This window comes from Lysinibacillus sp. FSL K6-0057 (assembly GCF_038630885.1).
GTDB classification, from domain to species: Bacteria; Bacillota; Bacilli; order Bacillales_A; family Planococcaceae; genus Lysinibacillus; species Lysinibacillus fusiformis_F.
This window is the reverse complement of record NZ_CP152047.1, coordinates 4,030,078-4,087,748: the sequence shown is the minus strand read 5'-3', so window position 1 is coordinate 4,087,748 and position 57,671 is coordinate 4,030,078. Positions and strand designations below refer to the sequence as shown.

At 34.0% G+C, this 57,671-nt stretch carries 52 protein-coding genes; 38 read left to right on the top strand and 14 right to left on the bottom strand.

From position 1 onward, the window contains the following. Positions 1-214 precede the first annotated feature (214 nt). The 5 genes from MHB40_RS20345 (at position 215) to MHB40_RS20325 (ending at position 8,499) form a co-directional block, all read left to right on the top strand. Positions 215-1,714, top strand: a complete 1,500-nt coding sequence (locus MHB40_RS20345) for a type I restriction-modification system subunit M (RefSeq protein WP_342533320.1) — start codon at positions 215-217, stop codon at positions 1,712-1,714. After that, on the top strand, positions 1,714-2,964 hold the full coding sequence (locus MHB40_RS20340) for a restriction endonuclease subunit S (RefSeq protein ID WP_342533319.1): 1,251 nt from the start codon (positions 1,714-1,716) through the stop codon (positions 2,962-2,964). Before MHB40_RS20345 ends, MHB40_RS20340 begins: the two co-directional genes overlap by 1 nt. A 143-nt stretch (positions 2,965-3,107) precedes the next feature. After that, on the top strand, positions 3,108-3,437 hold the full coding sequence (locus MHB40_RS20335) for a hypothetical protein (RefSeq protein ID WP_342533318.1): 330 nt from the start codon (positions 3,108-3,110) through the stop codon (positions 3,435-3,437). 25 nt (positions 3,438-3,462) lie between these two features. Next, entirely contained in the window at positions 3,463-6,390 is a 2,928-nt protein-coding gene (locus tag MHB40_RS20330) for a type I restriction endonuclease subunit R (RefSeq protein WP_342533317.1), read from the top strand. Between the two features lie 39 nt (positions 6,391-6,429). After that, positions 6,430-8,499 (top strand): DUF262 domain-containing HNH endonuclease family protein, encoded by a 2,070-nt coding sequence (locus tag MHB40_RS20325; protein WP_342533316.1) that lies wholly within the window; start codon positions 6,430-6,432, stop codon positions 8,497-8,499. Between the two features lie 50 nt (positions 8,500-8,549). Here MHB40_RS20325 and MHB40_RS20320 read toward each other — a convergent pair whose 3' ends face one another. Continuing rightward, positions 8,550-9,275, bottom strand: coding sequence for a SprT family zinc-dependent metalloprotease (locus MHB40_RS20320; protein WP_342533315.1), 726 nt, complete (start codon positions 9,273-9,275; stop codon positions 8,550-8,552). Between the two features lie 516 nt (positions 9,276-9,791). Between MHB40_RS20320 and MHB40_RS20315 the strand changes: the two genes are divergently transcribed. Further along, entirely contained in the window at positions 9,792-11,189 is a 1,398-nt protein-coding gene (locus tag MHB40_RS20315) for a hypothetical protein (protein ID WP_342533314.1), read from the top strand. Positions 11,190-11,234: 45 nt separating this feature from the next. On the opposite strand, the gene istB is transcribed toward MHB40_RS20315, so the two are convergent. Together istB and istA are read right to left on the bottom strand one after the other, a co-directional pair. Then, the gene (gene istB, locus MHB40_RS20310; protein WP_342533313.1) at positions 11,235-11,951 is read right to left on the bottom strand and encodes an IS21-like element helper ATPase IstB; all 717 of its coding nucleotides are present in this window, start codon (positions 11,949-11,951) and stop codon (positions 11,235-11,237) included. After that, the gene (istA, locus tag MHB40_RS20305) at positions 11,948-13,447 is read right to left on the bottom strand and encodes an IS21 family transposase (RefSeq protein WP_097075058.1); all 1,500 of its coding nucleotides are present in this window, start codon (positions 13,445-13,447) and stop codon (positions 11,948-11,950) included. Before istA ends, istB begins: the two co-directional genes overlap by 4 nt. 223 nt (positions 13,448-13,670) lie before the next feature. Between istA and MHB40_RS20300 the strand changes: the two genes are divergently transcribed. Further along, the gene (locus MHB40_RS20300) at positions 13,671-14,024 is read left to right on the top strand and encodes a helix-turn-helix domain-containing protein (protein WP_342533312.1); all 354 of its coding nucleotides are present in this window, start codon (positions 13,671-13,673) and stop codon (positions 14,022-14,024) included. A 210-nt stretch (positions 14,025-14,234) separates the two neighbouring features. Here the strand turns inward: MHB40_RS20300 and MHB40_RS20295 are convergent, their stop codons facing one another. The 6 genes from MHB40_RS20295 to MHB40_RS20270 form a co-directional block, all read right to left on the bottom strand. Further along, positions 14,235-14,561 (bottom strand): hypothetical protein, encoded by a 327-nt coding sequence (locus tag MHB40_RS20295; RefSeq protein ID WP_342533311.1) that lies wholly within the window; start codon positions 14,559-14,561, stop codon positions 14,235-14,237. Positions 14,562-14,687: 126 nt separating this feature from the next. Continuing rightward, a complete protein-coding gene (locus tag MHB40_RS20290) occupies positions 14,688-14,819 on the bottom strand; it encodes a hypothetical protein (RefSeq protein ID WP_342533310.1) in 132 nt (43 codons plus the stop codon). Positions 14,820-14,911: 92 nt separating this feature from the next. Then, entirely contained in the window at positions 14,912-15,274 is a 363-nt protein-coding gene (locus MHB40_RS20285; RefSeq protein ID WP_342533309.1) for a helix-turn-helix transcriptional regulator, read from the bottom strand. Positions 15,275-15,512: 238 nt separating this feature from the next. After that, positions 15,513-15,803 carry a hypothetical protein gene (locus MHB40_RS20280; RefSeq protein WP_342533308.1) on the bottom strand — a complete coding sequence of 97 codons (291 nt, stop codon included), beginning with the start codon at positions 15,801-15,803 and terminating at the stop codon, positions 15,513-15,515. A gap of 73 nt (positions 15,804-15,876) precedes the next feature. After that, positions 15,877-16,845, bottom strand: coding sequence for a hypothetical protein (locus tag MHB40_RS20275; RefSeq protein ID WP_342533307.1), 969 nt, complete (start codon positions 16,843-16,845; stop codon positions 15,877-15,879). A gap of 14 nt (positions 16,846-16,859) precedes the next feature. Continuing rightward, positions 16,860-17,471, bottom strand: a complete 612-nt coding sequence (locus tag MHB40_RS20270; RefSeq protein WP_342533306.1) for a hypothetical protein — start codon at positions 17,469-17,471, stop codon at positions 16,860-16,862. A 287-nt stretch (positions 17,472-17,758) separates the two neighbouring features. Here MHB40_RS20270 and MHB40_RS20265 point away from each other — a divergent pair, with 287 nt between their 5' ends. Continuing rightward, positions 17,759-18,241 carry a hypothetical protein gene (locus MHB40_RS20265; protein ID WP_342533305.1) on the top strand — a complete coding sequence of 161 codons (483 nt, stop codon included), beginning with the start codon at positions 17,759-17,761 and terminating at the stop codon, positions 18,239-18,241. 238 nt (positions 18,242-18,479) lie between these two features. Here the strand turns inward: MHB40_RS20265 and MHB40_RS20260 are convergent, their stop codons facing one another. Next, positions 18,480-20,003, bottom strand: a complete 1,524-nt coding sequence (locus MHB40_RS20260) for a hypothetical protein (protein ID WP_342533304.1) — start codon at positions 20,001-20,003, stop codon at positions 18,480-18,482. 215 nt (positions 20,004-20,218) lie between these two features. Between MHB40_RS20260 and MHB40_RS20255 the strand changes: the two genes are divergently transcribed. The 15 genes from MHB40_RS20255 to MHB40_RS20185 all read left to right on the top strand — a co-directional run bounded on the left by MHB40_RS20255 (position 20,219) and on the right by MHB40_RS20185 (position 36,466). Further along, positions 20,219-20,998, top strand: coding sequence for a DUF6414 family protein (locus MHB40_RS20255; protein ID WP_342533303.1), 780 nt, complete (start codon positions 20,219-20,221; stop codon positions 20,996-20,998). Then, positions 20,988-22,094, top strand: coding sequence for an AAA family ATPase (locus tag MHB40_RS20250; protein ID WP_342533302.1), 1,107 nt, complete (start codon positions 20,988-20,990; stop codon positions 22,092-22,094). The genes MHB40_RS20255 and MHB40_RS20250 overlap by 11 nt, the downstream gene beginning before the upstream one ends. A gap of 605 nt (positions 22,095-22,699) precedes the next feature. After that, the gene (locus MHB40_RS20245; protein ID WP_342533301.1) at positions 22,700-23,716 is read left to right on the top strand and encodes a hypothetical protein; all 1,017 of its coding nucleotides are present in this window, start codon (positions 22,700-22,702) and stop codon (positions 23,714-23,716) included. Between the two features lie 139 nt (positions 23,717-23,855). Further along, positions 23,856-24,440 (top strand): hypothetical protein, encoded by a 585-nt coding sequence (locus MHB40_RS20240; protein ID WP_342533300.1) that lies wholly within the window; start codon positions 23,856-23,858, stop codon positions 24,438-24,440. Between the two features lie 407 nt (positions 24,441-24,847). After that, positions 24,848-25,981 carry a hypothetical protein gene (locus MHB40_RS20235; RefSeq protein ID WP_342533299.1) on the top strand — a complete coding sequence of 378 codons (1,134 nt, stop codon included), beginning with the start codon at positions 24,848-24,850 and terminating at the stop codon, positions 25,979-25,981. A gap of 580 nt (positions 25,982-26,561) precedes the next feature. Next, positions 26,562-26,687, top strand: coding sequence for a hypothetical protein (locus MHB40_RS20230; RefSeq protein WP_342533298.1), 126 nt, complete (start codon positions 26,562-26,564; stop codon positions 26,685-26,687). 166 nt (positions 26,688-26,853) lie between these two features. Further along, positions 26,854-27,798: an AAA family ATPase gene (locus MHB40_RS20225; protein WP_342533297.1), complete on the top strand. Its 945-nt coding sequence runs from the start codon at positions 26,854-26,856 to the stop codon at positions 27,796-27,798. Beyond that, the gene (locus MHB40_RS20220) at positions 27,752-28,120 is read left to right on the top strand and encodes a hypothetical protein (protein WP_342533296.1); all 369 of its coding nucleotides are present in this window, start codon (positions 27,752-27,754) and stop codon (positions 28,118-28,120) included. Before MHB40_RS20225 ends, MHB40_RS20220 begins: the two co-directional genes overlap by 47 nt. 3 nt (positions 28,121-28,123) lie before the next feature. Further along, a complete protein-coding gene (locus MHB40_RS20215; protein WP_342533295.1) occupies positions 28,124-28,807 on the top strand; it encodes a hypothetical protein in 684 nt (227 codons plus the stop codon). A gap of 382 nt (positions 28,808-29,189) precedes the next feature. Further along, the gene (locus MHB40_RS20210) at positions 29,190-29,480 is read left to right on the top strand and encodes a hypothetical protein (protein ID WP_342533294.1); all 291 of its coding nucleotides are present in this window, start codon (positions 29,190-29,192) and stop codon (positions 29,478-29,480) included. Positions 29,481-29,596: 116 nt separating this feature from the next. Further along, positions 29,597-30,748, top strand: a complete 1,152-nt coding sequence (locus MHB40_RS20205) for an HNH endonuclease signature motif containing protein (protein WP_342533293.1) — start codon at positions 29,597-29,599, stop codon at positions 30,746-30,748. 536 nt (positions 30,749-31,284) lie between these two features. Next, positions 31,285-32,166, top strand: a complete 882-nt coding sequence (locus tag MHB40_RS20200; RefSeq protein WP_342533292.1) for a hypothetical protein — start codon at positions 31,285-31,287, stop codon at positions 32,164-32,166. 8 nt (positions 32,167-32,174) lie between these two features. Beyond that, complete coding sequence (locus tag MHB40_RS20195) at positions 32,175-32,501, top strand: hypothetical protein (protein ID WP_342533291.1); 327 nt, start codon at positions 32,175-32,177, stop codon at positions 32,499-32,501. Between the two features lie 205 nt (positions 32,502-32,706). Further along, positions 32,707-33,732 carry a retron St85 family RNA-directed DNA polymerase gene (locus MHB40_RS20190; protein WP_342533290.1) on the top strand — a complete coding sequence of 342 codons (1,026 nt, stop codon included), beginning with the start codon at positions 32,707-32,709 and terminating at the stop codon, positions 33,730-33,732. Between the two features lie 457 nt (positions 33,733-34,189). Further along, positions 34,190-36,466 (top strand): DNA/RNA helicase domain-containing protein, encoded by a 2,277-nt coding sequence (locus MHB40_RS20185; RefSeq protein WP_342533289.1) that lies wholly within the window; start codon positions 34,190-34,192, stop codon positions 36,464-36,466. Positions 36,467-37,073: 607 nt separating this feature from the next. On the opposite strand, the gene MHB40_RS20180 is transcribed toward MHB40_RS20185, so the two are convergent. Continuing rightward, on the bottom strand, positions 37,074-37,433 hold the full coding sequence (locus MHB40_RS20180) for a tyrosine-type recombinase/integrase (protein ID WP_342533288.1): 360 nt from the start codon (positions 37,431-37,433) through the stop codon (positions 37,074-37,076). A 341-nt stretch (positions 37,434-37,774) separates the two neighbouring features. After that, a protein-coding gene (locus MHB40_RS20175; protein WP_342532494.1) for an IS3 family transposase occupies positions 37,775-38,910 on the bottom strand; the annotation gives its coding sequence in 2 pieces (ribosomal slippage) (positions 37,775-38,688 and positions 38,688-38,910; 1,137 coding nt in all). A 453-nt stretch (positions 38,911-39,363) separates the two neighbouring features. On the opposite strand from MHB40_RS20175, the gene MHB40_RS20170 reads away from it, so the two are divergent. From MHB40_RS20170 to MHB40_RS20110, 13 genes are all read left to right on the top strand, one after another. Beyond that, positions 39,364-40,392: an ATP-binding protein gene (locus MHB40_RS20170; RefSeq protein WP_342533287.1), complete on the top strand. Its 1,029-nt coding sequence runs from the start codon at positions 39,364-39,366 to the stop codon at positions 40,390-40,392. Then, on the top strand, positions 40,389-40,892 hold the full coding sequence (locus MHB40_RS20165) for a hypothetical protein (protein WP_342533286.1): 504 nt from the start codon (positions 40,389-40,391) through the stop codon (positions 40,890-40,892). Before MHB40_RS20170 ends, MHB40_RS20165 begins: the two co-directional genes overlap by 4 nt. A 306-nt stretch (positions 40,893-41,198) precedes the next feature. Beyond that, positions 41,199-41,327, top strand: a complete 129-nt coding sequence (locus MHB40_RS20160; RefSeq protein ID WP_342533285.1) for a hypothetical protein — start codon at positions 41,199-41,201, stop codon at positions 41,325-41,327. Between the two features lie 156 nt (positions 41,328-41,483). Next, positions 41,484-41,729 (top strand): Fic family protein, encoded by a 246-nt coding sequence (locus MHB40_RS20155; protein ID WP_342533284.1) that lies wholly within the window; start codon positions 41,484-41,486, stop codon positions 41,727-41,729. A gap of 218 nt (positions 41,730-41,947) precedes the next feature. Next, complete coding sequence (locus tag MHB40_RS20150) at positions 41,948-42,706, top strand: hypothetical protein (protein WP_342533283.1); 759 nt, start codon at positions 41,948-41,950, stop codon at positions 42,704-42,706. Positions 42,707-43,746: 1,040 nt separating this feature from the next. Then, positions 43,747-43,896: a hypothetical protein gene (locus MHB40_RS20145; protein WP_342533282.1), complete on the top strand. Its 150-nt coding sequence runs from the start codon at positions 43,747-43,749 to the stop codon at positions 43,894-43,896. Between the two features lie 579 nt (positions 43,897-44,475). Beyond that, positions 44,476-45,762, top strand: a complete 1,287-nt coding sequence (locus MHB40_RS20140; protein WP_342533281.1) for an S-layer homology domain-containing protein — start codon at positions 44,476-44,478, stop codon at positions 45,760-45,762. Between the two features lie 437 nt (positions 45,763-46,199). Next, complete coding sequence (locus tag MHB40_RS20135) at positions 46,200-46,748, top strand: XRE family transcriptional regulator (RefSeq protein WP_342533280.1); 549 nt, start codon at positions 46,200-46,202, stop codon at positions 46,746-46,748. A 136-nt stretch (positions 46,749-46,884) separates the two neighbouring features. Then, the gene (locus MHB40_RS20130) at positions 46,885-48,141 is read left to right on the top strand and encodes a hydroxymethylglutaryl-CoA reductase, degradative (protein ID WP_342533279.1); all 1,257 of its coding nucleotides are present in this window, start codon (positions 46,885-46,887) and stop codon (positions 48,139-48,141) included. 3 nt (positions 48,142-48,144) lie between these two features. Next, positions 48,145-48,585, top strand: coding sequence for a hypothetical protein (locus MHB40_RS20125; RefSeq protein WP_205445362.1), 441 nt, complete (start codon positions 48,145-48,147; stop codon positions 48,583-48,585). Next, the gene (locus MHB40_RS20120) at positions 48,582-49,937 is read left to right on the top strand and encodes a tripartite tricarboxylate transporter permease (RefSeq protein ID WP_205445360.1); all 1,356 of its coding nucleotides are present in this window, start codon (positions 48,582-48,584) and stop codon (positions 49,935-49,937) included. The genes MHB40_RS20125 and MHB40_RS20120 overlap by 4 nt, the downstream gene beginning before the upstream one ends. Before the next feature lie 19 nt (positions 49,938-49,956). Continuing rightward, on the top strand, positions 49,957-50,856 hold the full coding sequence (locus tag MHB40_RS20115) for a hydroxymethylglutaryl-CoA lyase (protein ID WP_342533278.1): 900 nt from the start codon (positions 49,957-49,959) through the stop codon (positions 50,854-50,856). Positions 50,857-51,212: 356 nt separating this feature from the next. Next, on the top strand, positions 51,213-53,168 hold the full coding sequence (locus tag MHB40_RS20110) for an AraC family transcriptional regulator (protein ID WP_342533277.1): 1,956 nt from the start codon (positions 51,213-51,215) through the stop codon (positions 53,166-53,168). Between the two features lie 207 nt (positions 53,169-53,375). On the opposite strand, the gene MHB40_RS20105 is transcribed toward MHB40_RS20110, so the two are convergent. Beyond that, positions 53,376-54,107, bottom strand: a complete 732-nt coding sequence (locus MHB40_RS20105; RefSeq protein ID WP_342533276.1) for a helix-turn-helix transcriptional regulator — start codon at positions 54,105-54,107, stop codon at positions 53,376-53,378. Positions 54,108-54,237: 130 nt separating this feature from the next. Here MHB40_RS20105 and MHB40_RS20100 point away from each other — a divergent pair, with 130 nt between their 5' ends. Continuing rightward, the gene (locus tag MHB40_RS20100; RefSeq protein ID WP_342441458.1) at positions 54,238-55,698 is read left to right on the top strand and encodes an amidase; all 1,461 of its coding nucleotides are present in this window, start codon (positions 54,238-54,240) and stop codon (positions 55,696-55,698) included. 135 nt (positions 55,699-55,833) lie between these two features. Beyond that, positions 55,834-57,090, top strand: coding sequence for an MFS transporter (locus MHB40_RS20095; protein WP_342533275.1), 1,257 nt, complete (start codon positions 55,834-55,836; stop codon positions 57,088-57,090). 71 nt (positions 57,091-57,161) lie between these two features. Here MHB40_RS20095 and MHB40_RS20090 read toward each other — a convergent pair whose 3' ends face one another. Next, positions 57,162-57,602 carry a cell wall hydrolase gene (locus MHB40_RS20090; RefSeq protein ID WP_205445351.1) on the bottom strand — a complete coding sequence of 147 codons (441 nt, stop codon included), beginning with the start codon at positions 57,600-57,602 and terminating at the stop codon, positions 57,162-57,164. Positions 57,603-57,671 lie beyond the last annotated feature (69 nt).

Below are 57,671 nucleotides of genomic sequence, written 5' to 3'. Positions count from 1 at the left end.
CTGATAATAAGGAAAGAACTCGGAAAGCGCGTAACGAAATCCCATACAGATAATTATTGAGTTAAAACTAAAATATTCTGAAGTGAACATTGAAATCACTTATAATAAAATTAGAGGTACACAGTTACTGTTGTATTGCATATCATTTTGCAATAATTTTGCGGTACTGTTTATTTATATAAATGGAATAATATCACAAATGGAGGAAGTTCAAATGGCTCAATTAAAATTACAAGAATTAGAATCGCATCTTTGGAAGTCTGCGGATATTTTACGTGGGTCGGTGGATTCTAGTGATTTTAAAAATTATATATTCGGTTTACTGTTTTTAAAGCGTTTAAGCGATGTATTTGAGGAGCAACGTGAGGAAATTATCGCAGAGCATGGGGAGGAAATTGGTGCGTTATTAGTAGACGACCAAGACCAGTACCAGTTTTTCGTGCCAGAAGCTGCACGTTGGTCTGTTATTCGTACAAAGGCAGAAAATATCGGTTCTGCTATTAATGTGGCATTTGAAGCACTTGAAAATGAAAATGTGACTCTTGAAGGTGTACTTACGCCAATAGACTTTAACCGTAAAGAAGTACTAACAGATGGCGTGCTACAACGTTTATTACAGCATTTTGAACTACTTGATTTACGTAACGGTAACTTATCAGAGCCGGATATGCTTGGCCGCGCTTATGAGTATTTAATTAAAATGTTTGCCGATGATGCTGGAAAAAAAGGTGGCGAGTTCTATACGCCATCTAAAGTAGTAGAGCTAATCGTAAAGCTCATTAAGCCAGAGGAAGGCATGCGTGTATACGACCCAACATGTGGTTCGGGCGGGATGCTTATTCAATCTGTTGACTATGTAAAATCTACAGGAGGTAATCCACAGTCACTTTCATTGTTCGGACAGGAGAAAAACTTAGGTACTTGGTCAATTGCGAAGATGAATTTACTGCTACACAACTTACCTGACCATCGCATTGAAAAAGGCGATACAATCCGTACGCCAAAGCTTGTAGAAGATGGAGAAATTATGCTATTTGACCGTGTAATTGCTAATCCTCCGTTCTCATTAAAGGAATGGGGACGTGAAGAAGCAGAGCATGACACTTACGGACGTTTCCTATACGGTTTACCACCGAAAAATGCGGGGGATTACGCATTTATCCAGCACATGATTGCTTCACTAAAAGCAAATGGGATGGCTGGTGTTGTTATGCCTCATGGTGTGCTGTTCCGTGGTGGTGCAGAAGGAAAGATTCGTGAAGGTTTATTACAAGCTGATGTTGATTTATTAGAAGCAGTAATCGGGTTACCTTCGAATTTATTCTATGGAACGGGTATTCCAGCGTGTGTACTTATTTTTAATCGTGAAAAAGACGAGAAACGTAAAGGCAACGTCCTATTTATCGCAGCAGAGGATGAGTACCAAGAAGGTAAAAACCAAAACACGTTACGTGATGAAGATATAGCAAAAATTGTCGCAACATTTGATGCAAATGAAGACGTTGAAAAATACGCGCGTATTGTGTCATTAGACGAAATCAAAAATAATGATTACAACTTAAATATTACACGCTATATTGATAAAACAGAGCAGGAGGAGCAGGTAGATATTGTAGCTGTTTTACAAGATATTCAAGCAATCGAAGCTAAACGTAACGAGACAAAAGTGAAGTTAAATGAATACTTACGTGAACTTGGGGTAGGTGAAATTTAATGAGTGAAGTGCGTGAAGGGTATAAAATGACCGAGCTTGGGGAGATGCCGATTGAGTGGGAAGTAACAAAAATAGAAGAGTTGATTAATAGTAAATTTATTACTCACCATATCGATGGTAACCATGGCTCGCTTTATCCCCGTTCTGATGAATTTATAGATGCAGGCGTTCCATATATCTCTGCTAACAGTATTAAGAACGGTCGTATTGATTTTAATATGGCTAAGTATTTATCTGCAGCAAGAGCCGCAAAATTTAAAAAAGGGGTAGCTGAAGATAATGATGTGTTATTTGCCCATAATGCAACAGTTGGACCGGTAGCATTACTGAAAACGAAAGAAGATTTTGTCATATTAAGTACATCATTAACACTATTTAGATGTGAAGCAGATAAACTTTCTTCGAACTATTTAATGTATTACTTAATGTCCCCAACTTTTAAGCATCAGTATGAAAAAATAATGGGACAAACAACACGAAATCAAGTTCCAATAACAATACAAAAACAATTATTATGTATTCTCCCTGATGTAAGAGAGCAACAAAAAATTGCTTCAATTCTTTCTACAGTAGACAAGCAAATTGATGAAACCGAGCAGTTGATTGTGAAAACTAAGGAATTGAAAAAGGGTTTAATGCAGCAATTGCTAACAAAAGGGATTGGGCATACGGAGTTTAAGCAGACAGAGCTTGGGGAGATACCGGTTGAGTGGGAGATATTTCTTTTGGAAGAAATCGTGTCGGTATTAGATGGTATGAGAAAGCCAATAAAAAAGAATGATAGACTTAGTGGTCCTATACCTTATTATGGAGCAACAGGCATTATTGATTGGGTTAACGATTTCATATTTGATGAACCATTAATTTTGGTGGGGGAAGACGGAGAAAATTTAAGGTCTAGGGTACTTCCGATGGCTTTTAAAATTCAAGGTAAGGCATGGGTTAATAATCATGCACATGTTGTAAAGCCTAATCCAAATGTGAATATTGATTATTTAACATATTATCTTGAGTCAATAAATTATGAAGATTATATTACAGGGAGTGCGCAGCCAAAGTTAAATCAAGCTCAATTGAAAAGGGTGAAAACTTTACTGCCTAAACTGAATGAACAACAAAAAATTGCCTCAATCCTCGCAACAGTAGACGAGCAAATCGGGGTTTGCGAGCAGGAAAAGGCAAAGTATGAGGAATTGAAAAAGGGATTAATGCAGCAGCTTCTGACAGGTCAAATTCGTGTGAAAATTTAGTTCAAAGCAAAGGGGATTTGTATGACGAATTTTCAAAGAGTCGGTTCAATTAGTAATGCACATATTGGGCGAGATTTTGAGGATATTGCCTTTGCGTATTTACGGAGCTAGGTTATCAAATCATCAAGGATGTCGGCTTGCCGATGGGGCTTGCACGCAAGAAAAATCATCGCTTTGATTTAGGTACGCCATCGTATGCAGAGGAGAAAATCATAACTGAATGTAAATCGCATCGCTGGACTTCTGGAGATAATGTGCCGAATGCGAAGCTAACCGTTTGGAATGAGGCAATGTATTATTTTCATTTAGCATCAACAGGATATCGCAAAATCTTTTTCATTTTACGTGATTACAGCAATAAGCGTCATGAAACATTAGGTGAATATTATTTCCTTACATACGGGCATCTCATTCCAAACGATGTAGAAATTATGGAGTACGATGAGGCCGATAAATCGGTTCGTATGTTGTAGGGTGTAGGATAGCAGGTGAATGTAGATGAGTGGATTAGAATATATCGAGGTAGAGCTGCCGTTTATTGAGCAGCTAAAAGGCTATGGCTATATTCATATGCAAGGGCCAGAGCTTGAGGCAGAGCGTTCATCAAAGGCAGCAATTGTACTTGAGCGGCGCTTTGCGAAGGCAATTCAAGCTTTAAACCCTTGGATAAATGATGCCAATGTTGAAAAGGTTGTGAAGCAATTTGTTTCGCTTCAAGCAGAGGATACGTGGCATGCTAATAAAACGATTTTTGAATGGTTATTTGGGCAAGGGATTTCAGTATTACAAGATGTCGGTGGTGGTAAGAAAAATCAGACCGTCGCTTTGTTCGATTTCGAAAGTCCAAATAATAATGAATTTCTTGCAGTCAATCAGTTAAGCATTGAAAGTGCGAACGGTACAATACGTCCAGATATTGTGCTGTACATAAATGGTTTGCCGCTTGTGTTAGTGGAATGTAAAAGTCCAAAAGTACAGGTAGACAAGCAGTTGCCAGAAGGTGTGCGTCAATTTGAGCGTTATATGCAAACGAATGACAAGCTGTTTTGGTACAACCAAATTTTAATTGTCACAAGTCGTGACCGTGCAAGAGCAGGAACGGTATTTGCTAAGGCGCAGCACTACGGCTTATGGAAGGACCCGTATCCTTTAACTATAGAGGAAGTAGGTTCTACACGAGCACAGGAAGTATTAGTTGCAGGAATGCTCCGTAAAGAGGCGTTACTCGATTTAATGCGTAATTTCATCGTCTTTGATGGCAAGGTGAAAAAGCTGGCACGTTATCAGCAATACCGTGCTGTAAACAAGGCGATTGACCGTATTTTAACAGAAGATAAGCCAGCCCTTCGCGGTGGGGTTGTATGGCATACACAAGGCTCTGGTAAATCATTAACGATGGTCTACTTAGCTATGAAGCTGCGTCGTCAAACGAAGCTCCAAAACCCGATGCTCGTTATTGTCACAGACCGTCAAGATTTAGACGAGCAAATTACAGCGACCTTTACACAATCGGGCTTCCCAAACCCAACACAGGCAACGTCGGTAGCAGATTTAAAGCAGCAGCTAGCTAAAGGTGCAGGTAGTACAATTATGACACTTATTCAGAAATTCCAAGGAGACGATGAGAAGCAGTTCCCGGTCATTTCTGAATCAGAAAATATTATTGTCATGACCGATGAATCTCACCGTTCACAGTATAAAGGTTTAGCAATGAATATGCGTAAAGCGTTACCGAATGCAACATTCATTGGCTTTACAGGTACACCAATCGAGAAGGAAAAGCGTTCAACAACGGGTAAGTTTGGTGCTTATATTGATAAGTACACTATCGAACAAGCTGTTGAAGACGGAGCCACTGTTGCAATTTTCTATGAATCCCGTTTACCAAACCTACATGTAAAAGGAGATTCATTAGATGAACTTTTCTCCCGTTCCTTCCATGAATACGATGAGGATACACGCGAAAAGATTAAACAAAAATACGTAAATGATGAATTATTACTAACATCACCAGACCGTATGCGTGAAATTGCATTAGATATTGTACGTCATTATGAAAGCAAAATCTTAATGAACGGCTATAAAGCACAGGTTGTAGCAATTTCTCGTCATGCAGCGGTTGAATATAAAAAGCTGGTTGATGAGTTTGCAGCTGGTCAATTTGAAACAGCTGTTATTTTCTCTGCCGGTCAAAATGATTCGGAGGAAATGCGTAAATATCATATTTCCAAAGAGGAAGAGAAAAATCTCATTGCTCGCTTCAAAAAGCCAATGGACGAGGACAAGCTAGCTATGCTCATCGTATGCGATAAGCTGCTGACAGGTTTTGACGCGCCAATTGAGCAAGTAATGTACTTAGATAAGCCAATAAAGGAGCACAATCTATTACAAGCGATTGCGCGAACAAACCGTAAATACGATGACAATAAATCGTATGGTTTAATTGTCGATTACTTTGGGGTTTCTCGCTTCTTAGACCAAGCACTAGAGATTTTCAGTGCGAATGATGTGAAAGGGGCATTAAAGTCAATTGATGATGAAATGCCTCGTTTAGAGCAACGGCATCGTGCAGCACTGCGTTATTTCGATGGATTAGCCCCTTCAAATTTAGAGGATGCCATTTTACGCTTAACAGATGAAGATGTACGTGCAGATTTCGATATCTCATATAAACGCTTTGCGCAAAGTATGGATAAGGTGTTACCAAGTCCGAAGGCAGAACGATTTGTAGGGGATTTAAAACGTCTTGGAGCAATTCGCCAGCTAGCGAAATCACGTTTTGCGATTGATGATGGGATGGATATTTCAGAGTGCGGCGAAAAGGTGCGCCGCCTTGTGCAGAACTATCTATTTACAGAAGGTATTGATGCACGTGACCCAGTTTCAATTTTAGATGTTTCTTTCAAGGAAGAAGTGGAGAAGAATAGGAAACCTGAAACAAAAGCAGCTCAAATGGAGCATGCCATTAAGAAGGAAATCTCTGTACGCCTTGATGAAGATAAAGTGTTTTACACATCTCTAAAGGAAAAGGTAGAGCAGCTAATCGAAAAGTACAAAGAGCGTCAATTAACGATTTTTGAACTGTTAGAGAAGCTAGAAGAGGCGCGAGAAGCTATTGTTACCAAAGTTAGCGGAAAGACAGAAAGCGGCTTAACAAGCTTGCAGGAGCCTTATTATAATAAACTCTTTGAAGTTCATGAAGAAAGTGCAACGTACAATTTAAAAGAAATTGCTGTAGACGTTCATAAGTTTATAGAAGATACCGTTACGCCAATTAGCGATTGGTCATCCAAAACTGATTTTAAGCGTAAATTAACGGCTGATTTAAAAATCAAACTGCTTAAAGAGAAAATGTCGATGAGTGATGCATCGATGCTGACGGGGTATTTTATTGCGTTAGCAGAGAACCAGTATGGTAAGAAATAAGAATTACTTCCATTAACCTATTTTAGGAGTGAATAGTTCATGCAAACATTGGAGTCATTAAAAAGCATTTTTAAAGATAGAATCTTTAAAATTCCGGATTATCAACGTGGGTACTCTTGGCAAAAAAGACAGCTAAAAGATTTTTGGGAAGATGTCATAAATTTACCGAATGATAGATTTCATTACACTGGCTTATTGTCATTAAAACAAGTTTCAAAAGAGGATTATAACAGTGACAAATGGATTGCGGAAAGGTGGTTGATTAATGACCGTGGTTTTAAACCTTTTCACATAGTGGATGGCCAACAACGTTTAACTACTTTAGTTATTTTTGTTAGTGAAATAATAAATTTAGTTAAATCACTCCCAGAGAATATTGGAAAAAAGGACTCTGAAATCTATTTAGGAACATTTAGTCTTCAACAGATTAAAGAAGAATACCTTGTAGTTCAAATGCCCCCACAATTCATTGTGAATACGTATAAGTTTAGTTATGAAACAGATAATCCAAGCTTTGAGTATCTAAGACATAAAATTTTAGGTGAGCCGGATGCAGGCACAATTACTGAAACATTTTATACATTGAATTTGGAAAATGCTAAACAGTTTTTTGAATCTAACTTAAAGAATTTTTATGAAACTTATGGGTTGAGTGAGATTGAAGGATTATTTAAAAAGCTTACGCAAAACTTGATGTTCAATTTGCATGAAATCCAAGACGATTTTGATGTATTTGTCGCTTTTGAAACGATGAATAATCGAGGGAAAAAACTGTCGAATCTAGAGCTATTAAAAAATCGTCTAATTTATTTAACAACATTGTACGAATCATATGAGTTATCTAATGATGAGCGGGACATACTTCGTTCAGATATTAATAACGCTTGGAAAGAAGTATATTATCAACTAGGGCGTAATAAAAAAAATCCTTTGTCAGATGATGACTTCTTAACGGCTCATTGGATAATATATTTTCAATATTCGAGACAAAAGGGTGACGACTACATAAAGTTTTTACTTGATGAAAAATTCAATCCTCAAAATGTCTTTAACAAAATTGAAGTGAAATTAGATTCGATTACAGAAGTCTCCGAATTAAAAGATGGAGTGGAACCAGAAGAACTAGAAGAAGTTACTGTTGAAGAAAAATCTAAAACAATTGCTAAGCTTTCACCAAAAGAAATTTCAGATTACGTTAAAAGTTTGCAATCAACTGCCGTACATTGGTACAACTCGTTTAACCCCTTAAATAACAATGATTTAACTTCTGAAGAACAACTCTGGCTAGATAGGTTAAATCGAGTAGGAATTGCCTACTTTAGACCGTTAATTTCAGTGTCTTTTCTGCGTTCAGATATAACTATAGCTGATAGAATAAAACTATTTAAAGCTGTTGAAAGGTTTATATTTATTGCGTTTAGACTTGGGAGAGCATTATCAACATATCGTAACAGTGAGTTTTATAGATTAACAAAAAGATTAAACAACGACGATATTACGATTGATGAAATCTGTCAGATACTAAATGATAGAATTGAAAATTGGTTAAGTCCAACATCTGCATTTGATTATCAACCATTTAAAGCGTATATTACAAGACATTATACTAATGGTGGAGGATTTTATTGGTGGAACGGATTGCAATACTTTTTATATGAATATGAGCATGAAAAAGTATTGCAAAATGGAAATCAGAAAATAGATTGGAACTTATTTGTTAAAAGTGAGAAAGACAAAGTATCTATAGAGCATATCTATCCTCAAACACCTACAAATGATTACTGGACAAAAGGTTTTCAACAATATTCTGATGAGCAAAAAGGAATATTAACGGGCACTTTAGGTAACTTATTACCATTATCGAGTAGTAAAAATTCAAGCATGCAAAATGATAGTTTTCCTGATAAAGTTTCCCCATTAAACAGGTCTCATAAAGGTTATAGGGACGGTTCTCACAGTGAAATAGAAGTTGCAGCATACCCTGACTGGAATGCGGAAGCAATTTTAAAACGAGGATTAGTTCTTTTGGAATTTATGGAAAAAAGATGGGGCATCAAGTTTGAAAATGATGAAGCAAAGAATGATTTTTTATTCTTGAATTTTATGTAATAGAATCAAAGCCATGTATCTGCTATTTAAGCAATACATGGCTTGTTTTTTTATATATACAACGTCTTCCCATTCATTCGAAGCCATTCTTTCTTCTCTTCATAATTCGACATAAGCATTCCTAATGTATCCCAAAATTCCTTTGAATGGTTCATATGTTTTAAATGAACTAATTCATGAGCTAATACGTAATCCACTACAGATACAGGTGCTAAAAGGATGCGCCAATTAAGTAACAATTGTCTATTAGGTGTACAGCTCCCCCAGCGTTGTTGCTGTTCCTTAATTTTTACAGCAACCGGTTCCTCCTGCAATTTCACTGTAAAACGTTGCATACGTAATTTGATAAATACTTCACCTGTAGTTTTTATCCATTGCTCATATAACGGTAGCAATATATCACGGTGATTTTCCATTGCAATATCAGCTGGTAACTGACCAATAAAAGTACCTTGCTGAAATTTAAACGATGGAGATAAGATAGACTCTCCTTTTTCTATTTTTAAACGATACTGCCGACCTAAATAGGGTAGTTTCTCACCAGCTAAAAATGAACGATGGTGCATACTGTCATTCAATTCGTTAAAATGCGCTAACTGTGCGCGAATCCATTTCGCCTTTTGGTACACAACCGAAACTATTTTTTCTTGAGGTGTATTTGTCGGCGCGGTCACATAGACACCGTTACTATCTACTGCGATTGAGATGGTCTTTCTGCGATTGCTCCACTTTACTTCATATGGGATTATAGCGTTTCCGAATTGAATGGTATGCAATACAATCCCTCCAACCAAATTATTATTACATTATTTTATCATGAAGACATTTATTTATAAGATTAATTTGGCTTAATATTTTTAAAAAGCTGTTTAACAAGTATGAGTGATAATTATCATGCAGCAAAGTTAAGTTGAGTCTAAAATATTTTAGAATCTTATTAAAGCCTTTGAGAATGGTTGGTGTAGTTTTTCTTAGAAATTACATATTAAAAACTAGAAGTACTTATTTAGGTATTTTATTAAATCTTAAAAATTCATAAGGTATGAACAAGCTTCAAGCCTTGAGAACACTAGTTTTTTAATTTTTAAATCGGAAAATTTCATAATAATAATAAAACAGAGAGGAGAGCGGAGGGAAGGAGGGGCTAATGTAATATATAAATAAACTTAAAGATGATAAGAAATATTGTTAAACCGAATTTTTGTGATGTACGACCGCTTTTTGTCCGCAAATGTAGTGTTTTTTTATATTATGCCTTTAACAGTACAGTTGAATGAATTGAGGTATATAAAGTGAAAACAACTACACCTATGACACTTTCTACTTTTAATGAAAAACAAATTGACAATCAGCTCAATAAAATTGTTACATTTTTACAGACTATTTATCCGTTTTTAAAAGAGGACACTTGGAATAAGTGTGCCATAGAATTACGACCTCTTAAGAGAGATGAAAATGCTAAATATATAAGAAGTTATAATACCTGGAGATTACAGCAGAAAGATAAAGACGAATTACGCAAGTTTTTAAAGCTTATCAATGGTGAAGGATATTGTATTTACTACAGTACATTTGCTTTTAACTATCAAAAAGAGGTAAAAACTAAAGACGGTAAATCAATGCAAAAAGGAAAAGTGAACAATCAAAATGCTGTATTTACATGTATTTTACCGATGGATTTTGATGATATAACCGCTGACGAATTTCTGAAAGAAAAGGAAAAATTACAACGGTTAGGTATTGAAACAATGGACATTTTTACAGGGCATGGTTTTCAATCAATTATTCTCTTGAAAAAAAGCGTGTACGATACAGAAATTCTAAAGAAATTTACTACATTGCTTATGCAAAAAGGTTTTAAAGTGGATAGTAATATTAGTGATGCTGCGCGTGTAATGAGATTACCATTTACTTTCAACTCGAAATCCCTTGATAAAAAAAATAAATATTATCAAGAAGGTAGTCGAGAAGTTATACCAGTTTGTATGAGTAATGAGACTGAAAACCGATATGATGTTGTGGAAGTATTTGAAAAGCTACAAACTATGCCAGATATATTAGAAAATCAAATAGATATATCAGAATTACAAACCCTGGGAAATATTGAACAGAAACCGCATTTGAATGCTGAAAAAAAAGCAAAAAAAATAGAGAAAAAAGAATTAACATATTATCGAGAACAAGTAGAAATAAAAAATCTTGCTGAAAAAGGCACATCTTTATATCCTACAGTGCCTTTTGAAAGATTACCTTTAGCAATACAAAAAATGCTTATGGGGACAAAAGAAGGGATACGTAACGATACTATGTTGTTCCTAATTCCGTTTTTAAAAAATACTTTAGGGCTTAGTCTAGAACAAATCATAAATGTATTAACAGTTTGGGGAGAGGTATGCAATCCAATAATTGATGAAGCAACAATTAATTCAGAAGTGAAGAGATTATATCGTTATGATATTGAGGCTAGATATGGGAAATATACACCAGAAATGGCTAAATTATATGGGTATTTAGAATTTGAAAAGTTTTCCAAAAAGGACAAGGTTATTTTACCGAATATGCTATTTGATAACTATGCAGATTTACCAGATAACTCGATTCGCATCTATTTAGCAATGCATATTGTAAAAAAGAAACAGGATATATCAAATTTCACTTTAACACATGCATTTGGCAATCAAAAAATGTAATAAATGGTCATTAATTTTGCGACCACTTGCCAACACTATTTTTACTTATTTTCGAATACTAGAATTACGGTATCGATAGCTTTCTCCAGTAAAGATGATTAAATGTGAATGATGGATTAAGCGATCGATTACCGCCTCTGTTAAAATTTGATTCCCAAATACATGATTCCATTGTCCAAATTGAAGGTTCGTCGTAATAATGATGCTACGCTTTTCATAACACATCGAAATCACTTGAAAGAGAAGCTCTGCCCCTTCTTTTCCTAACGGAATATAGCCTAGCTCATCAAGAATAAGGAGGTCTAATTTATCAATTTGGTTCATTAATTTATTCAGCTGCCCTTTTTGATTCGCATCAATCAGTTGATTAACGAGTCCTGCAATTGTGTAAAAGCGTACTTTATGACCAAACTTAGTAATGGCATTTAATGCAATGCAACGACTTAAGTAAGTTTTTCCAGTGCCTACACCACCGTAAAGAATAAGATTCTCCTTTTCAGAGATAAACTGTCCATCCCATAAATCCTCTTTCGATAATGTTTTGGCTAGTTGCACATGCTGCCAATTAAACGGCTCATGACCACTTTGAGGCAACTGCGCCTGCTTTAATAATAAATTCAGTTTTGTTGCTTCACGATGCTCAATTTCTCGTGTAAAGAGCTGCTCTAGAAACTGAATTTGATCAGCGGTTAATTCCGCAATATGTGAACGTAACTGACTTAATTTCAAACGTTTTGCACAATCCTCTAGTAGCTGCGTCATGATTTCTCCTCCATTTTAAAAAGATCATCATAGTGACTTGAACCTCTAGTCACTTCTGGCAGTTTAGGGATTTCCTCAGAGGTTTGAATGTCCTGATAGAGCTGCTGATTGAATTTTTGTGCATTAAAAGCCTGCCTAATTTGTTCAGCCGAAGGATGCCCATTACTAGATGCGGTCATCAACGCTTCGTTTAGTTGACCAAATGTAGCTACGGTCATTAATTCTGCTAAAAGTGATAGTGCTGCCTTTTGCTCATCTTCCGTAGAGGCTTTTAAATAGGCTTGCCATTCTGATGGTAAATGATCATATACACCCGAATATTTAATCGCTTTTGGCCGTTGTGCCAATAATTTTAAATAAGGTTGCCAAACCATAGATTTGGCCTGATTGCCATACAATCTCGGATGCTTTACAATGCATTCATAGTTTTCGTTTAAAATCCGAATTTCATCATACAGAACTTCTACGAACACTTTCTTTTGCGCAAAACGCGGGGAAGTAGAATAAAGTTTTGAATCGATGTGCACAAATCCAGATTTGTCTGCTTTCGCAGTCATGATACGAGCGCAATTAAACTCCTTTTCTGGTAAAACTAAATGTTTTGCGACGGACTCTAAATGAAGTTCAGACTGCTTTCGCTTCTTTTCATAGTGAATCCGTTCCCAGTCTTTCTCAGCCTTTTCCCATAATTGCTCATTCAATTCATTTAAATCTGTAAGCGATAGCGCAGGTAATAAATAGTTGTTTCGTGAATACTTCACCATGTTTTCAACGTGTCCTTTTTCATTTCCCTTGCCAGGATTACAGAATTCATATTCGAATCCATAATGTAAAACAAAACGTTCGAACATGTCCGTTAACTCACGCTCTCCCTTTGCGTGAATCTTTTTAACCGCAGGTGAAAGATTGTCAAAACGAATTGTTTTAGGTACGCTACCTAACCGTTTAAATATACGTTGCAGACCTTCTAATAGACATTCTGTATTTTCGGATGGAAATACCTGAAAGTAGAATGTATTTGAATAAGGAAAAGACATTACTAAAAATGGTAAATCTATTATTTCCCCTGCATATTTAAAAGGGGCTTTCCCAAAATCAACTTGTGCAGTACCTTTATGCGCCTCTAATGGAAGTACAGCACTTTCTGCTTCTTTCTTTAACTCTTCTTTTCGCGAGCTAACATAACGTCTTACAGTTCTTGCTGAACCTTTAAATCCATGTTCCTCAACTAACTGCGTATACATGCGTTTTGCAGTACGCTGGAACTTCTTTTTCATTTTTAAATCTTCTTCAAGCCAACTATTTAAGATCGGTTTTACGGCATCTAATACGGGCGATTTGCGTTTTTGCTTTAACTTTTGTGGAAACTCTTCTAAATCAGCGTACTTTTTAACTGTACGTTGATCATGATTTACGCTTTCTGCAACTTCCTTGTAGGAACGCCCTTTATGATTAACTTCATGTCTGATATAATTAATTTCTACCACTTGCAACATCTCCTATATTACCTCCTGTTAAACGTTGTTGGTCCAACGAGGAGTGTAACTTTATTGGATAATGTTGACAAGTGGTTTTTTCATGCATAAATTAATGTCCGAAAGGTACATTTTTAGTTTGCCATAACCAACACAATTGTTAGAGATAGTAGGAGTATCAATTTCAACTTTACAAAAGAATATAAAGCCGTTACTACAGAATCAATTAATTATAAAGAAACGGATGAATCGGAGAGAGGGAGAAGGCTACGAATACTATGTAAATCCATACTTTAATACAGCGGATGGGTTTACCATGATTCCAATGGATGTTGCTGACTGGTTATTAAAGACTCTTACTGGAAGCGAATTAAAGTTGTATATCTATTTTGTTAGAGCAACAGGTAATTTAGGTGGGAACTGTTGGGAGAGTCAAAAAGAATTGGCTAAGCATTTGGGGAAGAAGAGTCAAACGTCGTTGTCGAAGCTTACTCAAAGGCTGCATGATAAAGGCGTTATTTTTAAGGAAACGAAATGTATTCGCAATGTGCCTCATACGGTTTATCACTTGATTGATTTAAAAATGGAAGCAAGATAAAAAGATTAAATATGAATAATTCATAGGGTATGATTTATTCATACTTAATCATTTATTATCTCATTTGATTTAGATAATAGCTTCCTTTATTGTGCCAATCGACAATTTTCAATGGATGAAGGTGTTCAATGACATCATCTTTAGAAATAGGAGAGGTAGATTTAAAACCACCGCTAGTGTCTTTGTTTTTTATGTTATCTTTCAAACATTTTAGGTACTCAGTAGGAATAGTTTCAATAATTCTTGCTTTGAAACAGTGAACCAGATACTTTTTCTTTCAATAGCTTCCGACTGCCAATGTTTTTCAAATACCTCTATAATGCTTTTTTTATCAAGGAAGATATCATTTAAACGATATAATGTTTCATGCAGTAGTTGTTCCTTATCAAGCATTTGAATGCCTTTGGAGTAGTAAGTATGTATGTCTAAAGGACGACAACCATGAAAACCGCGGATATGTGTAAATTTATTTTCTAAAGTAAAAGATTTAGGTATCTCACTTTTTATTAATTCGTCGATTATTGCTACTTTTTTCAATTAAATTTCTCCTTTGAAAACAAGACTTTATTGGTTGTATCGTGAGGTTTAAAGGTTCGAATACTTTTCTTCCACAAGCTAAAAAATAATTAGTGTAATGTGAATATCATTAGGAAGAGGTTATCTTTAGTTAGATAATCTCTTTAATGCTTCCCCATTTTTCTTTACAGCTTTATCGAAACTTGCTTTAATTTTAGTGGATTTATCAGTGCTCGTTTTTGGCTGAAGACCTTGATTTACTTTTTTGTCCTTGGTCATGATAATATCACCTCACACTTTTAATGTTGTATTTAATGTAATAAAATAACAAACCAAAAAGCAAGCAGAATCATCTACTTGCTATTGGTGAATTATTCATCTGTTAAACTATTAATTATAGCAGCAAGCATTAATTCTTTTTGTTCAGAAGTAAGTGGCGAACCATTATAATGCAGTTCTTGCATTAAGAAAAAATCGTGTAAATCCATAGGATGCATAAGCTTTGATTGTAAGTCCTCGTCTAAAAAAATTTTAGGATTTGCATTGAGTGCTCTACACAACATTGAAAATACAGCTAAACTAATATTTGTGTTGATGTCATTTTCTAATTTTGATAAATATGAGGCGGTAATACCTGCTTCATTTGCTAATTCGCGAAGAGAGTAGCCACGGTCCTTTCGTAAAATCTTAATAATTGCTCCAGGGTTTAATTTTGTTGTTACATCTACTGTCAACTTCATTTCCTCCTTATATTTCTCAAATCGAGAATCCTCTGTTATTAAAAACAAGCTATTATAGTTGAGTTATTGATGAATTATTCATTTGCTATAAAAGATTTATTAAAGTATTTAATATGTTGTATAAATCAGATAACTATTGATGACATTAATAGCTAATGACCATCTATTGTAAAGTTATAAAAGATTCATATAAATGATAAATAGCTACCGTTGGAACGGTAGCTATTTATGACTAAGGTCTATTTGTAATACTGTTAAATACTACATGTAGAGAAATTGTTCTTTTTAAATCAGGAACCAGCGTATCAACAGTCAACCCTGAAATAAAACAGAGTGTTGCTAATCGCTCGATACTTAAACCACTAAAGTAGTCTAGCTTATTTTTTAAATGCTTTTTTTTAATATCACATTTACATTCCTTTAAATCCATCTGTAACTCTCCAAGTAATTGATTACGAATTGTTTTGATACGAGCAATATGCGACTCGCGTAACTTTATTGTGATTGCCTCTCCTTTTGCCATGTTGCAACAACTCCATTTTATAGATTGCTACATCATATGCAAAAATACAATAGATATAACGCTATAGATAGTGTTATCTAATTAAATTAACGCCGGCGAATACTTCGTGAAGTACGTTGAGGTTGAGCAATTCAATTTCATTCAATACCGAGTGCTCGCAAAGAGTGTTATATGCTGAATTATTACGATAGGACATTTCTGTTTTTGCATCCTCTACAATGATTTTGAATTGAATGGTAAAGCCCTGTGGCGTATTAAGAAGAGAATCAAAGTAATCTCGAATTTCTTTTATTAGTTTCTCAAGTTTCGCGACATCTCGATATTTATTGTTAGCATCAATAATATAGATAATGGGGCCATGTAGCTTCACTCTTTTATCATAAACAGTGTAAGCGTTAGAATAGTGCCAACCGCCGATATAGACGCCTCTTGATTGGATGGCATTAAGGTTAAAATCGTAATAATATATACTTTCTTTAGTAAGGGGGTGTTGATTCAATCTGTTAATATTGTTCTGTCTAATTTCTTCTAATACTTCTAGCTCTGAACGAATTTTTTCCCATCCATTCTTGTAGAAAGGGTTTTGCAAAAAAGGCCTCAGTATATGATGGTTGCTTTTATCCTTCGCCAGTAATGTTGTATTACTTTTAATCATTTTGATATACTCGTTTACTTCCATATCGAGTTCGCGTTGGTGTAATTCATAGAGCAAAATAGCATTAATAAATGCACTCTTTAATACTTTAGTCGTTGTAAAAGTAATACTCGCGGTATTCTTTCTTGTTTGTTTGGTTAAGAAGTAGATACCAAACTTTTTAAGACGTAAAACTTGTCGATTGCAGTAGCGGTGTATATGGATAATGTCAGCATCCTTTAGTGCAGCTATTGCTGAAGCAATTTTCTTATCCGTCATTTGCAAGAAGTATTGCAGATACTGTTTTAACTGTGTTCGCCACATAATCCCTTTTCCGAGAAAATAAATGATTTTAATGACGTCTAAGTGTTCTTCCGCAATCTTTTGTTTGTATGTTGTTGATATCATAATGACTCCTCCCTTCATCTTGTATATTTCATTTCAATTTGGCAATTTAAAGCATCGGTAAAAAGTAATTTTGCTAGGATGTCTTCAAATGTATAGTTGCGAGTAATTACTTCAAACAGTTGTAGCTTTCCTTTAGATTCATAAGCTCCATCCGTAGCGCTAATCTTTTTATCTTTTATTAAACCAGTTATCTCTTCTACTTTTTCGTAATCCTTTAGTTGTTCATAGCTTTGTAATGTTTGGTTGAGAACATTTTGCAGTTCCTTTTCTGTTTGCCATGTTAGCCTTGCTTCCAATGGCAATGACATGTACTTCTTCAATACCTCAATATCATGCGATACGGATGCAGACCGATACCACTGTCCAGATATACCAACCTTCAACGCTAACCTTTTACCTTTAGCAGACAGAAAATAAATAAAGAAGCTGCTATTGCCATGTAGAAAAGTAGAGGCTTTTTTGATTAGCCCACCTCTTATAAATACCGAGAGTCGATGATTGGAGATGTAGCTAAGGATGTATTCGTGAAGCATTACTCCACAAGATTTAAAGGCATGAAGTAAATTAATTTCCTGTTTGGTAATTGTTTTAATAGTTGTTATTTGAGCCACCTCCTTTATTTGCATTGTTTCGGGAACGGGAATGAATCTTAAACCAGCTGTCTCTTAACTTGTGTTCCCGTTGCGAAATAACAACCTATTGTATGGGGATATGGGGGGAGTTATAACTTTTCGGAAGTCTTATTAATGGCTAAGGAGTTCGAAGAGCTAAAAACTTGAAGGGAAAGCAGAGTAAGAAAAAGTATTATTTAGCTTACTTTAATAGGGGTTAAACATACTTTTGTTTCGCAAAAGTAATATTTTGTAGAATGGTTGTATATGATACACAATCAAATGTAAATGGAGGTGAGAATGTGAAAGGATATGAATATCGAAAGTTATCAGTAGAAGACCAAGTGAAATGGTTAAATGAAGAATTGCAAAAGCAGGAGTTGAAAAAAATAGCAGCAGAATTAGGCATGTCTACCAGTACATTAACTAATGGTATACGAGCAGCAGGCTATAAATTTGATAGAGCCTCTAAACAGTATGTAATTGCTACATTAAATAGTATAAATGAAGATAAGCAATTAATGGTTTATTTACATGAACATTTTGCGGAATTGAAAATGCTGGTAGAAATGCAATGCTTTGAGGTAAACCAAGATGTAAAACTTGATAAAAGGATAGGTTCTATAGATGCAAAGTATGTAGCTAAAAGTATTAAGGTTCAAGATAATATATACGAAGAGTTCGAGGAATTGTATAAAACAAAATTTCATCAATGGAAGATACAAGATGTTATGACGCAGATGATGTTGGAATTTGTAGAGAAGTACAAAAAAATAAGTAACTAATGTTAAGATGGTGATGTTATTAAAATACAATTTTTATACTTAATTGTCATCTTGTGAACATTTTTATTTGGATTGTTGCCATATTAATAGAAAACAACATACTTTAAAAACCTAAATAATCACTGAATGAACAGGATAATTCGAACTAAATAAGTAGAAATCTTACACATAGCTCAGTTCATTCAATTACATAGCTTCTATAGAGAATAGCCATTCCTTTTAGGAATGGCTATACTTTTTATAGTTTGTATTCTAATGTTCCAGTAAGTTTTTGTGGTAAATTTTTTGAAGTTATCTCATACTCAATATTTAGTGAATTTGAAGATGTAAAAAGAATATAGCAAGGAAACCACATACTAGTTGAAGGGTTTAATTCGTCAAATTGGAATTTCAAAATCTGTTTTTCACCGTTTTCATAGAGGTCAAAAAATAAAATTTCTTCTGCTTTATCTTCAAAATTTCTCTTTCTTTCATCCCATTCTTCTTTATAAGAGCGATGTAAAGAGAAGTTTGCAAAAGCTGAAGATACACTAGGCGAGTATTGAGTTTTTGAATAATATTCCAAAATATTGCTATCTTCTTTTGGTTGGAGTATGGCACTTAAAAAATCATTAGTGAAAGTTTTAATTGTCGCATAATTAGGTTTTTCGAAGTTTTGATAGTTTAAAATATGGACTTCCTTAGGGAAGCTTAATTTAACTGTTATCGATTCATTAAACTGCTGACCCGAGTTAACTAAAATCAACGGAGCAATATTAAAGTTTTCAAGGTAAGCGAAAGTTTCTAAGTAACCCTTTAATTCATCAAGCTTCTTTTCGAATTTGGTGTATAAATTATACTTTTCCCTTTCTTCTACTGTGCCTTCATAAGAAGGGGAACCTCCTAAATAAGTAGGAATTTGTAATGAAGATTTTTTGAGATTTCCAAAACTAAAAAAATTTGCATCTAATTTAATCCCAAGATATTTTTCACAAAGGGCACTATACTCCTGTTGTTCTTCGGACGAAATAGAAACAGGTGTATTCAGAAAATCTGCTTTATCTGAATTTCTACCTGCACTGATAGGTAGTTTTGTCGTACTAAGTTCATGAGTTAATTGACTTAGAACTTCCTTTTGATTATTAATAAATTCGGATGTAGTGAGGTGATTCCATTTTAATAAATCGAATACATTCTTTGCTTTCTGAATTTTAGGGTGATAAAACGCAACTGAAAGTTGATTCGTTGTTATTAAGTCGTTCGAAATAGGTTCATTAGAGTTAGATTGTGCAAATAGAGTTAAATGATTTAACAGTTTTTCTTCTAGGAGTTCGGATGAATCATATGTATCATACAAACCTTTTGATTGACAATGTATACGGAACTCTTTTAATTTTTTATACTGTTCAGGCTCTATAGAGTCCGGCATAACTGGCTTTATAGAAAAATAAAGCATCACTTTTTTAGAACTATTCATAAATTCTTGGATTTCTTCGACTGTTCCAGACTCTGCAACACCAGTATGTGTTCCTAATTTAGTCCAAAATGTTCCGATTAAAATATCAGATGAATTAACTATTTGTGAATTGATAAGAGCTTGAGGACGTTCCCCCATCTCTGGAATAGTGTGTGTTTCCCACTTTACGGGAAGAAAGACGATTCTGTAATGAGCGGAGTTATTAGTATTCCATTTATGTAGTACTTTAGGTATGAGTTCTCTTTCTTCAGAAACATCAGAAGGAGAAGCAATTAATACACGATATACTTTTGCAGTAAAGGACATACTTTAACCTCTTTTCTGGAATATTATTAGTTCGAAATATATTATACAGGTCTTTAATTAATACAGAGTATGAGTGTTTTAGAGAAAAATAGGGTGGTAGAATTTGAGAGTACTTGTATTCTGAAGAGTCAAAAGTTATTTCATTTTTCCACCAATATTTTTATTGATAAGTATATAATTAATAGGAGAATATTGGAATAGCGAGGGATGCTTTTATGAAGAAAATTATTTATTTTGATGAAGGGTCTGCAACAGATATTTTACTTATGGAACATGGGGGACAAATAACTGAAATCAATGAACAAACCGGTTCTGTGAGTCTAAAAGGTAATGCTGAAGGTAGCGTTGATGTAGGGGCAGGAACTGGTTTTTTAACTATTGTTAAAGCTGCTTTTAGTACAAAAGTAAGTACCAGTGTTTCGCATGAGAAAGATTCCTTAGCAACTAAGACTGTTACAAATACTATTTTAACTGACTTTTTGACATTAAAAGGGAAACTTTTGGATGAAAATAAGGTTGTAGAGCTCAAAGATTATAAAGTATATGCTTTGAAGGATTCATTCGCGTATTTAAAAATGTACGCCCCTTATATGAAGATTCTAAAAGAGGACTCGGGTGCAATAGAAGGTATTCGAGATTTTAATCTTCAAAACGTAGATGAAATCTTATCAGCAGCTAAAGGATACTATGAATTATTAGCTTTTAAAGGGGAAGATAAAGCTATACTTCGTTTTAATATTAATGTATTTAAAAATGCATATATGTTAACAGATTTACCTAAAATGAATCTTATGTATATAGCAGTTGAAGTAGGAGATTGCACAGAAAATGAATTACTTATACAAAATGAGCTATCTGGGAGTAATTCAACAACACCACAAGAAACAATAGATGTAGATAGATTAATGAATGTTCAAGGAGCAAATATTCCGAATAATAATCGTATCAAATTATACGATGTGATTTTAGGTGGTGTAGGAAATAATGAAATTTAATATATTCTATGGACCACAAAGTTATTTTAATTCAGTTATACCTACCGAAAAAACAATTAACTTATCTGAATTAGTTAGATGGAGTGATGCAAGAAGAACAAACCCTATAGAAGATGATTTAATAAATACATATGATTCTTTAATTGTATCTACAGAAGAATATGGAGGAGTGACTAGTTCTTTTATTGAAATGTTTATAGTAGGGATTCTTTTATATCAACCGATTTTAAAATATGACCAGATTTACCTTCATAATCCACCAACACGTATTTATAATCAACTTCAAATATATAGTAAAGAATTTGAAGTTGAGATTGATAGCTACAATTATTCAAGGGTTGATAAGTATTCATTAAAACAATTAAAAGAAGAGTTTAGTCTTAAGATATTTGGTCAGGAGCATGTTAAGAAAGATATTCTACGCTCTTTATATGACTTAACCGTACCTAATGATATAAAACCGAAAATAATAATGTTATATGGACCTCCAGGAGTAGGAAAAACAGAAACAGCCTATTTAATTAATCAAATAGTAAATGAAGGTAAAAAACTATTAAGAAAACAGTTTTCAATGTACCATAACGAAAGCTTTTATAGTTATATCTTTGGGGATAGAAGTAACTCGTTTGCAAAAGATTTAATAGATAGAGAATCTAATATAATTCTATTAGACGAATTTGATAAGTGTAATAGAACTTTTTTTAGTGCTTTTTATCAATTGTTTGATGAAGGAATCTATTCTGATAAGTATTATGAAGTGAACTTGAAAAATGCAATTATACTATGTACTTCTAATTATTTGTCGGAAGATGATATTCGTAAAAATTTGGGTGAGGCTATTTATTCTCGCTTCGATGCATTCATTGCATTTTCACATTTTTCTAATGAAACAAAAGAGAAGTTAATAGATAATATATATGAAGAGGAGTTATTAAAGTTTACGCAGGCAGATAGAGATATCATAGAAAAATGCGAAATTAATGGGAAATCTATTCCTGACTTGTTAAAGAGTCAAGTAAACCTACTAAATAACGCACGAGACATAAGGAGATATTTAAAACAGATGATAGCGGTTCCACTTATTGATAACCTCTAGTGTCTTACTATGTCCCGACACAATAAAGTACTACTTGGCATATATTCCTGGATAGTAGCCTTGATGGCGCCATAGAGCTAGTATATTGGCTAGAGCTGACGGAAAAATGAATTCTTATATTCCCTCCGAACAATATAAAATTGCAGAAGGGCTTATGCAAGAAATTATGCAATTTTTTTTATAGGAATAATGAAAAAAATGTCGTGACAGCGTGATGTCCTTGCTTTTGTTAATAATCTAAGTATTTTGTAGCCTTTGATTCTATCTATAAAATATTTTTATGAAAATTTGTGTTATAATATAAATATGCACAAATTATAATGTGCTACCAAATCTATGAATAACTACTTCAATTAGCATTCGTGCTTATAGATTTACAGTTTTAAAAAAAACTGTGTTTCCTATATGTAACGGATGCTTTTTTTGTCGTGTTTTTTAAGAAAGGAGAGATGAGAAAAGTAAAAAAAGAAAATAAATTAAAGGTTAATCAAGGGAGGTTGTGGGCAAGTGTAAGCAATATTTTACGGGGGTAAATATCTGATTATTACGATAAAAAGAGATGTGCGCTTGCGATTAGAAAAATATAGAGAAAGAAGATGATTTAGGTGAATTACTTTGAGATTGGAATAGAAATGACTGAAGAAAGCCTTTCTTATTATAAAAAAATAATTGAAACGGAGGACTTAGAACTGATAAATGAGAAATATCTGCAAGTAACTGTAAATTGTTTATACGACGCTATAGAAGCTTTTAACAAACATATATTGACTGATTATAATACGCTACTCACTTTAAAAGACTTATCTGATATTGATGTATTAAAAAATGTAAAATTAGACGGAAGTATTTCACATCCTATTTTGTATCAAGACAGTCGAAAAATTGATTATACAGAATCACTTAAACGTGTTCAACATCTTTGCGATATTAGTCGTTATACTTTTATAGTGCTTAATAATTTCTATCAAGGAAAGATATATTTGGTTAACAATAGACGTGCAGATGTAATATCAGTAGTTAAAATACTAGATTCCATTAACCAAGCATTTATTTATATTAATGAAATATTAATGAATTTAGATGGATATGAAGATGATGTATATGATTCGGGCTATGTTGAGGCGATGATTTCAAATATAAACAACATTATTAATTTAGGTAAGTCGTTGTCGTACCAGTATTGGTTTTGTTTTTATGGAGATACAATTGAAACGGTTTATGAAATATTAAATAAATGGGAAAAAGAAATTTTACCAGTTTCCAAAAAGATAAAAGTTAGTAAACAAAAGCTTGAATATAATAATTCAGTAGTTTATACAGTAACGAATACTTCTAATGTAAAAGAGAGCTGTGAAGTATATTTCTTCATGATACCTATGTTAGAGATAAGTGTATTTGCACTCAACGATATGCAGGGGCCAATTTTTGCTTTAATTAACCATCGGCAAAGAGATAAAGGAAAAGTAATCTTCGAATACTATCTCTTTGCATCACCAATTGAACAAAGTGAATTATATGGAGAAGAGTTAGGTGAATTGAATTTAGAAGGAAAACAATATGAAAAAGTTATTTTGAAAGAAACTCAAATAACTAAATTGTTTAGCTATTTATTTGAATTGTAAAAAGCCCCCTTCTCATTTTTGCTTTTCTTATTGTAAATTTTTTTAAAAAAGTGGTTGATAAAATCTCTATAACGTTCCCATTAACAACAAAAGAAGAAATTCGATGGGAGAATATGAATGTAAAAGGGAGGGTTTATATTTGAATATTAAAGAGTATCGAGCATTGAATTTACAGTCACAAATCGAGGTTGCTAATGCTAGAATGCTTGAGTTGAAAGCTGAAGGTAAAACTACAAAGGATTTTAAAAATGGTGAGTATAATGTTTCTCATCAGTTCGTGCAAAGCATTTTAAAAGAACAGGGTTATTTGTACGATGTAAAAATAAAGCAGTTTGTTCCAGAAGACAAAATTTTTCACAGTAATCTAATAATCGGAAGTAGAAAACAAAAAACAATAGAATCAAAGTTGGAAGATGAATTGACAACTACAACAACAGAATCAATTAATGACACACATACAATGCCGAATGATGTAGATTGGGATTTATTAAAACTCATGTTGGTAGATTATAAACAATTGCAAGGGGATGAGCATAAATCTTTTGAGCCGTTGTTACAACAAGTGATTGGTCAAGATGCTAAAGCGACGAGTTTCAAACTTCGCTCGAAAGTTCTCGATGATTGGACTCAATACGTTAAGGATTGGGGCTATGTAACGTCGATTGATTTGACTTCTGCTGCTTTGTTGCATTTCATGCAGCAGTTTCCGTTGCCTAAAAAATGAAACCTTTATTTATTATTTGAGCGATTATTAAATAATCTTGGTTTGATTCTATGATACAGAAAGCATTTCAAACTGCTAAAGATTATATCAGGGAGGATAGTACCGATGTGTTATATAATACTATTCGCAGACAATATCCTAAATCGACTCCATCTCAAGATTTTACTTTAATAATAAATAGAAATAAAGGAGCATTGTTGGACTTATAGGTTCAGTAGTGCTCCTTTTCATTTATTAAAAAACCTATATTTACTCGGTCTAGACACTGTTGATTTTAAAAAATGTAAAAAATAATTTACGGAAAAATGTATTTTTTTATAAAGAAATGAGAATAATAAATACTTTTTGTATAAAATTTATATCTTTTTAACAGAATGTCCTTATAGAAAAGTAAGGAGTGACTTAAAATGAGCAATGAATTGGGAGCAAAAAAGAAAATGTTATCATTATGGGCAACCGAAAAAAACAAAAAAGTAATTGGGAAATGCTTTAATGAGATTACGGTAAAAGATAAATACAGTGCATTCTGGAAGTGTGATTTTAATAATCCTAATTGTCCATTGACAGTAAAATCACCGGAGAAAGTTTACCAAACCATGGTAAGAGGAGGTGTTGTATGTCAATTTTGCAAAGGCACAAATATAGAAGCAAGTGTGCAAACGAAAGCTAAGAACGAACATATTGAAAAATACTGGCACAAGGAAAGAAATAGTGCAATGGGGTATCTCCCTTCTATTAAAGCTGCAACTTCTAATGATTACATTTATGTGAAATGTGAAGAACATCATTGGGGCATATACGAAGTGAAAAAACAGAAATGTGCGGATTTCACATATGGTCATATTGCATGTCCAATGTGCAATGGCAAACAAGCAACACCATATAATAATCTTAAAGTTAAATATCCAGATTATGCTGAAGAGTTACATCCTGCATTTGATTCTGAATTGATATTACCAAGCACTTCAGATAAATATCCATTTTGGTGTAACCTGTGTGGAATGTATTATTTAAAAGAAGTACGACACAAAACTTCACAAAATCAAGGGTGTCCAATCCATAACTCTTCTCATAAGTTTTCGAGGGCGGAACGATTGTTAAAATTAATACTAAATGAAATAATCGGAGATTTTGATAAGAAATATTTAGATATAACATGGGAAAAAGGGCATCGTATTGAAATAGATTTATTTGAATGTTCCTTACTTATAGGAATTGAATTTGATGGTAATTATCACAAAAAAAGAATACAAGTTAGAAGAGACCAAACAAAAAATGACTTGTTACATAAACACCGTGAAACTATAAGCATGGCGTTGTTTATAAGAATACGCGAAAGAGGATTACCAGAATTACAATATCACGAAAATCAAGAACTAATTATTTGTGAAAAACATAGAAATAGTTTCAAATTTCTAATACCCGCTATCCAAGAATTAATTATATTAATTAACAACCGTATGCAGTTAAATTTAAAATCTTACTCAGACACCGAACTTTTAATATTAATAAAAAAGTATCTCCCATTAACAAGGAGCTAGGTGGAAAGGGTGGATATTTTATTTCAGAATAGGGCTATAAGAGTTGTTAAATCAACGTTTTAGCCCTATTTGCTTTTTTTTGTTTAAAAATATTTTCTGCTATTTAAAAAATTGCGAAAATAAATTTTGAACAAGCAGAAGAAATAAACAAAAAAATGTCTATAAAACCATCGCAGAAAAGAACGATGAATTGCTCTCATTTTCTTTTGTGTTCAAAAATTGGGTAGGTACAAGGAAAATATAATGTAGCCGACCGTCTAGGAACAGATAAATTAATGAATTAATTAAAGGTATATTTTCTATTATTAATGTCCGAAAAGGATAATATATGGGGGACGGAAAGCAGCTTTAAGAATAACAAAGATAATGGATTTGCTGATGAGCTAAAAGAAATGAGTAATAAATATATTCAAAAATCAACTAGTTGCATATTGGTTGTATGGATTTACTCTCATTGGATTCAGATTTACTTTCAAGTTTTTTATCACAATCCCCTTTATGAACAAGGTGACCGTCAATCGAGTTTTATTGAACTCCTTAAATTGGTAAAATAAAATTATTGAGTAATTGTTACATTGGTATGTTGGCGATATTTGCACAATTTGAGAGAAATATTATCAAGAAACGAACTAAACCCGGATTAGTGGCAGCACATAAACGGGTTAAAAAAGGGAGGAGACCTGTTATTGAAGAAAAGATAAAATAGAAAGTAAGGGTTCTATTTAAAGGTGGAGAAAGTACAAAGGAAATTGGATTGGACGGGCGACGGTTTACAAAATAATTAAAGAATAAATATATTATATTTAGAGGTATTCCAATGTCATTTATGTAATAATATTGAATGTAAGTATATTATTCGGGGAGGTTATTTTGTGAGTGAGAGAGGAAAGGTAATTTCATTAATTAATATGAAAGGTGGAGTAGGTAAAACTACACTTTGTAGAGAAATAGCACTTTATCTGTCTACATATTATAATACTGAAGCAACAGATGGTACTCAAAATCCTACAAAGGTTTTATTAATTGATGTTGACCCGCAAGCTAATCTAACACAATCTTTATTAGAAAAGTATTCAAAAGATACTAATTTTTATACTAGAAACGAAGCTGGTGAAATGGTTTTAGAATATAAATGTTCTGTGGATAATATATTTAAAGAAGATATGGTGGGAGCAGATAGAAAGCGAGTAATACTTAGTTTAACAGAAAATTTAGATTTAATGCCGGGAGAATTAGAGACTATTTTTATTCAAAGACAGAATAATCCTAGCACACCTAATAAGTTAATGGACTATATTTTAGAAGAGAGTTTACGTAGTGAGTATGATTTTATATTTTTAGATTGCCCACCCACATATTCTGTTTATACAGAAATGTCATTTTATGCGAGCGATTATTATTTTGTACCAGCAGTTCCAGATGCGTATTCAGTTTTAGGTGTAGATTTATTAGAAAGAGTAGTAAAAGACATAGTAAAAGCACAGAGAAATGGTGTATTTAAAGAAAGACAGCCTAAGAATTTAGGCGTAATATGGACGGGAGTAAATTTAAGTAGACGACCAAGACAAGAAGATTACATAGAGGGTTTAAAAGATTCAGATATAGTATTAGAAAATAAAATACATATTTTTGAAAGTATTTTTTATGAGTCAAATAAATTAGCTACAGCTCCCTTCGAAAAAAGTATTGTTGATAGGCAAGATAAAAGCCTAGACGATATTATGACTAAAATTTGTGATGAATTGATTGTTAGAATTGAGGAGATGGACAATGAAACTTCTTTGGAGAAGGATTCGACTTCTGGAGCCGAAAGCTGAACTAGACCAAGTTAAAATGGAATTTTATTCGGTTCTTATACCAGTGCTTTTATCAAAAAAAATATTTGAATATAACAAAGATATTAAAGATATGTTGGAACTATTTAAATTAAAAAATCCAATAGGTGAGTATTTATATTCTAATAGGACGGCACTTATAGCTAAAGTTATAAGAGAAATTGATAAGAATGAAATTGAAGAAATTAATTTTAATTTATCTACCTTTAAAGAATTTGTGTTGAAACAGATGGAAGAAAAACAATTAATAGACTCATCAGAAACAACTAAATTTATAAATAAATATTCAAGAAATAAGGGTTAGAATATGCAAAAAAAATTAATGTTCAAATCATATTTAGATTTTTTGAAAGATAACTACCCACTATATATGCAAAATATGCAGAGTGAAGAATTAGAAAATATGGAACGTTTGTATTATTTAATAAATGATGTTTATATTTCTAGTTCATTTTTTAATAGAGATGAATATCTAACGAGAAATTTTTATAATTTGATGAAAGAATATAGAACATACTATAGTAGAATTTTACTATTAATTCCTTTAAACGATAAGTATTTAATTGATGCTCTCATCAGATTATTAATTGAAAAATTGTATAGAATAATTTATGGAAGCTATCATCTGCATTTGGAAGAAGGCTCAATTAGGAGACACGAGCGTCGTAAAATGTCCGAAAGACTTGAAACCTTTGATGTTAAAGATAAGGAGTTACTAGATACACTATATAATGATTATTCTAAATTAATTCATCATACAGATAGTACTGAAACGGATTTGTTAAATTTTAAACAACTAACTAAGATTGACGTGGCTTTAATTGATTATGTTATTGAAGTTGTAGAGAAATTAAATTTAATTTATATAAAAAATGTTTTTGTAATAATAATTAACGAAGGGAACTTAGATTTAGCATCAAACCTTACTCTCAAAGATGTTATGCAGGAAAATTTTAAAGATATTTTAAAAGAAGAAGGTATAACAGTTTAACTATTTTTAAGATATAGTATTTAAAATAAAAAGCGGTGTCTAAATTGTTAGACGCTGCTTTTTCATTAAACTATAATCTTTAAAGAATTAGATTGTTTGTTGGATAGTATTTTACGGTGATAAATAAACGAAATAAATGTTAAATGGAGCTTGAAAAAATTTTTAAAATGTTCTCTCGTTAACATATAAAACCTTTAGTTAGAATGAGTATATATCCACGCTTATTAAATTGTAAGTGATTGCAATAAAGAGAAAATCTTATCACCTAAAATCTTGCCTCCGTATAGTGATGTAGTTGTAAGTTGTAATGCCAACAGAAAATCGCGTGTAAAAGCGAGATTCTCTAACAATTGGAGGTGCACTTGAAGTAGTGTTTCAACAGATGCGTATAGCAGGAAAAAGACAGCGAACGATTGAGAGCTATCAATATATCATTGGGCTGTTTAAGGCAATTAACAAACTTGTATATTTAGAAGACATTACAGTTGAAACGTTGTATCACTATCTTTATGTACTAAAGGTAACACCTGCAACAACGCTCATACGCTTGAAGTCAACGAAGGCTGCTCTTAGCAAGTTCTATAACAACGGTTGGATAATAGAAAAGTTTTGGTGCAATATTAGTTTTAATTATACAAAACATAATCGTGTCCAACATTTATCGCCTGGATAAAATCCTCCTCTGATTTTACTCTGTGTGTAAATAAAATCGGAGATTTATTTAGTAGTATAATAGAAAGTAAAATATTATTGGTGATATTAAGATAATAAAAACAAGGTGGTATGGAAATGGGAAAAAAAATCACAAAAGAAGGACTTACAAAGAAAGGTTTTTCGGAAAAACAAGTACAACTAATTTTAAATATGGGTTTTACGTTTAATGCAATTAAATATATGCCAGATGATTGGTTCATCAGCAATTTTGATGAAGAAGCTTGTGAGATTATAAAAATAGTTAGAGCAGAGGGCAGACCTCCTATTCCAACTAAAACCTATAACAAGTTAATGTTAGAATCTAGTAGGTGTTGTTGTATATGTTACAACTATGGAAATGGAGTGATTTTACATCATATCCATCCTTGGGAAGATAGTACGAGTCACGATGAAGAAAATCTTGTGGTTTTATGTTCCAATCATCATGCGGAAGCGCATATTGGTTTAACAAAAGAAAATCTATTGACAGATAAGTTAACTCCTCAAAAATTAAAAACGTTTAAAGATGCCTGGGTGAAAAAAGTAGCAGAAATTGCAAAAAATAATGTCTTGAAATTGATGAAAGAAACCACTGATTATTGGTATTATTTTCATCCTGGTTTTTTGCAATGGATTTCAAATAATAAAGTTGATGTAACTCAAGCTGATTCGTATGAAATATTATTAAAAATGGGGGTTATTAGCAGGGAAGGGCACTTAATGCCTGGAATAAATGAAAATATAGAAAATAGTAAATTGTGGATTAGTAAAGATTTTGGAACAGCAGTACACCTAAGAATTTACTATGCTTCATTAATGGAACTAGTAAGCCAAAAAATAGATTTTATCAATTTAAATAATTCCTGGGGGAATATAGAGGAAGTAAAGAATATTTTAGAACAAAATAAAAGCTTTATATACCAAGGGAAGTTTAACTTTGGTAACGATAAAAGCCGTACAAATAAGAACCAAACAGGTATGGAAAGGATTAGAAGGGGTTGTATTCCGAATACCAAAAAATATAAAAACCTTTCAATTACATTTACATATGATGAGTTTTTTTGTATGAATAGTTCTGCTGTTAGTTATCATTTATCGGGAACCAACAAAGAAATAATTTTAATCGGAGTGTGTAGAAATATAGAAGTTGTTGATAATAAGCTTATCATTAGTCCAACTGTATATGCTATTGGCTCAGGTGGTTCACTAAAGAGACCTTTCGAGATTAATGATTCAAATAATATTTAGTTTAAACATAAAACCTTCGTTTAATAGACGAGTTAAAGATTGAGCATAATTCAACGTTTATGCTCTCTTTTTTTTGAATTCGTCTATAAACTAGTCTGTTAAAAAGTATAAAAAATGTATAACTATATAGAAAAGAGGGTTTTTTGAGTCGAATTATTGGTTATTATCGTGTAAGTACTGAAGAACAGAATGTAGATATGGAGGAACGAGTAATTCAAAATTATGCAGACCTAAAAGGAATAAAGATTGTCTAATATGTAGAAAAAGTATTTAGTTGTATTACAATGAAGGCAGCAACCAAAATCGATTTATTCGTTATGTGTGTAAGTAAGACCGTTTAGCACTAGGTACAAAGTAATTGTACGAGCTTACTGAGCTGTTAAAATAAAAAGATGTGGATTTCATATCTATATAGGATTCATTCGATACTTCAATACCAACTGGTAAAGTTATGTTACTGTTTATAAAACTTAAACGATTCAAAGTAAATCATTTTATGTTAAAATGTGGTTATAATTGTATAAAGGATGTAGATTATGTCGAAAGATATTCAAGAATATTTAAATGTTATAAGAAGACAGTATAGAGACGAATTATACTTCCAAAATTTTAGAAAAAGGTATATTGAATGGCTAGAGAATTCAAAAGTGGATGGAGATGAAAATCTATTAACCTCTTTGTTATTTAATTTAGAGTTTTATCCTAAGGTAGTGATAAAGAAAAAATTAAAAGAGAAAATCTCTGAACTCAAAAAACTTAGTAATAATTTTTATTCAACTGTAATTTTACCTTTAACACCTACTGATGGAAGACATAGTGGTTCAAACGATATGATACAAATTATAAAAGAGATTGAAAGAGAAGAAGTCATGAGGGGGAGTAATTTTCTTCCATATAGAGACACTATCTTAACGGATATAAAATACTCAGAGGAGTATAAAAACTTAATATTTGTTGATGATATTTCTGGAACTGGAGATACAGTTAAAGAATTTATTGGTGAGCATCATGAACTGATGAAAGGGAAAAAAGTTACTTTCTTGTTTATAGTAGTAACAAAAAAATCTTTGGATAGTTTTGAAAATATTATTAAAGAATACGGAGATATACAATTTGAGTTTATTTATTGTGATTTAGCTAAAGATTTATCTGCAGCAAACGTTTTATCAAAAGAACAATACGAGAGATTATATCACATTGAAGAAGGTTTATGGGGGAAAGGAAATAGGAATATTTTGGGTTATAAAAACTCTGAATTATTAATTTTATTTTCTCATAATATCCCGAATAATACTGTAAGTGCTTTTTGGTATCATTCAAAACATAAACCTGATAAATGGAAGAGGTTATTTGTAAGAATATCTGCTCCTAATAGAAAGCGTCAGAATTACGAGAATAGAAAAGTAACTAATAGGTAGGTTTGAATATGGGATATAAAGAAATCTTAATTCTTCATTATTTTAATAACGTTAAAGCAAGTTATTCTTATGATGAAATATTAAAAATATTTGGATTACAAACTGAGCAGTTAGATAATATTTTATCAAACTTACTGAAAGACGGTTTAATAGAACTAGAAAACTATTTTAAATTAACTAAGATAGGAGTACAGATTCTTAAAGAATTAAATTTATATCGAAAAGAATATGATGATGTTGGGGAAGAGAATCTTTTTGTAAATGAGCCCTTAAGATTTGATGAAATTTATATACCGAAAAGATTTGACAAAAAATTCAAGGAAGATATAATATAATTGTCTAGTTTCTAGATTGACTGAGAGTCTCAGTCATCGTTAATGCCACTTTATTGCTTTAGTGATTAAAAAGAAGAGCACTTTTTAATCACTAAAACAAAAATTGCTTTGCAATTTTTATTTGTTACATCGACAAGCGATGAAAGTGTATAAAACAATGAATTAAGGTAGAAACTAGACGTTTTATTTAGGAGATTAAATTGTAATGGAATATATTAATAGATTAAAGGAACAAATGGAGAATGGACCCAGAAGGTTTTCCAAAAAATATATCGATAGATGTCTAGCATATGCTAGTAACTTAATTGAAAAAGACCTACCTGTTATTTTTGATATTAAACATCTCTCTAAACTAATGGGTATTAAATATTCTGTTCTGTCTCATTATATTGCTAATACTGAATATTTATACAGTGAATTTAGTATTCCTAAAAGAAATGGTGGGTACAGAACAATTGATTCTCCAAGCTTAAATTTGAAAAAAATTCAAAGATGGATATTAGATAACATTTTGGTTTATTTAGAAGTGAGTCCATGTGCTACAGGTTTTAAAAGAAATTCAAATATTTTAGTAAATGCTAAACATCATATTGATAAGAATGTTGTTTATACAATAGATATTAAAGATTTTTTTCCGAATATATCTGATGAAAAAATATATTTCCTTTTTTATAATCTAGGGTATTCTTCTGAAATTGCATATGCATTAACTAATTTACTAACATATGAAGGTCATCTACCTCAAGGTTCGCCTTGTAGTCCTATATTATCTAATATATATTGTAAAGAAATGGATGATTCGTTGCAAAAAATAGCGGATAGATTTAATTTTTCTTATTCTAGGTACGCGGATGATATGACTTTTTCTTCAAATGATGTTTCTTCGCTTATTTCTAAGACAGATACTGTTAAAAAAACTCTTGCATTTTTTGGTTTTGAATTAAATCAAGGGAAAGAGCGTTTTCAATATCAAAATCAAACTCAGATGGTCACTGGATTAATAGTAAATAAGGGTGTTAAAGTTAGAAGAGTCTTCAAAAAGGAAGTTGAAAAACATATTTACTTTTGTGAAAAATATGGAGTGTATAATCATTTACAAAAAATAGGTATGTCTGAAAAATCATTTTTTAAAGAATATTTATATGGCAAGGTTCACTTTATATATAGTATAGAACCGGATATTGGTAAAAGATATTTAGAAAGATTGGATAAAATTAGTTGGTCCTATTAAAACTTCATTCATAAAGGTTTTTTATCAACGATTGAGTGGGAATATTAATTACTGAGAGAACCTATAGAGAATCGTAGGTTCTCTTTTAGTTTGTAATCAATTAATATATACTAATTATTAGAAGGTCCCCGAACCAAATTCGTGAAAACTCTATAAACTTGCCTCCGTAAGGTAATTTATTAAACCTTGGTCAAAGCCTTGGTCAAAGATTTTTATTAACAATTAAAAACCATAATAAGCGAAGCTATTATAGCACTTTAAAAAGACGCAGGTTCGACTCCCGCCGTCTCCATTTTTTGCCAGCCTATAAACGGCGGTATATCAACGATTTTCGAGGTTAGGGATATTGAACGGGAGTTGTACTCTTGTTGAATATCCCTATTTTCATCCCTATGGAAAAATAACATATTTGAACGATTCTTAGACCTTCTAATTAAAAAATTGGGAGGTTTTTTGTATGTCCAGAAGTAGAAAACATGGCGTATTTGCAGTAAGTGGTGATGTGGTAGCTATATCGAACAAACAAAAAGAGCTAAGGAAAGATGATAAAGAAATTCAAAAAGCACTTGAAACGATTTTTCATCAAATGCGTATTGCTGGCAATAGACAACGCACAATTGAAAGCTATGCGTATATTTTTCAGCAATTTATAGAAATGTGCCATATCAAATATGTAGAGGATATTAATATTGATAAGCTGTATCACTATTTGGATGTTTTAGAGGTTACACTAGCGACTAAATTAATTCGATTAAAATCAATTAAAGCCGTATTAAGTAAGTTTTATAATAATGGTTGGATTAAAGACCGCTTCTGGAGCAATATTCAAATTAAAATTGATAAAGAAGTGAAAAAAGGAGCAAAGGAATCAGATATAGATAGGCTTCTTCGATTGATTGACCAAACTACCTTTATAGGCTTTAGAGATGCCTGCGCAATTAAGTTGATGTACAAATCAGGTATTCGGATTCGCACATTGGGGGAGCTTAGAGAGCGCCATATTGAATTTAAAATTCCGAACACAGGGAAGCGTGTCGATTTTATTATTGCAGGTAATGACGGAGTAGAGGACCATGCAGTCATTGTTGAACTGAAGCAATGGGAAACGGTAGAAAAAAATGATCGCCTTGATGCCGTTGTGGTAGAAACTTATTTGGGTGGCTCAAAGCGTCCAACGACACATCCGTCTTATCAGGCTTGGAGTTATTCTTGTTTAATTGAAGACTTCAATGAAGAAGTCCGAAATGTACCAATTCATCTTCAGCCATGTGCGTATCTACATAATTATTTCATTCAAGAAAATGATCCATTATTAGATGAACATTATGCAGAGTATATTGAAAAGTCACCGGTTTTCCGAAAAGGCGAAATGGAGCAACTTCGCCAATTTATAAAAAAATATATTAAATATGGTGATGAAAATGGTATCATTGCAAAAATTGAGAATGGTCGAATTAAGCCTTCTAAATCGCTTCAAGATAGTATAGCTGCAATGCTTCAGGGTAATCCAGAGTTTGTAATGATTGATGATCAAAAGGTAGTGTATGAGCAAATTTTAGATTATTCAGCAAGCTGTATTGCAGAGAATAAAAAAGGTGTTTTCATTGTAATAGGTGGTCCAGGTACAGGGAAATCTGTATTAGCAATCAACCTGTTAGTACAGCTGATTCAGGACGATTATTTTGCAATGTATGTAACGAAAAATAGTGCGCCACGAGATGTCTATGCAACAAAGCTGAAAGGTACAATGAAGAAGAAAAGTATCGATAACCTATTTAAAGGTTCAGGAAGTTTCCATGCTACTGATAAAAATGAATTTGATGTTTTAATAGTGGACGAGGCACATCGATTAAATGAAAAGTCAGGCTTATTCAGTAATCTTGGTGAAAACCAAGTAAAGGAGCTTATGAATAGTGCGAAGTTCAGTGTGTTTTTCATTGATGAGGCACAACGAGTGACATTAAAGGATATTGGTAGTGTGGAGCTAATTAAAAGATTTGCTGATGAATTAGGTTTGCAAGTATACGAAGGAGAATTAGCTTCGCAATTTAGATGTGATGGTTCGAATGGCTATATTGCGTGGTTAGATGATGTCCTTGGAATTCGTGAAACAGCAAATAATAATGATTTAGGGATGGATTACGATATTCAAATAGTAGACTCGCCAAATTTGCTACGTAATATGATTAAAGAGAAAAATAAAGTTAACAATAAGGCTCGAATTGTGGCAGGCTACTGCTGGGAATGGATTTCGGGTGAGAAAAATAATCGTGACGTACATGACATCGTCATCGAAGAGTATGATTTTTCAATCAGCTGGAATTTAGGGAATGATATTTGGGCAATTGCGGAAGCATCCGTGGATGAAGCGGGCTGTATTCATACATGCCAAGGTTTAGAGTTTGAGTATGTTGGCGTCATTATTGGCGACGATTTACGCTATGAAGATGGCATCGTTATTACCGACTATACAAAACGTGCGAAAACTGATCAATCTGTTAAAGGCATTAAAAAATGGATGAAGGAAGAACCAGAGAAAGCAGCGGTGGCTGTTGATGCGATTATTCGAAATACGTATCGTACATTGATGTCACGCGGGCAAAAGGGATGTTTTCTGTATTGTACGGATGAAAAACTTGCGGAATATTTGAAGCAACGTTTATTAAAAGTATATGATGAGCGAAGTGAAATGAAGAATTTACTAGTTGCAGAAAAAGTAGAGGAGTACAAATAATGAATGCTTCTCGCGAGGTTATTTGGAAGAATAATATATTTATGTAGATGAATTAGGAAATCTGAATTTAAAGGATTACGAAGGAGAAGACAGTAGTAGGTATTTGCAGGTTGGTGCAGCAAAATCACATTTGTACATAATCGACGAAAATGATAATGGGCAGCGTTCAAGATAAGACTTAGTAAAGGCGGGTTAGGGAAACTTTTTGAAAAATTTTTAGAAAATTATGATCCAAATGATCCAGTACAGGTGGATTTATTTAATGCTTTAACAGCTTTACCTAGATAAAATTATTCCCCACAACCTATAATTTTAATTAAACATAGTCAAAAATTATCTATGCCCCCCCAAAGCTTGATATAATAGCATTCTGAGATGGTGGGTTCGACTCCAATCGTCTCCATTTTATGGAATTAAATGATTTCAATGAACGTCAAAATCCTTGATAAATAAGGATTTTGACGTTTTTTCTATATCATGTGACTTCATTGAATTTCAATCGAATGTAGTCAATTATGTTACATATTAATATAGTCAGCGAACTTTAATATTGCCTCTTCTTTCGCCTTTTGTGTAACATGTGCATAGATGTTCATATCATTATGTTCTAACGATTCTGTACTTCCTTCAAGCTAGCACCCGCTTCAAATAATAAGGAGCAATGTGTATGACGTAAGCCATGTGTAGTAATTGTTTCAAGCTGATATTTCTTTTGCACATGTAAAATCCATTTACGAGTTTTTGTTGGCTGTAAATATGCATTCTTCTCATTGCTAAATACAAGCTGCTTTGGCTGCATTGTGTTAAAGCCTAGTACTAAATAATCCTGCTTCTGTTTTTTCTTCCACTCTTTTAAAATAGCCATTGTTTTATCGTCCATTTTAAACGTGCGAGCAACGCCTGTTTTTGTGGATTTAACATACAGTTTATTATTTTTCCCTCTTGAAAGTGCTTTGTTAATATGCAATTTATTTATCGAGAAATTTAATTTATAGGGAATGTAATGAAATATACAATCAAGTATATATTGGTGAAGCATTTATGTATACTCTCATATTTAATTCATTTTAAAATGTTAATAATGTAGATATAGATAGATTTCATATTTTGGATCTAAGTCAAGATTCCGGACACATTAAAGTTAAGTTTTTGTTTTGTAGCAACCACCATTTATGGAGTGTTCCACATCCCGAGTAGCCAGTCAAAGTGAAAAGAGCCTTTGACAGACTACTCGGGATGTAGAGCGAGAAATCCATGGAGGTTGCGCATCAAAAATGTGAAGGGGAACATTTCTTGTATTCCAAAATGTTACGCCATAGCTCGGCACATATCTTCACATTCATCAGGCGTTAGAAAGCCTATAGCACCGTGAATTCGTTTGCGATTGTACCAACCTTCAATGTATTGAAATAGTGCCACTCTAGCTGTTTCATAATTTTCATAGCGTGTTCGATAGACTTCTTCTTTTTTCAATGTCGCATGAAAAGACTCGATACATGCGTTATCATACGGGCATCCTTTACGGCTGAACGACGGAATCATTTCGTGTTTTTTTAGTTTTTCTTGAAATGTTTCACTCGTATATTGCGTACCTAAATCGGTATGGATGATTAATCCTGAGGATGGATTTTGAGCTTGTACAGCGTAATCCAATGCTTCAACGACCAAATCTACGGTCATTTTTCGTCCGAATTTATACCCTACAATTTTCTTCGAATGTAAATCAAGAACCGACGCCAAGTAGCACCATCCATCTCGGATTGTATGGATATACGTAATATCAGCTACCCATTTTTCATTAATCGTCGTTGTATGGAAATCTTGTTCAAGTATATTTTCACGTTCTTCCACGGGCTTTTGTGTTGGCGTCGGACGGTACTTTTTTGTGATGTTTGAGCGAATACCAGCTTTTTTCATGAGTCGTTGTACGCGTTTAATACTAACTTTCACGCCTTCTTTGAGTAACTGTGCATGTATTTTCGGCGCACCGTATCGTCCATCACTTTCTTTGTGAATGGCACAAATACGTACTGTAATTTTTTTGTTTTCAACTTCGTACACGCTTGGTTTCTTGTGGAAAGACTGATAATACGTACTTTTGGGTACCTTTAAAACGCGACACATTAATTGAATAGGATAATGTTCGCTTTCGTTTTCAATATGGTCAATGAGTTCTTGTTCTGTTACTTTTTCGCGAATATGGTCATAGCCTTTTTTAAGATTTCAATCTCCTGCTTTAACCGAAGATTTTCTTTTTGAATCGAAGAAACTTCCGCTGCAGTTAATTCTTCTGCACCTTCGATTGGAGAATGTAACTTAATCCATTTATAAATAGTTACTTCAGAAACGCCATATTCGCTAGACAGTTGACTGACTGGTGTACCAGAGTGATAAAGCTCCACAACAGTTTGTTTAAATTCTTTATTAAATCTTTTTTGACTCATAAAAAAGACACGTCCTCTCTTGGTTATAATAATACTTACTTAACCAGGATGTGTCCATGACTCCATTCTACATTCATTTTGTAAGTTGAAAGTTGATAATGGTATAATATTTTAAAGAAATGTAAATCACTAATGTATGTATAATTGGTATAGCGTAACATGAAAATGTCCTTTAGCTAGAGGTGAATCTAATAATGAAAAATGTCTTGGAATTTTAGAGACTTAGAAGATTTAACCTTAAAATTGAATGGTAAAGTGCTGTAATAGTTGGAGCTAATGATGTGGGGAAATCATCCATTATCAATGTAGCCGTAACCTCGCTATCAGTGATGATGGATAAAATTTCATATAGTGTTTCTAAAAAGGTGGTTTTGATGAACGTCAAACTTCTTGATAAATAAGAGGTTTGGCGTTTTTTCTATAGCAAGTGATTGCATGAAAGGGGTTGTGAGTATGACTATTCAAAAAATTCAATTGAGTAATTTTACCGTTTTTGAGCAGTTAGATATTGAATTTTGTGAAGGAATTAATTTATTTATCGGTGACAATGGTACAGGGAAGACACATTTAATGAAGCTAATCTATTCTGCTTGTAAGGCGGCAGATCCAAGAATTTCATTTTCACAAAAAATCGTAAATACGTTTAGACCAGATGATTTTAAAATTGGAAGACTCGTTCATAAACGACATGGGACAACTAGTTCAAGTGTGAAAATTTATGCCAAAAAAGAGGAACTGCTTAAAACATTATCAATAAACTTTAGTACGAGAACAACTAAATGGGATGCAGAAGTGAAGAATGAAGAAAACTGGGAAAAGACGTTAAGTAACATCGAGAGTACCTTTATTCCCGCAAAAGAAATTTTATCGAATTCGTATAATATTATTTCGGCAAATGAAAAAAATAATGTTGATTTCGATGATACGTATATTGATATTATTCATTCTGCAAAAGTGGATATTTCAGTTGGACGAAATGCACAGGGTAAAAAGAAACAACTTGAACGACTTGAAAAAATTATCGAAGGCAAAGTATTCTTTGATGTGCCAAAAGATAAGTTTTATTTAAAATATGGTCAATCGAAAGTAGAGTTTAATTTGGTGGCTGAAGGGATTCGCAAAATTGCTTTACTTTGGCAATTAATGAAGAACGGAACCCTAGAAAAAGGATCTATTTTATTTTGGGATGAGCCTGAGGCAAATATTAATCCTGTGCATATTCCGCTACTTGTAGATATGCTTTTAGAATTACAAAACGGTGGTGTACAAATCTTTATTTCCACACATGATTATACATTATGTAAATATTTTGATATCAAAGCAAGGACTGAGGGCACAGTCAAATTTCATTCGCTCTATAAGACAGAGCGTGGTGTGAAATGTGAAAGCAATGAAAAATTCAAAAATTTAGAGAGAAATACAATTCGAGATACATTTATTCAGCTCTATAAAGATGAAGTCAAGATGGAGATGGAATCATGATACAGGTCAGAGAATCGAATATGTTATTTGAATTTGTAGAAGATAAAATTTTCCCTATTGAAAATTCTCAGTTGCATACTGAAATTGGTGAGGGCATTAAATCAGTTGAATTGGTTGTTTCGTTAAAGGAACAGGAATTTGCTTTTATTGAAGCGAAATCAAGTTCGCCTCAGCCCACAAAGGACAATCAAGAAAAATTCGATACCTTTATAAAGGATGTATCAGATAAATTTGTTCACGCCTTCAATATGTTTTTAACGGCTATTTTGCGAAGATATCATGATGAGGCAATCCCTACAAATTTTTTAGAGATGAATAAAGAGCAAGCTGTGTTTAAATTTATTTTAATCATTAAAGGGCATCGAATGGAATGGCTGCCACCACTTCAAGATGCCTTTTCAAAACATTTACTATACCATCGTAAAATTTGGGGAAGTCATGTAGTTGTGATGAATGAAGAACTGGCGAGAGATTATAGCTTAGTGAAAGAATGGATATAGATGTTGTATATTTAGTGTTCGAGTGAATAAATTGTCTCTACACCATATACTTTATTAATTGAAGTCAAAAATCCAAGAAGTGCTGAAATAATTGATATTAGTGTAGTGATTAATATTTTTTACTAAAAATGGTAGAAGGAACTTGCATGAAGAAATTTCATTTGGAATCGCAGGAGTACAAACGTGTTGAAAAAAATTAAACATTAGAAAATTTTCAAGTTGATAAACGGCTTACATTGAAGGCAATTGAAATAGTAAACTATGGAAAAATATTATCACTAAAAATGATTAAAGAAGTGATTCAGTTTGGAAAAATATAATTTTGGTGAAGATGAACAGTACTTGCTTAAACAATGCCATATAGCATTTGATAATTTTTATGATTTAGAACAGGCTGAACAATTGGCTTTTACAGTAAGGTCTTTAGAACTTTAGCAAGGGAAATATACAATTCAACAATTTGATTTTGATTCACACTTAAATTTATAACACTATTTACTTTAAGATATATACAAGTTTGCTGGTAAAATTCGAGATGTACAGTTAGTAAAAAGGAAGTACCTGTTTTTGTAAAAGTGGTTTATTTTAACTATGTGTAATGGAATTTTATCTAAGTTGCAAGAGGAAGGAACTTGGGGAACACTTGAGGAAGCTGCAAAAAAACTAGCATACTATAAAGCTGAATTAAATCTACTTCATCCTTTTAGAGAAGGAAATGGTCGAACAATACGTTTGTTTATTTACTTGTATGCTTTAAATAAAGGTTTTTTGTGGGAGTATGTGGATTTGGGTAGCGAAGAATATATGCAAGCAATGAATTGCTTCAAAGACAGATGAAACGATGTTAGAATGGATTTTTAAAAAGACATTAAAAGGGCTTGATAGATAATTTATGACGTTCTTTAGAGATAGTTCCATATAAAGAAATTTTACTAACTTAGTCAAAAGCGTAGTTAGAAAAATCAATTGCCCAGTAATCATTGATATAATAATGTTTTAGATGGTTGGTTCGCCATTACATTCTCCATATAAAAAAAGAATAGGGGGATTTATGTATGCTAGTAAATGGTAATACTGATCTTTACAACAGAGAAACTGAAGAATATATAGTAGCTTATATTGATTTATTGGGAATAAAATCAGAAATGAATAAAGGTAATAAAGAGCAACAATTAGCCATGAATAAATTGTATAACTTATATACTCACTCCATTGATACAACAAGAATGATAGCGTGGGAAGAAAATAAGGAGATAAATTTTAAAATTTTTTCGGATAATATTTTGATTAGTAGAAAATTATCTAAGGATAACGACAAACGCAAATTAGAGGTTAAGACATTAATTTATTGTGTTGCACACTTTCAAGCACTTGCTGCTTCAGACTCGGTTGGGTGGCTTTTAAGGGGAGGGATAGCAATCGGTCAGTTATTTGTTGATGATATTATGGTCTGGGGTCAAGCGTTATTAAAAACCTATGATTTAGAAAGTAATATAGCTATTTATCCAAGAATAGTATTGGATTCTACTGTTGTTAATGAAGTACAGAAAAATGACGAGTTATCTGATTTTATAAGAAAAGATTTTGATGGAGTATATTTTTTAAATTACCTATCTATGTGCCATTTTTATGGGGAAATGCTTTCAAGTGGATTTGAAATGATACAAGAAAACAATTTACTTTATAGAAATGAAAGGATATATCAGAAGCTTTATTGGCATATGGAGTTTATTAACAGGGAACTTGATAGAAAAAATGAGCAAAAAGATAAAAAATACAGATTGAAATTTTCTCCTGATTATTTAATAAAATAATTCATACAATAGAGATTGAATGCCTCTCCAAGCATAGGAAGTACATTGATTTCTTGAAATTTGAAGGATAAGGGGGTGATGTTGTTTTTTTCTGCTTTCGCAGTTCAGTGATATATCGCCGAAATGCAGAGAGTTTGGTTAACCCTTCTTCCATCAATTGCTCATACATAACTGGAATCGATTTTCCGTCTAACTGGATAGTGCATACAAGGTGTATATGAATGAAATACAGAAAAACACTTAATACATTGGTATGACAACGTTTTAAGTGTTTTATTTCGTCCCAAAATTTCATTTTGGAACTTCTTTGTGCTTAACGTTGTAAATGCGTACATGCCACCCTTATATAATAATCGGGCGCAATTGTTGTATAAGCATCGAGGTTCTTCTTAAACTCCTAGAAAGAACTTAATCATCTTTCATTTTCTGTGGTGAAGAGCATATTTTAGCGCTTCATGGATGGCTAACGGGGTGCGATTGTTCAATAAGAGTAGTCACTTCTTATGCTAATAGACAGATCAGTTAAACAAGGGGGCTGCCCCAAAAGAGCCTTTTTAACCAAAAATGAATAAAAAGTGAAAGGTAGAAACGCTGATTTAACAACGTTTTTGCCTTTTCAACTTCATGTGATTTTACTCCAAAAGAATGAGACAACCCCCGTTTTTCAATGATAATTCTTTTACTAATCTTTACCTCGCAATTTTTTTTATCTCGTAGTCAAAATCGTAGTCAAAAATAATCTATGCCCCCGCAAACCTTGATATAATAACATTATGAGTCGGTAGGTTCGACTCCCGCCTTCTCCATACATAAAAATGAGCAATATTGTAGCGGTAAATAATGATAAAAGTATCATCATCTAAAAATGGGTGGATACTGATATTTTAAATACATTTGGCTATGGATTATTTACTAAGCTTTTACCGAAATTAAGATTAAGCAGTACACCAATATAGGAAAAAGGTTTACATCAACAAAATAAGGTATACTATATTTGTTGAATAGATTTCTTTAAAGGCAGGAAAAGTAGGTGAACCAAAGTGGGGAAATATCAATTGGATACTAAAGGTAAGGTGGCTGTGGCAAAGTATCATGAAAAACACAAGCCAGCCAAATTGGATAAAAAGCAGCAACTTGAGAAAATACGTGCTGAGTATTTAAAAAAGAAGCAAGAACAAACAGATCAATAATTGAATGAAAACATAGGAAGACTAAAATCTCCCTATGTTTTTCTTTGTTATTGGGGGTAGAATTTATTATTTTCCTAAATTGCAGATTCGTGACAGAAAACTTGTCATCAGATATCCATTCCTCATTATTCGATTTTGCCATTTCTTGTACCGCCCTAACATTTTTTATTTGCTGCCATAGGGAAGACAAACTCATTGGAAATACAAATAAATGATTTAATACATGGGAAAGTGATGACTTTTGAATGAACTCATTATTTATATCGTACTAAAGCATAAGAAACCATTGAAAGATTTAGAGAATTTATGAATGAAGTAAAATGAATTAATCCACCTCAATTGCAAAGGTGAGAACGAGCCAACTAGAGTGAACAACCTCAACCAGCAGTAAAATATAGCATGAATTTACTTAGTGTAGATTTGGTGTGTTCAAACTATAGACAAATTCAGTGAATTTTTTACAAAATACCTCCCTTTTTTACTAAGCTCCTATTATGATACAAAATCCTCTTATGTAGAAAATATAATTATTGTAATTTAGTATAAATATGATTATTTTTGAAGACAGAGGAGCGTTATATGAGGAAAAAGTTATTATTACTAATGATTGTTTTAATTATTGCGATTAATAATCTTTACTTTGCATCAAATGTTTATGCAGCTGAAATGATTTTTAAAGATGTGGATCAAAAGCATTGGGCAGGCAAGGAAATCCAATACTTATCTCAACAAAATATTATTCAGGGAAATCCTGATGGGAGTTTTGCACCTAATGATAAATTAACGCGATTACAAATTGCGTTAATGGTTACGAGAGCGAAGGGATACAGTGTGATCGATCGACCTGACCCACAGTTGGTTGATGTAAAAAATGAAGATGCTCATTTCGATATCATTTCTGCCGTCATGGCTGAAGGGGTTTTTGATGATGTTGTAAAGGGGCAAGAATTTAAACCGAACGCATTTGTGACAAGGGCAGAAATGTCATCAATTCTAACAAGAGCTTTTGAATTAAGTGGTCTTTCTTCACTTCAATTTAAGGATGTTACAACGAACGATTGGGCGTATTCGTCTATTCAGGCATTAGTGAAAAATGAAATTGTTTTTGGTTTTGCGGATGGGACGTTTCAACCAGAACGCTTTTTAACGAGAGCAGAATTTGCCGTGATGATGGCGAGGGTATTAGATGAAACGTATCGTGTAGCACCAGAGCCGCCAAAAGCGCAAGCTCCTGCAGAAGAACCCAAGCTAAATAAAATGTACATAACGGTTCCAATTGTTAAGCAAAATCCAGAATTGCCAAATGGCTGCGAAATAACGTCTTTAACAGCTGTATTAAACTATTATGGATTTTCAACAAACAAAATGGAAATGGCAAATAATTATTTACCGAAGGAATCATTTACCTATCAGAATAATAAAAGATACGGTCCAAATCCTTATAAAGCCTATGCAGGAGATCCTCGTTTAGGGACAGGCTTCTTTTCTTATGCACCTCCCATTGTTGCCTCTGCTGAAAAATTTTTCATTGGAAGAACGACAAAATACACAGCGACTGATGTAAGCGGCAAGGAAAAAGAGTTTTTCTATGAGAAAATTAATCATAATGTTCCAGTAGTCATTTGGGTAACCTTGGATTTAAGTGCGCCAAAAGTATCGTCTTCTTGGTATTTCAGTGATACAAAAGAATATTTTAAAGCACCGATTAATCTCCATGCTGTTGTGCTTGTTGGCTATAATGAGCTCAATAATACCGTTCATGTGATGAATCCGCTAAAAGGAAGAGTCTCACATAATGCCGATAAGTTTTTCAAAAGCTATAAAGAACTTGGAAGTCACGCGATGATTGTTGAGAGAAATAAATAGAGTGGATCAAGGGGCAAAATAAAGTTTTCGGAAGTAATGGAATGGTAAGGTGGTATAGCTATAGGAATTATCTTTCTAATAGTATTCGGGAATATAAAAAATGACGATTGCAAGATAGGATTGAAAAGAGAACATTCACATATTAGTAAGAGTGATAAAATGTATTACAACTGATTCTTAAAAGTATTCGCTGTGGAGCAGGATGCAACAATGACGAAAATTATGATTGGGAGTATACAGACTAAGAAGATGTGAATGTCATCACTATAATGGTATAAGGGTGTGCTAAAAGTTTCGCTACTTTTAGCACACCCTTTTGTATTTAGTTGAACAGACGAAAAGGATGGGGTGTTATACTCTCCGTATTTTTCTATCCATCATTTAAAAATATAGTATAGTTATTGTAAAAAACGAAATGATTGAGGGGACTGGAATAGATGAACTTACTAGAAGTTGGAGTAAAAATAAAGCAGATGCGAAAGAAAAATAAAATGTCTCAGGATGATTTAGCTTCGCAGATTAATTTAACGAAAAGCCATATTTCAAAAATAGAAAATGGCAAAACGACACCGAGTCTGGTGACATTGTCCAAGATTGCGGAAATATTTGATGTGCCAATGGCTTGGTTTGTTATCCAGGATCAATTTGATGGCATTTCGATTGTCTCGAAAAAAGAGCGCAATGAGACTGTTGAAACGAATGAACTTGGCTATCAATATGAGCTGTTAGCGAATAAGAGCTATATGAGCAATATCAATCCTTCTATTGTCACTGTACATAATGGAGCTGAAAATTTAGCCCCTTATACACATGATAATGATGAATTTATTTATGTCATTTCGGGTAGTATCGTCTTGAAATACGATCATAAATTTTACAATTTAGAAGAGGGGGACTCTGCGTATTTTTCTGGGAAAAAGGAGCATATCTTTATCAACAATTCTGCGGAAAACTCAAAGGTATTAACAATTTATGTTGAGGATTAAATCTTTCTTTTAAACGTAAATATTATCGAAAATACAAATTTCTTGTTTACAATACTATTCAGACAATTTACAATTGGTGTAATGTTATTCAACTAAGTTGAATTATATTACACTTTTTATTTTTGGGGGTATAGGGATGACTTCACGAATTAAAGGATTTTATTTACTTTCAGTAGAAGAGCGAATTAAGTTAATCGCTGAAAAATCAAATTTAACCAACGAGGAAGTTGAAGCTTTAAAAAGTGGAATTTCATTAGAGCTTGCAGACGCAATGGTTGAAAATGTTATTGGACATATTTCAGTGCCTCTAGGGGTAGCGGCCAACTTTAAGGTGAATGGCAAAGAGGTATTTATTCCGATGGCTACGGAAGAGCCGTCAGTAATCGCTGCGGCTAGTAATGCGGCACGTGCAGCATATGAGTTAGGGGGTATTTTTACTTCCAGCTCGGGAACAGTTATGCGTGGACAGATTCAGGTATTAAATATTGAGGACCCTCATGCAGCGAGAGCGAAAATTTTTGAACATAAAGATGAGATCATCGAGCATTGTAATGAAAAAGATCCAACGTTAGTCAAGTTAGGCGGTGGAGTGAAGGATATAGAAGTACACTTAATCGACACAGCAAAAGAAACAATGGTTGTTGTCCATTTAATCGTAGATACGAAGGATGCAATGGGGGCAAACGCTGTCAATACAATGGCAGAATCTGTGTCACCATTAATCGAACGGATTACAAATGGACGAGTTGTGCTACGGATTATTTCAAATTTAGCAGATAAACGTATTGTCCGTGCGCGTGGTGAATTCTCAACAGATATGCTTGGCGGTATAGAAATTGCTAAAAATATTGTAAGTGCTTACGAATTTGCAGATGCTGACCCGTATCGGGCTGCCACACATAATAAAGGGGTTATGAATGGTATTACAGCAGCGGTATTAGCATCGGGTAACGATACACGTGCTGTTGAGGCTGGTGCTCATGCCTATGCTGCCCGTTCCGGTAGATATCGTTCTTTAACGACATGGGAGCTAAATAAAGCAGGCAATCTTGTTGGTACATTGGAATTGCCATTAGCTGTTGGTATTGTAGGAGGGGCTACAAAGACTCATCCTGTTGCAAAAACAGCGCTAAAAATAATGGATGTGCAATCGGCAGAGGAGTTAGCCAGTTATATTGCCGCAGTTGGATTAGTAGAAAATCTAGCAAGCTTACGCGCACTTTCAGCAGAGGGTATTCAATCTGGTCATATGCGTCTGCATGCGAAAAACTTGGCTGTAATGGCTGGGGCAACAGGCGATATTATTGATCGTGTTGTGCAGCAGGCGGTAGAAGAGAAAGATTTCCGTTATGATCGTGTTTTAGAGATTACAAACTCTCTGCGAGGTGAATAAAACATGGCGAATACTCCATACAATGAGCAAAAAAATGTAGAGGAAAAAAAGTTTATTGAAATTTTAGGTGACACAGTTTCTGGTAATCAGTTAATTCTTTCAATTATTTTAAGCGTTGCCGCAAGCTTTTTAGGCTATCAGTTTGGCCAGTGGGTTTTTCCGAAGTTTGCAGACCCTCAAATGATTAACTCGTATTCATTGTTAACAGGCATTGCAGGTATTCTGATTGTTGTTGCTATTAATACGATTCTTTTTAAACCAAAACGTATTTTAGTAGAAGATGAAGCATCCAGTCATTCTTTAAAGGAAGCATTTGAAGATTTACAAATTGATATAGACGAGGAAATACGCTTAATCGAGGAAGATCCGGTGACAAAAAAAGAGCTCGAGGATTTTGGTATTCTTTCTAGCTTACAGGGCTTGAAAGGAGCGGATAAAAAATGAGTATTTATTTAATTGCTCTTCTATTTGCCCTTTTGGGTGCAGCAATCTTTACTGTCATTGGGCTTATTTCAGGTACAGATGAAACAGCGATTATGGTACCAATTACGCTGTTAGTTATTTTGCTGGGAGCGCCTCCTGAAGGGGTATTCGCCTTTTTCATGGCAGGCGTGTTAGCTAAGCACTTAACACATGCTGTACCAACTGCATTATTAGGTATTCCTGGGGACACAACAGCTGTACCTTTAATTGACCATGCCAATACATTACGCCGTTTAGGGATGCCGCACGTGGCGCTACGTAAAATGATTTCCGGTGGCGTTATCGGTGCATTTATCGCCCTACCAACCGCAGTACTTTTAGGTCAGTTTTTAGGCCAATTTGCCGACTTTTTTAAATCTTCATCAGGCATCATTTTTACACTTGCCGCAATTTTAATCGCATTCTTTTCAAAAGGAAAATGGGCAAGTATTTTAATCATTATCCCATTTGCGTTTTTCATAAAAGCTTTAGATAGCGTTAGCTTTGCGATGCTGGATAAACATTTAAGCATTACATTCTTTTTAGGAATTGCCATTGGACCAATGTTTTGTAATATTTTAATGGCAGCATCTTCTGTTGCTAAAAATGATCTAGCACGTAGTAAGCCAAATCAATATAACCTTGCTCCTGAAACGAAATCATGGAAAGGCTATTTCCCAAATCCATTTAAAATTTTATCGAAAAGACAGACCATTTTTACGAGTATTACAACGTTTCTTTCCTCCCTCACATTTGTCTTCAGTCCTGTCGGGATGACGTCATTGATGGGGGAAATTGTAGGCTCTCGCACAAAAGGTGCCTATAAAAAATCAACAACGAGTCTTACTGTAATGAATGGTGTAACGGAATCGACTTATATTGCTGAAGCGATTATTCCATTAATTGCATTCGGTATTCCGTTAAGTCCAGTTGCACTTGGACCGGCATCACCTTTATTTAATGCACCACCGATTTTTACAGTAGATCCAGTAAACAACTTACACACGCTAATGTCTTCATGGGATTTTTTCATTTTTGGGTTAATCGGTATTAGTGTAGCTGCTTTAATTGCTTATCCATTTGCGATGAATTATGCACGTAAAGCGTCTGTATTAGTATTGAAATATATTAGCCAGGAAGCAATCGTAGCGATGTTCATCGGTTTAGCATTCTTGCTTGCCTATAACGAGGCACAATTGCTAGGAGTAGTGTTAACATTTACAGTCGCAACTGTTGGTGGTTTATTAAATCGAATTTTAGGTGTAGGGGCTGGTGTGCAATTCATGGTATTCTACGCTTCGAGCTGGATTATGCTACAGCTGTTCGGCATTTAATTAAAGGAAGTGTATCTTGATGAATTTACCAAAAGCAGTGGAAATAAGAGAAGTAGGTCCGCGTGACGGCTTACAAAATGAGAAAATATTTATTCCAACTGATTTGAAGGTGCAATGGATTAACTTAATAAGTGAAACAGGTGTCCGTCATATCGAGGTATCCTCTTTTGTTAGTCCAAAGTGGATACCGGCTTTAGCCGATCATCATGAAGTATTCGAGCAAATCACACGTCATGAAAAAATAACGTATGCAGCTCTTGTGCCCAATTTGAAAGGGATAGAAGGGGCCATCCAACAAAAGGTTGACGAAATTGCTTTATTTATTTCTGCTTCTGAGGAACATAATCAAAGTAATGTAAACGCTTCAATCAACCAATCTTTGCAAAACTTAAAAGCTGTAGCTGAAGTAGCAAATCGTGAAGGTATATCGTTAAGAGGCTATATTTCAACTGTATTTGGCAGTCCGTTTGGTGACGAAGTAAAGTTTCAAAAAGTGAAGGAAATTATTGATGCCTATCTAGAAATGGGCGTTTCTGAAATTTCACTCGGCGATACAATTGGTATAGCAGACCCTGTACAAGTAAAGGCTATTTTATCAGAGCTGCTCACTCGATACGACCATGATTTGTTTGCCCTTCATTTTCATGATACGTATGGCCGTGCTTTAGCGAATATTTTTGCAGCACTTGAACTCGGGATTACAAAATACGACAGTGCTATTGGTGGTTTGGGGGGGTGCCCCTATGCCCCTGGTGCAAGCGGCAATGTGTCAACGAATGATTTAGTAAATTTCCTACATCGTTTAGGCGTGCAAACGAATATTGATGAAGAAAAATTGTTTACTGCAACACGATTTTTACAGCAGGCAATAAATAGACAGCTTGATAGTAAAGTGTATAAAGTACAAAGTAATAAGTAAAAGAATGGGATTTGTACCCCTATAGTTAGAGTCAAAATCAGAACTGCACCACCAATTGTTAGATACACTCTACCAATTGATGATGCAGTTTTTTCTATGGGGAAATTTCCTGATGAGAAAAAATAGAGGCTGTTTTAAGCTATTTGAAATCATAAATAAATTACACACAACGGTTTAACAAGCTACGTCCTTAATTGGAATTCTTCATCTAGTCAGAAATGATTTGACTGTCCTTGACATATCTTGAAACAAAAATCAAAATGAGAATGATTATCACAAATAATTTCAATTGTAATATGCATGGGAAGGAGCAATCTAATGGATAGGGTAGATAGTAGTCGTTACGTGGTTTTATTATGAATATAGGTGAACAAATTCAATTGTGGAATCAAGTTGACATTCGTGTACTCGACATTCGGATAAAACGAATAGGGCGCGGCGATGTGATTTGTGATTATGTAACACCAGCAAGCATGTTTATGTTTGTGGCAAATGGCCATGCTGAACTGTGGACAAACGATGAAGTATGGCTATCCGAGCGGTTTCATTTAATACATATCGGCAAGGGGCAGCGGATAACGGTTCAATCCACTGACTTTCTTGACACCTACATGATTTTATACAATGCTTCTTTACCCGCTTCAGCATTGCGGGAGTTTCATATGATGATGCAAACAGACAATCCATTTATGCAAAGCTGGGCAGTGTCACCATCCGAACCACTCGTTATGCTGGAGATGCTAGAAACAATGCTTACCGACTGGCCAAAAATAGACAATGGGCAGATAGACAAAGAGAAAAACATGAAGGATGTCCATGAATTGAGAAGACTGAAGGCCAAGGGGGAATTCATCCGTTTCGTACATGCAACGTTACAGGAGCGGCTGGAGCATGCTCACGCCCCATCTCTAACCGAACAAGTTGTCCGCTATATCGCAAAAAATTATCGTGGTATGATTTCTATGGAGCAGTTGGCCCAGCAAATGAATTACACTCCACAGTACGTTTCGAGGAAATTCAAAGAGCAGATGGGATGCAGTCCACTTGATTATACGATTCGATTACGCATAGACTTGGCGCGAAAATTGCTGTGTGATACCGAAGCGACGCTACAGGAAGTAGCTGCTTATGTTGGATATCCAGACACGGTCTATTTTAACCGTATGTTTAAGAAACAAACAGGCATAACTCCAGGAGAATACCGCAAGCAATATCAGTATATAGGTTCGAAAGATACAATGAATAGGTCAAATCTGTCCATTGTTGCACCACATCCAGCAATGTATCATTTAAATGGTAATGATATTCATTATCAATTAATGTTAGATGGAGGAAATGATATGGCAATTAGAAAGAAAAATCTATTAGCGATGGCACTATTGTGTCTGACTATGGTCGCATCAGGATGTGGAACATCATCAGAAGGGGCTAACGGAAATAGTGGTGCAACAAAATCGAATCAAGTAAAGTCAGAGGCACCTGCCAACATCCAAATGCGAACAATTAAGACGGCACTCGGAGATGTAGAAGTGCCTATACAACCACAACGTATAGCAGCACCTGCCTATTTAGGAACCGTCTTGGCACTTGATGTCCAACCAGTTGCATCTGATTTTTTATTGATGGAAAGCCCGTATTTAGAAGGGATGCTTGATGGTGTAACGGATGTAGGAGATTCTCTAGAGGCACTGGTTGAATTGAAACCAGATTTAATCATTACAAATATTAATAAAGAAGAAACAGTGGACAAATATTCACTCATCGCGCCAACCGTGGCTATGCCTTATAATAGCTTTGAAACGATTCAGGAGGAAATGCGTTATTTCGGTGATTTATTAGACAAAAAGGATGTAGCTGAACAATGGATTACCGATTTTGAAAGCCACACAAGTACATTACGTGATGAAGTTCAAGCTGCACTTGGTGAGGGAGAGACAGTTTCCATCATGCAGGAGTATGATGGAAAGGTATTCTTATTCGGATCAAAGTCTGGACGCGGCGGTCGAATTATGTATGAAATATTAGGTGCGAATCCACCCTCAACGGTTCCAGAACATATGCTAGCTGAATCATTTTACGAGTTTTCGCTAGAAATGCTTCCTGAATATACTGGAGATTATTTGGTTTTAACAACAAAATCAACGTTGGAGGAACTGCAGGCTGATCCGATTTGGGGTAACTTGCCTGCGATTCGAGATGGAAAAGTATACTTGTGGACTGAAAGTGAGTCATGGTTTAGAGACCCAATTGCAGTAGAAGGACAAATAGACAATTTAGCTAAATGGATTATTGAAACTGCCAAAACAAAATAAAAGTGTAATATCAAACATGATAGAAAAGAGACATTTCGATCTTGGAAATGTCTCTTTTTTAATGTCAATTTAGAAAATATTATAGATACCCTTATAGTCCAAATGACAAATCATTTCTATTTAATAAGAGAAGGCTCCAAGTTGTAGAAGAGTTCAATGTCACAATATGTGGGGATCGAACAGGAAATTATTCTTTGGAGGAACCTACTAAACATGATCAATATACTTCAAACACTTTGCTAGTAGCTGGGTGCGATTGGTTACTTGAAACTTTCTATATAGGTTTTGAAGATGTTTTTTAATCGTATTTTCACTGATGAATAATTGCTGGGCGATTTCTCCATTTTTCAAGCCTTTGAAAACAAAGTTTAAAACTTCTCTTTCTCGTTCCGTCATTTTAAATAGGATGGAGGGCTGTGAATAGTGATGAAGGGAATACATGTTTTCGATATTTCTTTTCAAATACACTAATTTTAAAATATCTTTTTCATTAAATAACTTTTCTCCTGTTTTCCTTAAAAAGCCAATAACCGCTACGAGCTTATTGTCTACCCTCAAATACATCGCCATTTCATCTTCATAGCGATTTTCTTTTAAAAAAACTTCTTTATAGTGAGTTTGTTTTTGCAGACACATAACTTCATTCCTATTCATTAGCTGAATGGAATGCTGTGTACCTATATTTTGAGGGTGTAATGGATCAAATTTTTGATATATTTGTAAATAATCATTAATCGTATGACCCTCTATATTTAAAAGCACAGGAGCATTTAATTCATTATTCGATATTTCCCAAAATAACATATGGTGATAGCCGAGATGCTGACTTAATGTATGCAATAGTTCATGTTTAAAACTCTCATTACTTTGTTTCACATTCATATTCGAAATATGATAGCTCGCTTTAAGAATGTTTTCTAAATCATTTTCCAAAAACATGAAAACACCTCGTTTCTCTATTATGCATTTATATTCTACTTAAAACAGAATTATCCTTTCGGGTAATATCTTAATTTTAGAATATTCAGTACATTGTAATTGCAAGATTACTACTATACGAGGTGATGATATGAATTTACAAGAGTATGCATCATATGACGGTATTGGGTTGGCAGAGTTAGTAAAATCAAAGGAAGTAACACCACAGGAGTTAAAGGAGCTAGCGTTAGAAGGAATAAAAAAAGTAAATCCATCCATTAATGCAGTCGTTAGTGTGTTAGAAGAGCAGGCTGACAAAGCAATTGAGAAGGTTGACGAAAATGCTCCGTTTGCTGGTGTTCCATTTTTAATTAAAGAGCTTGTGTTACATGCAGAGGGTGTACCGCATAGTATGGGGAGTCGTATAGGGGATAATACGATTATTCCGGTCGATAGTGAATTAATGGCGCGTTTTAGAAAGGCTGGCTTGATTTTAGCAGGTACTACGACAACACCTGAGTTTGGCTATAATGCAGCTACTGAAGCGGTTATTTATGGTGCAACGCGCAATCCATGGAATTTAAATCATAGTCCAGGTGGTTCGAGTGGTGGATCAGCAGCAGCTGTTGCGAGTGGTATTGTGCCAATCGCTCATGCCAATGATGGCGGTGGTTCTATTCGTATTCCCGCTTCCTGTAGTGGGCTAGTTGGATTGAAACCTACACGAGGAAGAGTTCCAGCTGGTCCATTCAATAGCGAGCCTTTAAATGGTATTGCCATTGAGTTCGCTGTGACTCGTACAATTCGTGATACAGCGGTGCTACTGGATCAAGTAGCAGGTCCTGATTTAGGGAGCTATTCCAAATTAGAAGTAACGCATGCACCGTACGGACAACTTATCCAAGAAAAAGTGCGCCCTCTAAAAATTGCTTGGACAACTGAAGCAAATTCTGGGGCATTTGTCGATCCGGAATGTATAGAAGCAGTTCATAAAACAGCCCAAGTTTTAAAAGACCTAGGACACGAAGTAGTAGAAGCGCGTCCGAAATATGAACAAGCATCATTTACAAAGGCGACGGTTGATATTTGGACAGCGAATATTTATCAAATGATTAAGGGTGCCGCAGCAGGGACTGGTAAAGCAGTTTCTCCAGACAATATTGAAGCAGCTATTTGGAAATGCTATGAATATGGTGGACAGTTAAAGGCGGCTGATTTATTGGAAGCTATTCATACAAATGCAGTCGTTTCACGTCAAGTTGCAGGCTTCTTTGAAGACTATGACATTTTATTGAGTCCAACAATTGGCACGCTTCCTGCTAAAATTGGTGAATTAAATGCGAACAATCCTAACATTTCAGCTGTTGAATGGACGGAGCAAATTTTCACGTATGCACCGTTTACAAATTTATTTAATGCTACAGGTCAGCCATCCTTATCATTGCCTTTAGCAGAAAGTAAATCAGGCTTACCAATTGGTCTACAAATGACAGGTAAATTTGCAGATGAATTAACGTTATTACAGCTAGGTAGACAATTAGAAGAAGCAATGCCTTGGAAAGACCGTAAGCCAGTAATACATGTCAGTGAACAGCCTCAACCAGCAGTATAATATAGCATGAACGCACTTAGTATAGACTAGGTGCGTTTTCTTTCTGTCGTAATTTTGAAGCTTCCTCAAAAGCAGGTCTTCATCCTGACCTTAAACTCATATACATAAAATAAAAGCTAATAGGAGTAGTGATTATTGGACAAACAACAACATAAGTACAGATGGATTGTGTTTGTTGCTGTATTGTTTACTTATTTGTTAATGGCAAGTCAGCGAACTGCTCCAGGGTTAATTACAGATCAATTGATGAAGGATTTTGGGGTAACGGCATCGACAATCGGGTTATTGACGAGTATCCAATTTTTTGTGTACACGAGTTTGCAAATTCCGATGGGGATTTTAGCTGATCGATTTGGGCCAAACTTTTTCCTCATCATCGGTGCCACCCTTACAGGAATAGGAACCATTCTTTACAGTCTAGGTACACATGAAGTTGTCCTATTCTTTTCTAGAATGCTTACTGGCGTAGGAGATGCGACCATATGGGTGAATATGGTGCTTATTTTGGCACAATGGTTTCATAAAAAGGAGTTTGTCCGATTAATTGGCTTTGCAGGAATGACTGGAAGCTTAGGCTTCTTATTGGCGACAGTACCTTTTGCTACATTGATCCTTTTATTAGGTTGGCGAATCACCTTTTTTTCAACGGGATTATTATTATGCTTATGTGGTGTACTTCTTTATTTTGTGCTTATAAAAAACACGAAACGTATCTTTTCAAAGGAACCCATAAGCATAACTGAAGAAATACAACGTGAAAAAAGCTCCATATTATTACGAAGAATATTTTCAAGCAGGCAAGCATGGGCTTTATTTTTTTGTCATTTTGGCGTTGTTGGAGGTTATGTTGGTTTTATCAGTTCGTGGGCAGTACCATATGGGATCAATATGTATGAGATGTCACGATCAGAGGCTAGTCAGCTGATTATGATTGGATTAGTCGGGGCGCTTATAGGAGCTCCTTTAATGAGTTGGATTGCCGGCTGGCTAGGAACGATTAAAAAACCATATATTGTTGTTCATATTACAGTTTTATTGAGCTGGTTTTCATTTCTTTTATTGAAAGGACATCCTACATTTTTCATGCTCATCGTCCTATTCTTTCTCATTGGCTTTGGCTATGGCGCAAGTGCTTTAACCTTTGCGGCAGTTCGTCAAACTTTCCCTCTAACTGAATCGGGCATTGTTTCTGGGTTTGCCAATACAGGTGGCTTTCTAAGTGCTGCATTGTTGCCCATTATTTTTGGCAATATTTTAGATTACTTTCAAGCTGCCACAGGTAATGTAAGTGATGGGTACTACTACGGCTTCATTTCGCCTGTTATATTTTCTATAATTGGCTTGATTGGTGTGATAATGTTTAAGGAAAAGCTTTTAAAAGTAATGGATTAAGCCATGCTAAATAATAGGAGAATAAAGGGAATACCTGCAATTGAGGTATTCCCTTTACAACGATGAACTAACTATCCCATATATACACTAGCACAAGTATCTGGAGCGGGTTCATAGAAGCAATGATTTTTAAATTGCCCTGTAAACGGCTGGCCGTACCATGTTGGGGGACATGGGGCATATGGATTGAAGTACCAAAGTGCGTATTTTGCTGGATGATCTCGCCAGAAATCTAAGTTCTGTTTCGCTAATCTTTTTTCCGTTTCTCTCGCTCGTTGGTAAAACATATTGCCTTTTTGAACGGCTTCGAAAGAATAATTTCCACCTTGAACCTGGTAAATAACCTGCTCAATCGTTCTAACATCGTTGAAGTCTAAACAAGATGCTACTGCACGATTGACAATGACATTGCCCACGTAAAGCATGCCTTGTTTTCCTTCACCCTCAGCTTCTGCTCTCATCATCCTTGCCATTAAAGCAACGTCTGCATCACGGTATTTTACTCTTGGCATTTTTACACCTCCACCCTATAGTATGAAAAAAATCAAGGCTAGTTTCGCTTTATCTTGAAATTCATTGTT

Excerpts from the sequence above, each read along its gene's own strand:
- MHB40_RS20090 (WP_205445351.1), bottom strand. The coding sequence starts at position 57,602 with ATGCCAAGAGTAAAATACCGTGATGCAGACGTTGCTTTAATGGCAAGG.
- MHB40_RS20165 (WP_342533286.1), top strand. The coding sequence starts at position 40,389 with ATGATACAGGTCAGAGAATCGAATATGTTATTTGAATTTGTAGAAGAT.
- MHB40_RS20325 (WP_342533316.1), top strand. The coding sequence starts at position 6,430 with ATGCAAACATTGGAGTCATTAAAAAGCATTTTTAAAGATAGAATCTTT.
- MHB40_RS20150 (WP_342533283.1), top strand. The coding sequence starts at position 41,948 with ATGCTAGTAAATGGTAATACTGATCTTTACAACAGAGAAACTGAAGAA.
- MHB40_RS20170 (WP_342533287.1), top strand. The coding sequence starts at position 39,364 with ATGACTATTCAAAAAATTCAATTGAGTAATTTTACCGTTTTTGAGCAG.
- MHB40_RS20205 (WP_342533293.1), top strand. The coding sequence starts at position 29,597 with ATGGGAAAAAAAATCACAAAAGAAGGACTTACAAAGAAAGGTTTTTCG.
- MHB40_RS20290 (WP_342533310.1), bottom strand. The coding sequence starts at position 14,819 with ATGACCAAGGACAAAAAAGTAAATCAAGGTCTTCAGCCAAAAACGAGC.
- MHB40_RS20185 (WP_342533289.1), top strand. The coding sequence starts at position 34,190 with ATGTCCAGAAGTAGAAAACATGGCGTATTTGCAGTAAGTGGTGATGTG.
- MHB40_RS20130 (WP_342533279.1), top strand. The coding sequence starts at position 46,885 with ATGACTTCACGAATTAAAGGATTTTATTTACTTTCAGTAGAAGAGCGA.
- istB (WP_342533313.1), bottom strand. The coding sequence starts at position 11,951 with ATGACGCAGCTACTAGAGGATTGTGCAAAACGTTTGAAATTAAGTCAG.
- MHB40_RS20270 (WP_342533306.1), bottom strand. The coding sequence starts at position 17,471 with ATGCAAATAAAGGAGGTGGCTCAAATAACAACTATTAAAACAATTACC.
- MHB40_RS20155 (WP_342533284.1), top strand. The coding sequence starts at position 41,484 with ATGTGTAATGGAATTTTATCTAAGTTGCAAGAGGAAGGAACTTGGGGA.
- MHB40_RS20345 (WP_342533320.1), top strand. The coding sequence starts at position 215 with ATGGCTCAATTAAAATTACAAGAATTAGAATCGCATCTTTGGAAGTCT.
- MHB40_RS20275 (WP_342533307.1), bottom strand. The coding sequence starts at position 16,845 with ATGATATCAACAACATACAAACAAAAGATTGCGGAAGAACACTTAGAC.
- MHB40_RS20210 (WP_342533294.1), top strand. The coding sequence starts at position 29,190 with ATGCGTATAGCAGGAAAAAGACAGCGAACGATTGAGAGCTATCAATAT.
- istA (WP_097075058.1), bottom strand. The coding sequence starts at position 13,447 with ATGTTGCAAGTGGTAGAAATTAATTATATCAGACATGAAGTTAATCAT.
- MHB40_RS20115 (WP_342533278.1), top strand. The coding sequence starts at position 49,957 with ATGAATTTACCAAAAGCAGTGGAAATAAGAGAAGTAGGTCCGCGTGAC.
- MHB40_RS20105 (WP_342533276.1), bottom strand. The coding sequence starts at position 54,107 with ATGTTTTTGGAAAATGATTTAGAAAACATTCTTAAAGCGAGCTATCAT.
- MHB40_RS20300 (WP_342533312.1), top strand. The coding sequence starts at position 13,671 with ATGAATCGGAGAGAGGGAGAAGGCTACGAATACTATGTAAATCCATAC.
- MHB40_RS20235 (WP_342533299.1), top strand. The coding sequence starts at position 24,848 with ATGAGCAATGAATTGGGAGCAAAAAAGAAAATGTTATCATTATGGGCA.
- MHB40_RS20200 (WP_342533292.1), top strand. The coding sequence starts at position 31,285 with ATGTCGAAAGATATTCAAGAATATTTAAATGTTATAAGAAGACAGTAT.
- MHB40_RS20120 (WP_205445360.1), top strand. The coding sequence starts at position 48,582 with ATGAGTATTTATTTAATTGCTCTTCTATTTGCCCTTTTGGGTGCAGCA.
- MHB40_RS20260 (WP_342533304.1), bottom strand. The coding sequence starts at position 20,003 with ATGTCCTTTACTGCAAAAGTATATCGTGTATTAATTGCTTCTCCTTCT.
- MHB40_RS20340 (WP_342533319.1), top strand. The coding sequence starts at position 1,714 with ATGAGTGAAGTGCGTGAAGGGTATAAAATGACCGAGCTTGGGGAGATG.
- MHB40_RS20125 (WP_205445362.1), top strand. The coding sequence starts at position 48,145 with ATGGCGAATACTCCATACAATGAGCAAAAAAATGTAGAGGAAAAAAAG.
- MHB40_RS20195 (WP_342533291.1), top strand. The coding sequence starts at position 32,175 with ATGGGATATAAAGAAATCTTAATTCTTCATTATTTTAATAACGTTAAA.
- MHB40_RS20220 (WP_342533296.1), top strand. The coding sequence starts at position 27,752 with ATGAAACTTCTTTGGAGAAGGATTCGACTTCTGGAGCCGAAAGCTGAA.
- MHB40_RS20135 (WP_342533280.1), top strand. The coding sequence starts at position 46,200 with ATGAACTTACTAGAAGTTGGAGTAAAAATAAAGCAGATGCGAAAGAAA.
- MHB40_RS20255 (WP_342533303.1), top strand. The coding sequence starts at position 20,219 with ATGAAGAAAATTATTTATTTTGATGAAGGGTCTGCAACAGATATTTTA.
- MHB40_RS20215 (WP_342533295.1), top strand. The coding sequence starts at position 28,124 with ATGCAAAAAAAATTAATGTTCAAATCATATTTAGATTTTTTGAAAGAT.
- MHB40_RS20280 (WP_342533308.1), bottom strand. The coding sequence starts at position 15,803 with ATGGCAAAAGGAGAGGCAATCACAATAAAGTTACGCGAGTCGCATATT.
- MHB40_RS20190 (WP_342533290.1), top strand. The coding sequence starts at position 32,707 with ATGGAATATATTAATAGATTAAAGGAACAAATGGAGAATGGACCCAGA.
- MHB40_RS20330 (WP_342533317.1), top strand. The coding sequence starts at position 3,463 with ATGAGTGGATTAGAATATATCGAGGTAGAGCTGCCGTTTATTGAGCAG.
- MHB40_RS20335 (WP_342533318.1), top strand. The coding sequence starts at position 3,108 with ATGGGGCTTGCACGCAAGAAAAATCATCGCTTTGATTTAGGTACGCCA.
- MHB40_RS20230 (WP_342533298.1), top strand. The coding sequence starts at position 26,562 with ATGTTGGCGATATTTGCACAATTTGAGAGAAATATTATCAAGAAACGA.
- MHB40_RS20250 (WP_342533302.1), top strand. The coding sequence starts at position 20,988 with ATGAAATTTAATATATTCTATGGACCACAAAGTTATTTTAATTCAGTT.
- MHB40_RS20110 (WP_342533277.1), top strand. The coding sequence starts at position 51,213 with ATGAATATAGGTGAACAAATTCAATTGTGGAATCAAGTTGACATTCGT.
- MHB40_RS20100 (WP_342441458.1), top strand. The coding sequence starts at position 54,238 with ATGAATTTACAAGAGTATGCATCATATGACGGTATTGGGTTGGCAGAG.
- MHB40_RS20140 (WP_342533281.1), top strand. The coding sequence starts at position 44,476 with ATGAGGAAAAAGTTATTATTACTAATGATTGTTTTAATTATTGCGATT.